Below are 55897 nucleotides of genomic sequence, written 5' to 3' on the forward strand. Positions count from 1 at the left end.
TGGCCCATCTGCTTCACTGCCATCGCGATTCCCTCCGAGCTTCGTCTCAGAGAATCACAATCAGCGAATTACGCAACAGGCCCCTTGTGGGAGAAGGTGGATTGGCGCGAAGCGCCAAGACGGATGAGGGGTGCCGGAAGAAATGAGGCGTCGGCGTTCCCTGGAACACCCCTCATCCGACCGAGCTTCGCTCGGCCACCTTCTCCCGCAAGGGGAGAAGGGAAAAGGAGCCCTACTCCTCCGGCTCCGTCGTGAACATCAGCGGATAACCCTTGGCCTTGCCGGCATCGGTTGCCCGCGCCGCCTTGGTCTCGGCGACATCCCTGGTGAAGACGGCGACGACGCAGACGCCGCGCCGGTGCGCAGTAATCATTATCCTATGCGCCTGGTCTTCGCTGAGCTTGAACTCGGCCTTCAGCACAGTCACGACGAACTCGCGCGGCGTGAAATCGTCATTGACCAGGATAACCTTGTAGAGCTTCGGCCGTTCGACTTTCGGCTTCGTGCTGGTACGGGGTTTTGTCGTGATTTCAGGCATTGGACCGGCAATTGAGTACGACGGCTTTGCGGTCATTTTGACATGGGCAAAAGCGGTCGTCCATTCAACCGCGCGCGAGCGGCTTCCCGGCGGGCGCAGTTCAAAAGTCCGTGCCTATGTGGGAACTGCCGTCTGGCGTTCAACGGGGGTGTGGGCCGGGACTGCCCCCATTGTCTGCACGCAACAAAAAAGACGACCGCTCCAGGCAAATCGCAACTGGAGCGGTCTTCTCATAGGGTAGAAAGATGTCGCTTGATCAGGCCTTCGGAGCTGCCTTGACCGCGTGCTTCTTGTGCTTCTTGACGGTCTTCTTGGCAGCGACCTTCTTCACGGCCTTGGCCGGCGCAGCGGTCGTCGTTGTCGTCGCAGCCGGGGTGGTGGTCGCGGCATTGGCGCTGCTGGCGCCGAGAACCGGCATCGAGACGGCCAGCGCGATGGCGAGACCGAGGGCGGAGAGGAGAGACTTTTTCATGGCTTCACTTCCTTTTTGTGCAGATCGGATTGAGTGTCACTGAACGGGATCGATCGGTGTCACTCCAAGCAGCTTCAAGGCGTTCGCGAGCATCCGGATTCCCTGTGCCTGTTTCTTGTTGGCGCAGAACCGGTTTCCCTTTCTTTGAAGTGCTTTCGCCGCGGTGACCTGCGTTGCCGCGGCATGGGTTTCGAGGGCTTCGTCAAACTGGCGGTTCAGATCGATGCAACGCTCGCTGCGGGTGGTCGCCACCTTTGCATCGGCCGCCTTTGCATTGGCCACCTTTGCATCGGCCAGTTTTGCATCGGCTTGTTCAACCGCGGCCGTGACGAGCGAAATGGAAAGCAACGCACCCATCAGACTGATCGAGAACCTTTGCATTGGTCTATCCGTATCCCGTAACGCGTGTCGCAGCCGATGACCTGACCGCCACGGCACCACTTATGACCTTGATTTTTTTCGGCAGTTTTTCCGGATTGTAGAATTTTGTTTCTGGATTGTTTCTGGGCAGCCCGGATCGGGCCGCCGATCTTCACTGGCCAACTTATGGCCTGAATTCTATCGTCTGGCTGACGGCCGAAGCACCGCTTGGGCGATCCACAAATGACAGGTTTCCTGTGAAATCCGACCCCCACATACTGATCGTCGACGACGACAAGGGCATTCGCGACCTGCTTCAGGAATTCTTCCAGAGGCGAGGGCTGCATACATCTGTCGCCGCCGACGGCACCGAGATGGAGACCGTCCTGCGCCGCGCCCAGGTCGACCTGATCGTCCTGGACGTCATGCTGCCCGGCAAGAGCGGGCTGGAGCTCTGCCGCGAGTTGCGCGCCAATTATTCGACGCCGATCATCATGCTGACCGCGGTTACCGAGACAACCGACCGCGTGGTTGGGCTGGAGATGGGCGCGGACGACTACGTGCCGAAACCCTTCGATCCGCGCGAGCTGCTCGCACGCATTCGTGCCGTCTTGAGACGCAATGGCGCCGCCGAGCCGCGACGCGCCGCCTCGCGGCAGATCTACCATTTCGCCGGTTGGACGATGGACTGTTCGCGCCGCCGGCTAATGGCGCCCGGCGACGTCAGGATCGAGCTGACGATGGCCGAATTCAATCTCCTGCAGACCTTCGTCAAGAGCGCGCAGCGCGTACTGAGCCGCGAGCAGCTGATCGAGCTGTCCGGCGGCGACAGCGGCTACAGCTTCGACCGCAGCGTCGACATTCTGGTCAGCCGGCTGCGGCGCAAGATGGAGGACGACCCGAAAACGCCGAAGCTGATCCTGACCGTGCGCAGCGGCGGCTACCAGTTCCTGCCTGAGACGACCTCCGAATGAGACGCATCCTGCCGCAAACGCTGCCGGTGTGGGTGCTGCTCATCGTCATCGCCGGCCTGCTGATCAGCCAGATCGCGACCCTTTACATCGTTTCGCGCGACCGTGCGGCCGCCAATGACGTCGTCGATCTCTATCGGCTGAACGACCGCGCCTTCTCGCTGGTGCAGCTGATGCATGATGCCACCCCAGAACAGCGCAAGGCGACGGCCTCCGGGCTGTTCAATGCCACCTATGCGCTCACCGTCTCCGACACGCCCGCCGTCACCTCGTCGATAGCGGGCGACGACGAGCTGGCCGAACTGGAAGACATATTGGTCGGCCGGCTGTCGAAGTTCGGGATCACCGATGCACGGGTCCGCCGCGACCCGGCAACGCACGAAGCGGACGCTCCCGGTGGGACGGTCGCCGGTCCCGATATCGGCCAGGTCGAGCGCGACCTGCTGGTGCTGGCGGCCGATTTCGCCCAGAGCGACAAGCTGACGGCTTCGCTTCGCTTTGCCGACGGCCAGTGGCTGAACTTCACCGAACCGAACACGCCGGCCGGGCCGATACTGAGCTTCGATAGCCTGCCGCTCTATGCCTTAATCGCCGGGCTGGTGGTGGCTTCCTCGATCTGGTCGCTGCGCCGGCTGACGGCGCCCTACAGGATGATGGAGACCGCGGTGAAGCGGATCGGCGAGGACCTGAAGAGCCCGCCGATCGCCGAGAGCGGCAGCCGCGAGGTGCGTACCGCGGCAAAGGCGGTCAATGCCATGCAGGCGAGACTGCGCGCCTACGTCGAGGACCGCGAGCATCTTGCGGCCGCACTGGCGCACGACCTGCGCACGCCGCTGACCAGGATGCGGCTGCGCCTCGAACTGCTGAGGAATTCGTCCGTGCGCGCCGCACTGGCGCACGACCTCGCCGACATCGAAGGCATTGCCAGCTCGGTCATCGACTTCGCCACTTTCGAGGTGACCGAGGAGAAGAGCGAGAGGATCGATTTCTGGTCGCTGGTAGAATCGATCGCCGACGGCTTCGACGAGGTCTCCTTCGAGAATGAAGACGGGCGCTCGCGCGGCTTGATCTGCATGGCGCGGCCGGTCGCGCTGCGGCGCTGCGTCACCAACCTCGTCCAGAACGCGGTGACCTATGGCAAGAGGGCGCATCTCAGCCTGCGTCAATCAGGCAAGACAATCACGCTGGCGATCCATGACGAAGGGCCGGGCATACCGCAAGCCGAGCTCGACGCCGTGTTCGGCTCGTTCGTGCGCCTGGAACAGTCGCGCAACCGTCAGACCGGCGGCCTCGGCCTCGGCCTGACCATCGCCCGCAACATCGCCCGCGGCGCCGGCGGCGAGGTCATCCTGTCCAATCACCCCGATGGCGGCCTGTTGACGGAACTGAGATTGCCGCTGGCGGTTTAGCTTGCGGTATCGGGCTAAGCCGGCGTTCCTTCGCGCCGGCGTTTGGTCTCGGTTCTCGCCAAGGAGAAAAATTATCTTCGCAGCACCGCGCTCAGCACATCCCTGACGCCGATGGCGCCGACGAAGCGCGACTGGTCGTCGAACAGCGCCACCGGTGCGGTCTGCGAGCGATGCATGGCCAGCATCACGGTCTTCAGCGAGGTGCCGGGATTGGCCCAGAACACCTGCGCCGTCTCCTCCGGCTGTGCCTCGACATCGGCGCAGGACACCCATACCGCCGGCTTGCCGTCGCGCTCGGCCGCCGCCACCAGCCCATGCTCGTCGATCTTGAAGCGCGTCGTCTTGCGCCGGTCGAGCCACACCCAGCCGTTCTCGCCATGTTCGAGGTCGCGGCGGTCGCGCATGACGTTCCACGCGGTCAACACCGAGAGCGGGTTCACATTGGCGATGAAGTCGCGGACATAGTCGTTGGCGGGCCGCAACACGATGTCTTCCGGCGCACCGGTCTGCACGATGCGCCCGCCCTCCATGATAGTGATGTGGGTGCCGATCTTCAGCGCCTCCTCGAGGTCGTGGCTGACGAAGATGATGGTCTTCTTCAGCTCGGCCTGAAGCTGCAGCAGCTCGTCCTGCAGCTTGGTCCGGATCAGCGGGTCGAGTGCCGAGAACGGCTCGTCCATCAGCAGGATCGGCGCCTCGGTGGCGAAGGCGCGCGCCAGGCCGACGCGCTGCTGCATGCCGCCGGAAAGCTCATGCGCGTATTTCTTCGACCACTGGTCGAGATGAACCAGCTTCAGCTGTTTGGTCACCCGCTCCTTGCGCTCGGCTTCAGGCACGCCGGCGAGCTCGAGGCCGAGGCCGACATTTTCCTCCACTGTGCGCCACGGCAGCAGGCCGAACTGCTGAAACACCATTGCCACCTGTTTCTGCCGCAACCGCCGAAGCGTCGCCTCGTCGCAGGTCACGACGTCGACCGTGCCGTCGCCGTCCTTGACCAGCACCTGGCCGCGCGAGACCACGTTCAGCCGGTTGACGGCCCTGAGCAGCGTCGATTTGCCGGAGCCGGAAAGCCCCATCAGCACCGAGATCTCGCCCTCGTTCACGGTGAGGCTGGCGCCGGCGCAGCCCAGTACGTTGCCGGTCTGTTCGAGGATCTCGGCGCGGGTGGCGCCGCTGTCGATCAGCGCCAGCGAGCCTGCCTGGTCGGCGCCGAAGACGATGTCGACATTTCTGAAATCGACGGCGACGGTCATTTCTTGCCTCCCACGCCGATGCGCGTCATTCGGTCGAGCACGATGGCAAGCACGACGATGGCCAGCCCTGCCTCAAGCCCTAGGTCGATCCGGCGCGAACCGAGCGCGCGGTTGATCTCGGTGCCGAGGCCGCCGGCGCCGATAAGGGCGGCGAACACCACCATCGACAGCGACAGCATAATCGACTGGGTCAAGCCGGCCATGATGGTCGGCAGCGCCGAAGGCAGCTCGACCTTCCACAGCAGCTGGCGTTTGGTGGCGCCGAACGCCTCGCCCGCCTCGATGATCGATTTCGGCACCGAGGTGACGCCGAGATGGGTGAGCCGAACCGAGGTCGGAATGACGAAGATGATGGTGACGATGAGGCCGGGCGCATTGCCGAGGCCGAACAGGGTCAGCACCGGGATCAGGTAGACGAAGGTCGGTAGCGTCTGCATCAGGTCGAGCACCGGCAGCATGACGCGATACACCTTCGGCTTGTGCGCGGCCCAGATGCCGAGCGGCACGCCGATGGCCATCGACACGGCGGCGGCGGCGACCACCAGCACCAGCGTCTCCACCGTCTGCTTCCACAGGTTCTGGTTGAGGATGAACAGCAATCCAATGAATACCGCCAAAGCCAGGCCTTTCGAGCGCTGCAGGAAATAGGCGAGCAGAGCGATCAGCGCGATCAGCAGAACCGGCGGCAGCAACAGCAGCCCGTCGACGATGCCGTCGAGCAGGAAGTTGAGGGTGTTGGAAAAAGCCCTGAAGATGGTGTCGAAATTGTCGGTGAGAAAGCCGAAAAACGCCTTCCCCCATGCCCCGATGGGAATCTTGTAACTGACCAGGAATTTGGAGATCGGATCCATCTAGCCCCTCTTCTGCCGGCGCCGTCCTTCGCCGCACGGTCATCTTGTCACAGGATATGAAAAAGGGCAGCCATTTCTACCGTGGCTGCCCCTTGTCTCGTCATGCCAGATGGTCGGGTCAGCTTCCGAGCGCCGTTTTCACCCCAGCCGCCGCATCGCCGCCGTCGAAGGTGGTGACGCCGGCGATCCAGGGGGTGATCGCGTCAGGGTGTTTCTTCAGCCAGTCGGTCGCGGCGGTATTGGCGTCGGCGCCCTTCAGGATCGCGTCCATCATCTCGCCTTCCATGTCCAGGTTGAACTTCAGATTGGCGATGAACTTGCCGGCGTTCGGGCATTCGCTCATGTAGCCCTTGCGCACATTGGTATGCACGGTGGCGGCGCCGAAGCCGCTGTCGCCCATCCCCTCGAGATAGGTGATCTTCATGGCGCCCATCACCGGATGCGGCGTCCAGCCGAGGAAGGCGATCCATTCATTGTTCTTCATCGACTGCTCGGCCTGGGTGAGCATGCCGGCCTCGGAAGACTCGACCAGTTCGAAGCCTTCGAGATTGGTCTTCGGATCCTTGATCATATCGAGGATAATGCGGTTGCCGTCATTGCCGGCCTCAATACCATAGATCTTGCCGTCGAACTTGTCCTTGAACTTGCCGAGATCGGTTAGCGTCTTGACACCGGCATCGGCGACATAGGTCGGAACGACGATGCCATAGCCGGCACCGCTGAGATTTTCGCTGACGGTCTCGACCGAGCCTTCGGCGGTATAGTCCTTGATGTCGTTGGTCATCGACGGCATCCAGTTTCCGAGGAACACGTCGAGGTCTTTGTTCTTCAGCGACGCATAGGTCACCGGCACCGAAAGCTGGATCACCTGCGGCTCGTAACCGAGCGCCGTGAGCAGCACCGAGGCGACGCCGGTAGTCGCCTGGATGTCGGTCCAGCCGACATCGGACAGCCGCACCGTCTTGCAGCTTTCCGCATCACCGGCGAAGGCCCCAGTCGTGGATAGAAAAGCCGCCAGGCCGAGACCGGCGACGAATGAACTCATGCGCGACATAGAAATTCTCCCATTTCAGTTCTCGGTGAAGCGAAGTGGCGGTTTTATTTCCACCTTTGTTCCGTCAGCCAAACACCATTCTGCTGCGGTTTCAAGCACTAAGGCAATCACGAACAACGGCGCAGGCTGGCCGATCGGCGACACGCCCGCCGCTTTACGGATGGAAGTCGTCTTTTCCCGGTGGAATGTAGGCGCTCCCCCTCCCCGCTTTGTTGCAACTCGGCTTAAAAGGACGGCATGGCCAAGCTGTACTTCCATTATGCGACGATGAATGCCGGCAAGACGACGATGCTGTTGCAGGCCTCGTACAATTACCGCGAGCGTGGCATGACGACGATGCTGTTCATCGCCGGCCACTACCGCAAGGGCGATACCGGGCTGATCTCGTCGCGTATCGGCTTGGAGACGGAGGCCGAGTTGTTCCGCGACGGCGACGATCTGTTTGCCCGGGTCGCCGAGCATCATGACCACGCCACGGTGCATTGCGTCTTTGTCGACGAGGCGCAGTTCCTCGAAGAGGACCAGGTCTGGCAACTCGCCCGCATCGCCGACCGGCTGAACATTCCGGTCATGTGCTATGGCCTGCGCACCGATTTCCAGGGCAAGCTGTTTTCCGGCTCGCGCGCCCTGCTGGCGATATCAGACGAGCTGCGCGAGGTGCGCACCATCTGCCGTTGCGGCCGCAAGGCGACGATGGTGGTACGCCTAGGGGCCGACGGCAAGGTGGCGAAACAGGGTGAACAGGTGGCGATCGGCAAGGACGTCTATGTCTCACTCTGCCGCCGCCATTGGGAAGAGGAAATGGGCCGCGCCATGCCCGACGATTTCATCGGCTTCATCAAAACCTGACCAGCGCGTTGCGTCCATCCGTCCGCCCAGCCGACATTCGTTCCGCGATCGCGTCATCGTGCGGCGCTTGTTAAGGCTTGCTTCCTATTTTCAAAACCTCTCAGCCAGAGCCGTCGGGGAGTTCCCATGCTTCGAGCCATTTCGTCTGCAACTGCTTTCCTCATCGTCGGAGCTCTTGCCGCGCATGCCGACGGCGATGCCGCTCTCGGCAAGAAGGTCTTCAACAGATGCATGGCCTGTCACGAGGCAACGAGCGAACGCGACAAGGTCGGCCCGCATCTGCTGGGTGTCGTCGGACGCACCGCCGGCACCGTGGACAGTTATCTCAGCCGCTACTCGCAGGGGATGAAGGACGCCGGCGCCGCCGGCCTGGTCTGGGACGAAATAAGCCTTGCCGAATACCTGCGCGCGCCGCGGCAGAAGGTCCCCGGCAATAAAATGGCCTTCTCCGGCCTGACCAGCGACGAGGACATCGCCAATGTCATCGCCTACCTCAAGGCTGATCCCAAGCCCTGAGCGTGACCCCAGTTGCCTCGTTTCCTGGTGTCGCCCGTCTTCCGTCTTTCATTCGCCAAACCCGGCACATATAGTCACGGCGGTTCGCGACACGAAAACCGATGCCGAAGCGGGAGGCCCCAATGGCGACATTGCAGAATTTCGATGCCGAGATTGCCAAGACCAAGCAGGTCGTAGAGGACATGCGCACCAAGATCGAGCAGTCCGGTAGCGTGCTCGACACGCTCGCCACCGCCGACAAGAAGATCGGCGACGCCAATTTCGACATCGAGAATGCCCGCATCGAGGACGTGCTGAAGCAGCAGAAGGTGATGGAAGGCAATATCGCCGACCTGATCATCGGCCTGGAGGACGCCACCAACGTCTTCGGCGCCGAATTCGAGAGCATGAAGAACTACACCGGCTGGGAGAATTTCGTCGGCGTCTTCTCCAGCCAGCGCAAACAGCGCATGCGCACCGACCGCGTCCGCAACATGTCGCTGGCCGGCAATTTGCAGGAGCTGTTGGCGAAATCCGACACCATCGTCGGCATCCTCAAGGCGCAGAAGCAGGTTCTCGACACGCGCTACAAGACCTCCGAGGCCAGCCTGTCGCAGGTGATCGAGCGCCGCAAGACAACCATGTCCAATCTCGAGACCGTGCAGAAGCGCATCGAGGAACTCAACCCGATGCTGCTCGACATCGAGAACAAGATCGCCGCCTCGACCAGCCAGAAGGAGCGCACGCAGCTTGAAGGCGAACGCTCGAAACTGGCCACGGAATACAACGAAAAGCAGGCCAAGGAGCAGGAATTGCTGGCCGAGAGCCAGACGCTGGAGCGCTACACCTCGATGTTCCAGACCTTCGTCGATTCGCTCAACAATCAGATCGCGGCGCAATCGACGCTGATCAACAAGCTGACCATCGATACCGAGCAGCGCATCGTGCTGTACAAGGCCCTGGAAGATTCGCTGAAGACCGCCGCCCAGCAGGATGTCGCCCATAAGATCAACACGCTGGGCAGCCAGGTCGACAACACCGCCGAGGAGACCATGGCCGGCATTGGTGCCGCCTCGCAAAAGCACATCGGCGATCTGCTTGAAATGCACGAGAAGAACATGGTCGCCACCGCCGACATCCAGCGCCGCAAGAAGCTCGCCGACGACGCCTTCGCCCGCCGCTTCGACGATGTGATGAAGAAGCACAATTCGGCAAATTACGTGCAGTCGTAATTGCTGCACGTGCACTGCTCCCAAGGGCTGGCAGCATGACCCCCGAAAACGAAGCCGCGGCGCGCTATTTCTCGGCGATCGCGGCTGCACTTGGCGGCCTCGAAGTGTTCATGCGCGACGATCGCTCGCCGCTCTATCGGCACGGCATCGTCGCCAAGGTCGTCGCCGAATATATTGCGCGGCTCGAAAAGTCGTTCTCGTGCTGGCGCAACCGGCTGGGTTTCACCGAGACGTTCCGCATCTCGCGCGCCGAAAGCGGTTTTCCGGTTTTCCAGAACCTGCTCGAACTGGAAAACGACCGCCTCCAGGCCGACAGCCGTCTCGCCGTCATCCCTTCGGCCAGCGAGCTGCGCGAGGAAATGGCCGACTTCATTCTGCGCCACAAGGAATTTCCCGAAGCGTTGCAGAAGTCGATGGCCGAGCGGCTTTACCTCGAAGACGTCAAGAGCGGGACCACCTTCGGCCCGTTCACGCTCGCCCAGACGGCCAAGGTTTCGGTCAACCCGAAGACGCTGCGGCCCTATTATCTGGTCCACTGGGCCTGCTTCGACGGCAGCGCCAACCTGCCGCTGGTCTACATGGCGACGGTCGAGGATTCCTCCGACGACATGATCCGGCAGCTGGTCGATAGCAGCGGCAAGCTTAATGAGAGGGTCGACATTCCGCTGCCGGTCGACGGCTTGCTCAATCCCGAACTCGCCCACCGTTTCGACGATTTCACCGAGAAGAATTCCGCCTACACGCTGTCGCCGGCGACGATCGCGGTCAACCTCGACAAGGATTTCGAGACGCTGCATCCCAAGCAGCTGCGCCGCGTCGTGCTCGGCCCGTTCTATTCTGCCGGCATTACCGACAACAATTCGACGGTGAACGAAGTGCTGGCCAAAGTGCGCAAGCCGGAAAACGCCTGGCTGCTGACCTGGACTATCCAGGAGGTCTTTTCCAAGGCCGAGAAGCCCGGCCGCAAGGGGCTGTTTTCGAGCGAGAAGACGACGCAGGAATTCTTCATCAACACCGACGATCTCGAGGCCGCACGCCAGGGCGTGTCGAGCTACGAGAACCACGCGCTGATTCCGCATGAGGCCTATCAGTCGCTTTACGCCGCCGGCGAGGCGCAGAAGATCTTTTCGGGCTACAAGGTCCATATCCTGTCCAAAGGGCAGGTCATCAGCGACGTCTGACCATCAAATCGCGGAGTATCCTCCATGGACACCGGTCTGACCACCATCCCGGAAGCGGCAATCGAAAAGCACCGCGCCACTGCGCAAAGTTTCATCACCCGCATCGTCGTGCTGGAGGACCCATCGCGCGAATCCGGTACCGCGCTTGCCGGCACCAACCGCCGCTTCGTCTCGACCGTTTCGGTGGGCTCGGTTCGCCGCACGCGCGAGGTCGAGTTCGCCAAAACCGTCGCTGCCGTCCATCCCGACGACCAGCTGCTGACCATCCCGCAGCACACGCTGCTGTTTCGCGCCCGGCGTGGGCTGGCCATTGCGTTGGCAATATCCGATGTCTTCGCCGAAGGCTCTGACCTCGAAAGCCTGCAGGCGAAAAACGCCCGCGCGCCGCTCGAAGGCGACGAGGCCGCCACATTCAAAAAGCTGCTGTCGGCTTCGGCCTATATTTCCGCCTTCAGCTTCGCCTCCTATCTGTTCCAGCTGATCGATAGCGACGGCGAGGCGCCGAACGACACGCCCGAGCCGGACTTTCTGTTCGACACGCCCCAGGATGCGGTGAAATCGATCGTGGCCGGCCTCGACAGGGCGATATCAGGCGCGAAGGACGACGCCGACCTGATGACCCGGGCGCGCGCCTTTGCCCGTATTGCCATCGATGGGCTTTTGGCGCGAAAAGGCCGCTTCGACGGCATCGGCCCGTTCGAGAACGCGCATATCCGCATCGACGTCGACGATTTCACGCTCGATGGTTTCGACGTCGCGCCGGGCAAGCGGGCAAAACCGTTGGTCATGACCTTCAAGAAGCCGGAAGAGGTCGTCGGCAACCACATCGCCAAATACCAGTCGGTCAAGCTCGCCAAGATGCTGATGGCCTACGACTTCGAGCGCGAGCTGAACCCATTCGTCGAACTCGGCGGCTTCCTGTTCACCTTCATCGGTGACGGCGCGCCCGGCACCGGCAAGACGACGCTGATCCAGATGATCGCCGGCCTTCTCAACGGCTACTGCCAGGTCGCCGGCTATCCCTTCGCCTACGAGAATTTCGGCGTCGACCAGATCTCCTCCTACCAGGGCAAGTCCGGCCAGAACTGCCGTCAGTTCATCAACAATGTGCTGAACCCGCGCGTCATCGGCTTCGGCACTATCGACGATATCGACCAGGTCGCCGCACGCCGCTCCGACGATCGCGCCTCGGCCGGCCAGCAGGAAATCACCGGCGTCCTGATGGACGCGTTCGGGGGTGCCGGCACGGTGGTGCGCGGCAATTGCTCGTTCGGCATGTTTTCCAACTATCCCGAGAACGTCGACGACGCATTGCGCCAGCGCGCCGGCGCGCGCTGGCTGGTCGATGGCCCGCAGAGCCGCGACGACTACATCGACATCTTCGTTCTGCTCGCCGGCAAGAACCACAAGATCCCGCTCGGCGAGCACAAGCTCTACGCTGCCCAGGAAATCCAGCGCGCGGTGATGGAGGCCTACGAGGAACATGAAAAGCCGCAGGAAGACGGGCTGATGAAGGTCTACGAGCGCTATATGAAGGAGAACGGCGCACCGAAGACGATGGCCGACATCGGCACTTATCTGCACATGATCAAGGATGCCGAGCCGCGCTTTACCGGCCGCGCCATCAAGAACGTCACCGACGCGATCAAGATGCGTGCCATGGACATCGAATTGCCCGACGAGTGGTTCGAAAAGCCGGAAGCCTTCATGCACAAGGGTTACGACGACAAGAAAGCCATGATCGAGGAACTGCGCGGGCCATTCTCGATGGACATGGTCATGCAGGAGATCAATCGCTATGCGGATTCCGAATTCCGTTATTCCGACAAGTCCGACGATGCCGCGGTGAGCAAGATGATCCGCGATACTCGGCTGCGGGAGCGTGCCGTCCGCGAGATCGAGGAGATGAAGAAGAAGGGGCTGTGGAATGCGTGAGTTACAATATACTTTCGACGCGGACATAAGGGAGGGTTGGAATAGTGCTTTACGGCTGGGTTGACACTTTGCCCATTGGCAAAAACTACGGCTTCGTCAAAGCCGAGGGTACTCTCGTTCGCTATTTCCTTCACTCTTCAGAATATCACGGTGCTTGGACAGACCTCAAGAAGGGTGAAAGGTTGTCCTTTGAAGCAGATGAATCCGATGGAAAAATGAAAGCTCGCAACGCGAGAAGTGCGATGACAGTTAGTCGCCCGAGCCCTGAAAAGCAAAATCGGGTAAAAACACTTGAACCGTATGCAGGCCCAACACTCGAACTCTCGAAAGAAACTCGCAGAAAAGCTTTGTCGGAAATTTCGAAGTGGAAGCTTGAGGCTCGCCTCGACGATCTTAAGAGATATTTCTTTACTGTTCCAGAGCTTCACGAAATTATTGATGGAGAAAAAGCTTATGTAATAGGCAGAAAAGGTACAGGAAAAACGGCGCTTGTTCAATATCTGCACGATCATGATGATTCAAATTTGAACCTAATCTCAAAATTAACGTTCAAAAATTTCCCATTCAATGAGTTATATACTCAAGATAATAGCACATATACGAAACCAAACCAATACATAACTATATGGAAATTAATTATATATTCCGCAGCGTGCAGATCAATTGCCAGAAGCGTCCATACAGATCCTCTTGTAAGGCGTACAATTGAGAAAGCGTTCCCAGCTCCGGACAGTGACAATCTGGGTACGATTGTGGGAAAATGGATCGCTGGCGACTTTGGAATAAACGTCTTAGGATCAGGTATAAATGTAACGAACTGGCTTCGCAACAAGAAAAAGGCGACACTTCAGGAGAAAGTGGAAAATTTAGAAGCTTTTGTGCTGAAGAATATTCCCGATCAAAAGATATTCGTTCTATTCGATGAATTGGATGAGGATTATAAAGATGTTTTTGCTAGCTACAATAAAAGTAATTATTTAGACCTTCTCACAAGTCTATTTAAGGCTGTTCAAGATGTTAGATCATCTATAACCTCAAAAGGGAAAAAACTGTACCCAGTAATTTTCCTTAGAGACGACATCTATGATCTTATAAAGGACGCCGACAAAAATAAGTGGCGAGATCTTGAAATATCACTCAAATGGAAAGATCCTGAAATCAGAAGGCTGATTGCTTACCGCCTTTCTCGTGTCTTCGGAATTCAAGAAGATAATTTTGAGAAACTCTGGTGTTCTATCTTTTCACGATCGCCCATGAGCTATTCAGGGGGAAAAAAGCAGATTGACTCTTATAAGTACATCACGATGAGCACCCAAGGCAGGCCTCGCGACTACATAAATTATCTAAAAGAGTGCGCAGATATTGAGTTGAGTAAAAATGGCGAAGAAATATCGGCTGATACTGTAAAAGATGCGGACAAGGCATACTCTAATTATCTAAGAAAAGAACTTATTGACGAGATGCATGGGCTTATACCCGATATTGATAGCGTCTTTTCGATATTCTCTGAATCAAGAAAATGGATACTGAATATCAGTGAGTTTAAGTCAGCTTACAATCAGCGACTAAAATCGAACACGCTGAAAATATCTGATGTAGATTTTATTTTGAGAACTTTATTCTATTTTTCGGTTGTTGGCAATGTCGTGAGGGTAGGTATCCATATGTTTAGGTACGAACGGCCTGACGCAGAATTGAATTTTAAGGAGAGCATTGTAGTTCATCGAGGGCTTATGAAGTCCCTCCAAATCGTCTAAGTTGCCCATGGACCTCTTGCGCGACAACGAGCTGATCTACGGCCGGCTGCTGACGATCGACGAGCCGCATCTGATCCAGCGCTACAACAAGGCGATGGTCGCGTTCGGCTTGAAGCCGACCAAGCTGAAAAGCTTCGAGATCGACCGTACCGGCTTTTCGCCGCAGGTCGCCGAGGAATGCGGCGACTACAGCTACCTCGATCCGAACGAGGTCAACCGCCGCTTCATCATCCTGACGCCGTCGCAGATCGACCTGCCGGTGGTGCACACGGCGTTCTCCAACACCTCGCTGCTGATGTACGAGTTCATGTCCAAGAACCAGCGCGCCATCGATGCGCTGACGATCAAGGACGTCATCTACGGCGAGATCGAGGATTCGGTCCCCAAGGTCGACGGCATCGAGGACCTGCTGTCGATCAACCAGGTCGAGTTCAAGGTGCTGTCGGCCGAGGATGTGCTCGGCAAGGCCGCCGAGCTCGGCAAGCTGGTCGACCGGCTGAAACAGGAGCCGGATGCCTGGCGCGACAACGCCATGCTGGCCCACATGGTCGAGCTGGCGAAGATCTGCGGCGACATCCGCGAGAATGCGCTGGTGCCGGACCAGGTGATCTTCCGCCACAATGCCTATTGGACCAGCCATTTCGGCGGGCTCTATGTGTTTGTCGATCCGGACGTGACGACGGTGATCAGCGACCCGGCAGCGCCGGGCTTCCGCCGCTCGCGGCCATGGCAGGTGAGTTACCTTTCGATCCACGACGCCGACAAGGTGTTCAAATTCCTCGCTTCGACCGGCCGCCTCGAGTTGCCGCGCGCCTCATGGATCGAAACCTCCGGTTATCTCGAGCATCGCGCCGAAATGGTGGTGCGCGCGCTGATCCGCGACGCCGATCCCGACCGCAATCTGACCGACGTCGACAAGGTCTGGCTGCAGACCTGGATCCACGGCCATACCGATCTGATCACCAGGGACGGCAATTTTCCCTTCCTCAACGCCGCCAAGCGCGAGATCGCCCAGCTCGGCCATCTCAAGATCGAGGACGTGTTCCCGCAGCAGCGCTTCCTGGTCATCCGCGCCAAGCCGGACCATCCCGACGCCTGGCTGACCAACCAGCTGATCTCGGACTTCGTGCCGCAGGACTTCGTTTCGCGTTACGTCTTCAACAAGCCGGGCTTCTACAGGGACTATGAAGGCTTCAGCGACGCCTGGCGATCGCATGTTGTGGACGTTCTGAAAACCACATATCTGAAGGACAAGGTGGCGTTTCGCACACGCCTCTACGGCTTGACTGACTGAGGGGGTGACATCGCCATGCTTGATCCGATCGTGAATTTCTTCACCCGGATTTTCCAGTGGATTGGCCGCGGCATCGGCCTGCTCATCGGCGCGATCCTGTGGCCGTTCCTGTGGGCGGGGCGCTGGTACAGGCAACGCGGCTGGATCCTGAAGGCGGTGCTCGGCCTGGCTGTGCTCGTGCTGATCGGTCTCTATGTCAACTTCTTCTACGCCACCCAGTGGTGGAACAATTTCGACCCGAATTACGTCGACAAATACACGTTCGAAAAACGCAACAGCTCCGCCGGTGAACAGGTTTCCGCCGGCGCCGGCACCGACACGGCCAAGACCTGCGGAAATTCAGCCATTGCCCAGGTCGCTGCCGACCTGACCGACTTCAACGTCAACCAGAATGCCTGGGTGTCGTCGATGATCCTCTACAAGCTCGGCCTGTTCGGCATCGACTGGGACCACACGCCGTTCATGGACAACAAGGCGTCGTTCCAGCGCGGCATCAACCAGGCGGTGCGGCGCACGGCGACCGAGCTTGCCGACAATCTCGGCCGCGTCCGCACCACCTCGCAGATCGACGCCGACCTGCAGGACGCCCGCGGCAATCTGCAGTTCGATGAGGAAACCTGGTATTTCGGCTTGAACCCGTTCGGGCCCAAGACGCCGACGCCGAGCTACTATCGCGACGCGGTGCGCAAGCTGCGTTCCTTCAACGCCCGCCTCGCAGCCTGCCAGGCGACGTTCGATGCCCGCGCCGACAATCTCAAGCAGTATATCGACCGCATTTCGTCCGATATCGGTTCGACCTCGGCGATCCTCAAGGAGCGTGCCGAAAACCACAATAATGGCTGGTTCGACACGCGCGCCGACGACCGCTTCTGGTTCGCCTATGGCCAGCTCTATGCCTATTACGGGCTGATGAAGGGCGCACAGGCCGACTTCGAGGACGTCATCAAGGAAAAGCACCTGCAGAACCTGTGGGATACGATGGACGCGCAATTCGTCTCGGCGCTGCGCATCCAGCCCTTCATCATCGCCAATGGTCGCGAGGACGGCTGGCTGTTGCCGACACATCTGACGACGATGGGGTTTTACATACTCAGGGTGCGCTCGAACATGGTCGAGATCAGCAACGTGCTGACGCAGTAGCGGATCGTCCCGCACAGCCGGCGCTGGTGAATTTGCGCCGTTGCTTCTGTCGCTTTTCGCGTATTACGCGGCTGTTTTGAGACGGCGGAACCGCGCCTGCTCTGGCTTCTATACGGCGCGGCAACCGGCGCGAAAAGAACCTGTAGCAGGGCAGCCGGCCGCAGAGGCATTTTCTTCGTAGGAAACATAGTTGCATGAAAGTTGACGCCGCGGCAGCGACAGGGGTAGAACATGCCCGCGCCTGCAATGCCGGGCTATTCTTGCGACCACACTAGTCAAATCCGTCCAATTCAGAGGGAAGTCGTCCATGGCCGAAGTGAAGTCCGACATCGAGATCGCGCGCGGCGCCAGGAAGAAGCAGATCCAGGAGATCGGCCAGAAGATCGGCATTCCGAGCGAACATCTTCTGCCCTACGGCCACGACAAGGCGAAGATCTCGGCCGAGTTCATCAAGTCGGTGAAGGGCAACAAGGATGGCAAGCTGATCCTCGTCACCGCCATCAACCCGACACCGGCCGGCGAAGGCAAGACGACGACGACGGTGGGCTTGGGCGATGGCCTCAACCGCATCGGCAAGAAGGCCATCGTATGCATCCGCGAGGCTTCGCTCGGACCGAATTTCGGCGTCAAGGGCGGTGCCGCCGGCGGCGGCTACGCGCAGGTCGTGCCGATGGAGGACATGAACCTCCACTTCACCGGCGATTTCCATGCCATCACCACCGCGCATAATCTGCTGTCGGCGCTGATCGACAACCACATCTATTGGGGCAACGAGCTCGGCATCGACACCCGCCGTGTCGTCTGGCGCCGCGTCATGGACATGAACGACCGGTCGCTGCGCGAGATCATCTGTTCGCTCGGCGGCGTCGCCAACGGTTTCCCGCGCGAGGCCGGTTTCGACATCACAGTCGCCTCGGAAGTCATGGCCATCCTGTGCCTGTCGACCGACCTGAAGGACCTGGAAAAGCGCCTCGGCGACATCATCGTCGCCTATCGTCGCGACAAGTCGGCCGTCTATGCGCGCGACCTCAAGGCCGACGGCGCCATGGCCGTACTCTTGAAGGACGCCATGCAGCCCAATCTCGTGCAGACGCTGGAGAACAACCCGGCTTTCGTCCATGGCGGCCCCTTCGCCAACATCGCGCATGGCTGCAACTCCGTCGTTGCCACGACGACGGCGCTGAAGCTAGCCGATTACGTCGTCACCGAAGCCGGTTTTGGCGCCGATCTCGGTGCCGAAAAGTTCTTCGACATCAAATGCCGCAAGGCCGGCCTGAGGCCGGCAGCGGCGGTGATCGTCGCCACGGTTCGCGCCATGAAGATGAATGGCGGCGTCAAGAAGGAGGACCTCGGCAAGGAGAACGTCGAGGCGGTCAGGAAGGGATGTGCGAATCTCGGCCGCCACATCGAGAACATCCGCCAGTTCGGTGTGCCGGCTGTGGTCGCCATCAACCATTTCTACTCCGACACCGAGGCCGAGATCCAGGCGATGAAGGACTACGTCGCCTCGATGGGCGAAGAGGCGATCCTGTGCAAGCACTGGGCTCAGGGATCGGCCGGCATCGAGGAACTGGCCAAAAGAGTCGTGGCGTTGGCCGAATCCGGCGCGTCGCAATTCGCCCCGCTCTATCCCGACGCCATGCCGCTCTTCGAGAAGATCAACACCATCGTCCAGCGCATCTATCGCGGTTCCGAAGCGATCGCCGACAAATCGGTGCGCGACCAACTCCACGCCTGGGAGCACGCCGGCTACGGTCATTTGCCGGTCTGCATGGCCAAGACGCAATATTCCTTCTCCACCGATCCGAATCTGCGCGGCGCGCCGACCGGCCACACCGTACCGGTGCGCGAGGTCAGGCTGTCTGCCGGCGCAGGCTTCGTCGTCATCATCTGCGGCGAGGTCATGACCATGCCCGGTCTGCCCAAAGCGCCATCGTCGGAAAAGATCTTCCTGAACGAAATCGGCCAGATCGAAGGCCTGTTTTAGGGATAATCAGTGCTCGTACGGCAAAGGGCGCCGCAACGCTGCGGCGCCCTTCTGCCTGTCCGCAATGGTCTCCTACGCTGCGCTCCGCGCCAGCGCGCGCTGGTTGGAGGCATAGGGTGTGTCGTGCTGGGGTACCACGCCGGTCTTCAGGCACTCGATCCATTCGGCGGTTTTGAGAACGGCCGCGAAGCGCGATTGCAGGACGATCGTCATGACGCGATGGATTTCCTCCCCCGACGCGTAGCCGGCGCTGTTGGCGTAGGGCAATGACCCCGTTGCGTCCGATAGGAACTCCACCTCGAAGCCCATATGCACGGCGTGGATGACCGTCGACAGGTCGCAATTATGCGTCATGTAGCCGATGACCGTGATCGTATCGATAGAGTTGGCGCGCAGCCACGCCTCGAGGTCGGTGCCGGTGAAGGCGCTTGGCAGGTGTTTTTCGACATAGTGGTCACGGTTTCGCCTGGCGATTTCCGGGTGCAACTCGGCGCCATGGCTGCCCTTGGCGAAGACCGGTGAGGTTTCCGGCGCCAACTGTTTGATGACCACCACCTTGACGCCTGCCTCGGTGGCCGCGTCCATCGCTCGCGCCACATTGACGACGCTGTCGCGGAAGGGCGGATGCTGGATGGCGAGGTTGCCGCCGTCATAGTCGTTTTGAACATCGATGACGATGAGGGCGCGGCGTGGAGCTTTGCCTGTGGCTGGTTGCGACATGGGGTTTTCCTTTCCTGTTTGAAATTAATGGGTGGACGATAAGCTCGGCGCCGGATCGCAAAAAGTGTCCCAATTGACATTATTCGAAAGAATTGGGACAATCGGCCTCGCCCGTTGCTGGAGCTCCCATGACCGATCCTGCCGTTGCCGCCATCGCCTTCGATGGCATCAGCCCGTTTCATCTCTCCGTGCCGTGTCTCGTGTTCGGCGCGGATCGCACGGAGCTCGGCCTGCCGCGCTTCGACTTCCGGGTCTGCGCGATTGAGGACGGGCCGATCCGCACCGATGCCGGGCTGACCATCAGCGTCCCGCACGGGCTTTCCGCGCTCGATGACGCCGACATCGTCATCGTGCCAAGCTGGAAGGATCTCGGGAGCTCGCCTCCAGCGGTATTGATCGACGCGTTGCTTGGCGCGCACGAGCGCGGCGCGCTGATCGTCGGATTGTGCTTGGGAACGTTCGCTGTTGCGGCGACCGGACTGCTTTCGGGGCGGCGAGCGGCGACGCACTGGGCCTACGCGGATCAGCTGCAGGAACTCTATCCCGACATTCTCGTCGAACCGGAAGTGCTCTACATCGACAATGGCGATGTCGTGACATCCGCCGGCGTCGCCGCCGGGCTCGACTGCTGCCTGCACGTCGTGCGGGCTCGTTACGGCGCGGAGGCGGCACTTCGCCTGGCTCGGCAGATCGTGCTTTCTCCGCATAGGCAGGGCGGGCAGGCTCAATTCATCGAACGTCCCATCGCCAGGACCGGCATTGCGGACCGCTTCACCCAGGCTCTCGAAGCGGTGCGCAAAACCCTGGGTGAGCCGCACAGTCTGGACAGCGTTGCCGGTCACGCCGGCCTCACCCGCCGGACGTTCACGCGCCGTTTCCAGAAAACGATCGGCACCAGTTTCGGTGACTGGCTGACCGACCAGCGCGTCCAGCTGGCGCAGCGGCTGCTGGAAGCAACGGAAAAATCGATGGACACGGTTGCCTTCGAGGCCGGTTTCGGCAGCGCCACCTCGCTGCGCCAGCATTTCGCGGCGCGGCTCAGAACCTCGCCGGCGCAGTACCGGCGCGAATTCTCGAAGAGTGCTCAGGCGGAGCGCGTGGCGCACATGCCGAGGTGAAATTCGGCTCGCGCTCGATCCCAGGGCAATCGCTTCAGTGCCGATGTTGGACTGCCATCTGGCCCGAGCAGGCTATCTTTTTTTCTCGAAGCGATTGCCCTGCTCTCGATCCTGTCGTGCTTGAAAGGCTCTGCGTCATCTGTCATATATTAAAGCGACAGATGACGCGAAGAGGGCTCGCCGTAGCGATGGCATTGGAAAAGGCTGCGCCAGCAGCAAAAAACAATGAACTTCAGAAGGTGGCGAAATTGCTAGGCGGCAGCCGCATTCTGGCAAGGCGCCTCAGCAGCGCTCTAGATGCCCACGAGTTGCTTCTGCACGGCCTGCCGGCTTCAGCGCTGGACCATCTTATCGGGCAACTCGTCTTCATCCAGAAGACCGATTCGCTGGAGAAGGCCGTCGGCATGAGCCTGCGCACCTACCAGCGCCGCAAGGATGCTCCTTCCAAGCCTCTCAGTCAGGACCAGAGCGGACGAACCTGGAAGTTCGCGGAGATCCTGTCGAAAGCGACCGACGTGTTCGGTTCGCAGGTGGAGGCAGAGCAATGGCTGGAGCGCCCGGCGATTGGGCTCGACCAGCGTCGTCCAATCGACCTTCTGGCGACACCGGCGGGGATCGAGCTTGTAGAAGACTATCTGGAACGGCTTGAATATGGCGTTTATGCATGACGCCGCTGCCGGCGGCGCTTGGTGGCTCCGACCTCATCGGATGGCGCCTCGATCAAGCCGCGTTTGCGCCTGCATGGGATAGCGGCGAGGGCGCATACAGGGTGGGCGGACGCTGGAACAGCAAGGGCGTACGCGCCGTCTACTGCTCGATCGATCCGTCGACTGCGATCCTCGAAGTCGCGGTCCATAAGGGCTTCAGGGCGCTCGACACGATTGCGCATGTGATGACGGCAGCGATCGTCAGCGATGTCGCGGATGTGCATATCGTCGACCCCGCCGCCGTGCCCGACCCCAATTGGTTGCGCCCGGGCATCCCGAGCTCCGGACAACAGGCGTTTGGCGACGATCTTCTGCAACGGCACCGGTTTGTTGTGATTCCGAGCGCCGTATCGCAGCATAGCTGGAACCTGATCTTCGACGCGAGCCTCGCCAGAGGGGCATACGCCATGAAGACGCAGGAGGCGTTTGCGCTCGACACACGGTTGCATCCACCTCCGGCCAAGTGACACAGCCGCCCCCATGTCCATCAAAACGACGACATGACCGGCGACAGAAGCACGGTGCTCAGCTGTTGCTGATTATCCGTGCCGGATTACCAACCACCGTGGTGTTCGCCGTCACGTCGCGCGTCACCACGGCACCGGCGCCGACGATGGCGCCGTCGCCTATCCTGACCCCGCCGAGGATGATGGCACTGCCGCCGATCCAGGCATTGTCGCCGATCTCGACGGGCTTGGCGATTTCCAGCCCTGCCTGCCGCCCAGCAGTCTCCTTGTGGTGCTCGGCGCAATAGATCTGCACATTGGGGCCGAGCAGCGTTCCCTTGCCGATGCGCACTGGCGCCGTGTCGAGGATGGTGCAGCCGGCATTGAGGAAGACGCGGTCGCCGAGAAAGATGTTGAAGCCATAGGCACAGTGGAACTGCGCTTCGATCCGGGCGCCCTCGCCCGCAGCGCCGAGCAGCGTCCGCAATCCAGGCCCGATATCGCCACGCTGCCGCGGTGGCAGGCTGTTGTGCTCGAACACCGCGTCGCGCGACGTAATGCGCAGCGCCTCCAGTTCCGGATCGAGGCAGCAATACCACTCGCCCGCCGCCATTTTCGTGCGTTCGCTCGCCGTCATGGCCGCAACTCCAGTTTCAACTTTGCCAAAGCACAAGTGGTGAAAATACGGAAGCGCCGGCGGCGACACCACCTCTGGTCAAATACCCGACCTATGGTAGCTTGCCCTCTCGGACCTGTCCCAAGCCGGCCGTCGAGGGAATCGATCATGCTGTACATTCTTGCACTCCTGATTGGCATCGTTGCCGGGCTTCGCGCTATGACTGCGCCCGCCGCGGTCGCCTGGGGCGCCTGGCTTGGCTGGTTACCGGTCGCCGGCACCTGGGCGAGCTTCATGGGCCACTGGATCGCCGTCGGCATCTTCACCATCCTGGCCATCGCCGAGCTGGTCACCGACCAGCTGCCATCGACGCCGAGCCGCAAGGTGCCGCAGCAATTCGGCACGCGCATCGTCCTGGGCGCGTTCACCGGCGCGGTGATCGGCGCCACGGACGGCGCCACCATAGGCGGCCTGATCGCCGGCGCCGTTGGTGCGGTGATCGGCACGCTGGGCGGCGCCGAGGCGCGCAAACGCCTGGCCACCGCCTTCGGTAAGGACCCGCCCGCCGCCTTCATCGAGGACGCGGTGGCGATCGTCGGCGGGCTTCTGATCGTGGCGGCGGTGGCATGATGGCAAAGACATTCGATGCCATCATCGTCGGTGCCGGGCAGGCCGGCCCGCCGCTCGCCGGCCGGCTGAATGCGGCCGGCATGAGCGTGGCGCTGATCGAGCGAAAGCTGGTCGGCGGCACTTGCGTCAACACCGGCTGCACGCCGACCAAGACGATGGTGGCAAGCGCCTATGCCGCGCATCTCGCCCGCTCCGCCGCGGATTACGGGGTGACGCTCTCCGGTCCCGTCGGCGTAAACTACAAGGCAATCAAAGCGCGCAAGGACAAGGTCTCCAACGACGCCCGCGGCAATCTCGAAGACTGGATTGCCGGCATGGACAAATGCACGCTCTATCGCGGCCATGCGCGCTTCGTAAGTGCCAACACGGTGCGCGTCGGCGACGATCTGCTGAGCGCCGAAAAGATATTCCTCAACACCGGCGGGCGCGCCTCCGTGCCCGACCTGCCCGGCATCGACGGCATTTCTTACCTGACCAACTCGTCGATGATGGATCTCGACGAGCTGCCGCGCCATCTCATCGTCGTCGGCGGCAGCTATGTCTCGCTCGAATTCGCGCAGATGTTCCGCCGCTTCGGTTCCGAAGTCACGGTGATCGAAAAAAGCCCGCGGCTGATCGGCCGCGAGGACGAGGACGTCTCCGACGCCATTTTGTCGATCCTCGAAAACGAAGCCATTGCCGTCCATCTCGGCGCCGACGACATCCGCTTCGCCAGGCGAGGCAACGAAATCGCCGTGACCTTCTCGCCAGGCAAGGCGGCTGCGGTCGGCTCGCATGTTCTGCTGGCGCTCGGCCGCACGCCAAACACCGACGATCTCGGCCTCGACAAAGCCGGCGTCGAGGTCGACAAACGCGGCTTCATCGTCGTCGACGACCAGTTGCGCACCAGCGTGCCCGGCATCTGGGCGATGGGCGACTGCAACGGCAAGGGCGCCTTCACCCACACCTCGTACAACGATTACGAGATCGTCGCCGCCAACCTGCTCGACAACGATCCGCGCAAGGTCAGCGACCGCATCGAGGCCTATGCGCTCTATATCGACCCACCACTCGGCCGCTGCGGCATGACCGAGACAGCGGTAAGGAAATCCGGCCGCCGCGCCCTGGTCGGCCAGCGACCAATGACCCGCGTCAGCCGTGCAGTCGAAAAAGGTGAGACGCAAGGCTTCATGAAGATCCTGGTCGATGCCGACACCAGGGAGATCCTCGGCTGTTCGGTGCTCGGCCCGGGCGGCGACGAGGCGGTGCACTGCGTGCTCGACCTGATGTATGCCAAGGCGCCGGTCAGCACGCTGGCGCGCGCCGTCCACATCCACCCGAACGTCTCGGAGCTTCTGCCGACCATCGCCCAGGAACTCAAGCCGCTGGTGTGAACCGGGCGTATCGCGCGACCCCACGCGCATCCCGCAGGGAGGCTCATTGCGCCCATAGCGCCGCTGGCTGGACCAATCGACAAGCACGCCGGCGACGGGCATGTCTTCCGAACTCTTGACGGAGGACAGCATGCAGAAATCCATCGAACGCATCGCCGGCGACAGCGAAGGCGTTTCCTACGAATTCCCCGTCTTCCGCTTCGCCGGGTCGGACAAGACGGCGCCTTCCGCCTATCTGCAGGCGGCGCTTCATGCCGGCGAATTGCCGGGCGTCGTCGCCATCGACACGCTGATACCGATGCTCAGCAAGGCGGAAGCCGAAGGCCGTGTCAGCGGCAATATCACCATCGTGCCCTGGGCCAATCCGATAGGCCGCGCGCAATATCTTTACGGTGACCATCAGGGCCGCTTCCATCTGGGCACGCGCACCAATTTCAATCGCGGCTTTCCGCGGCTCGCCGCGCCCGACGTCGCCCTGCTGCCGACGCACGGCACGGTCGACCAGCGGCTGAAAACGCGGCTGCTGCAGCTCTCCATCGGCCACGACATCGTGCTCGACCTGCATTGCGACGATGAGGGCCTCGCCTATCTATACGTCCACACCAGCCTGTGGCCGGCCATGGCGGATTGTGCAGCGGCCATGGGTGTGGATGCGGTGATGCTGTGGCACGAAGACGCCGACGGCACCTTCGAAGGCGCCTCGATCATGCCGTATCAGAACGCTCCAGCCGACGTGGCGCGCCTGGACCGGCGCGTCGCCACCACGGTCGAATATCGCGGCGTACTCGATGTTGACGGCGCGCTCGCCGGCGCCGATGCCGAAGGGCTCTACCGGCTGCTGGTGGCGCGCGGCGTCATCCAGGATCAGGCGCTGCCCGCGCCTGGCAGCTTCGTCGGGCCAAGTTGTTTTACCGGTATTGTCGCGCCGCTCGAAAACATCGAGATGATGCCGGCGCCCCGCTCGGGCGCGATCCTCTACGACGTGAAGCCGGGCGACCGCGTCACCAAGGGTGCGCGCCTTGCCACCATCGTCCACGCGCCCGGCGAGCCCGACGGCCGCACGGAAGTGTTGGCGCCGCAGGCGGGCCTCATCCTGACGCGGCGTTCCCGGCGCGTCATCCGCGCCGGCGAAGACCTCTTGAAGCTGGTCGGCGACAGGAAGAGCGCCGATGCAAGGTCCGGGACGCTGGAGGATTGAAGCCTTCATTTGAATCCAGTTGCGCGGCCGGCCAATCGCCGCTATGGGAATCGCCATGAACATGCGTTCGATCAAGACCATTTGGTGGTGGGCTCGCTGACAGCGGCCTGTTCGAACGCGTTCGCGTGACAATAGAGGGTGGCCGCAGCGGAATGTCCGGGCGGCCATTTGTTTTTTCAAGCCATTCCCGGGTCCGTTGCCCCAAAGACGCTGATGGAGACGGCAATGACGACGAAAATTCTGGAGAATGGCGCCGAGCGCTTCGTCACCGCGGGCGGCGTGGCGATTACCCGCCAGCGCCATGATCGGCCGTATGGCGGGGCGATCGATGGCTATGTCGACGGGCTGAATTCGCGCCGCGGCGCCGTGTTTTCCTCGAATTACGAATATCCCGGCCGCTATACGCGCTGGGACACCGCCATCATCGATCCGCCGATGGTGATCTCGGCACGCGGCCGCGCCATGCGCATCGAGGCGCTGAACCGTCGCGGCGAGGTGCTTTTGCCGGTAATCGGCACGGTGCTTGCCGGCCTTGACGATGTCACGATCGCCGAGACGTCGAACAAACTCGTCCGCCTCGAAGTCGCCAAGCCCGGCCGTGTCTTCACCGAGGAGGAACGCAGCCGCGTTCCCTCCGTCTTCACCGTGCTGCGTGCCATCACCGCCTTGTTCAAGACCGAGGAAGATGCCAATCTCGGCCTCTATGGCGCCTTCGGCTACGACCTCGCCTTCCAGTTCGATCCGGTCGACTACAAGCTCGAGCGCAAGCCAAGCCAACGCGATCTCGTGCTGTTCCTGCCCGACGAGATCCTCGTCGTCGACCACTATTCGACCAAGGCCTGGACCGACCGCTACGACTATTCCGGCGATGGCTTCTCGACCGAAGGCCTGCCGCGCGACGAAATCGTCGAGCCGTTCAGGACCGCCGACCGCATCCCGCCGCGCGGCGACCACGAGCCCGGCGAATATGCCAAGCTGGTGCGCAAGGCGATGAAGAGCTTTGAGCGCGGCGACCTGTTCGAAGTGGTGCCGGGGCAGATGTTCTACGAACGCTGCGAAACCCAGCCCTCCGAGATTTCCCGCAAGCTGAAGAGCATCAACCCTTCGCCCTATTCCTTCTTCATCAATCTCGGCGAGGGCGAATATCTCATCGGCGCCTCGCCGGAAATGTTCGTGCGCGTCAACGGCCGCCGCGTCGAGACCTGCCCGATCTCCGGTACCATCAAGCGCGGCGACGACGCCATCTCCGACAGCGAGCAGATCCTGAAGCTGCTCAATTCGAAGAAGGACGAATCCGAACTCACCATGTGCTCGGACGTCGACCGCAACGACAAGTCGAGGGTCTGCGAGCCGGGCTCGGTGCGCGTCATCGGCCGCCGCCAGATCGAGATGTATTCGCGCCTGATCCACACCGTCGACCACATTGAGGGGCGGCTGCGCGAAGGCATGGACGCCTTCGACGCCTTTCTGTCGCATGCCTGGGCCGTCACCGTTACCGGCGCACCGAAATTATGGGCAATGCGCTTCATCGAGCAGAACGAGAAGAGCCCGCGCGCCTGGTATGGCGGGGCGATCGGCATGGTCAACTTCAACGGTGACATGAACACCGGCCTGACGCTTCGCACCATTCGCATCAAGGACGGCATCGCCGAGGTGCGCGCCGGCGCCACGCTGCTCTTCGACAGCATTCCCGAGGAAGAAGAAGCCGAAACCGAACTGAAGGCATCCGCCATGCTCTCCGCCATCCGCGACGCCAAATCAGGCAATGCCGCCAGCACCGAACGCAGCACCGCGCGTGTCGGCGACGGCGTCAACATCCTCCTGGTCGATCACGAGGACAGTTTCGTCCATACGCTCGCCAACTATTTCCGCCAGACCGGCGCCAATGTCTCGACCGTGCGCACACCGGTGCCGGACGAGATCTTCGACCGGCTGAAGCCAAACCTGGTCGTGCTGTCGCCCGGTCCCGGCACACCGAAGGACTTCGACTGCGCCGCTACCATCAAGCGGGCCCGTGCACGCGACCTGCCGATCTTCGGCGTCTGCCTCGGGCTGCAGGCGCTGGCCGAGGCCTATGGCGGCGAGCTGCGCCAATTGCACATCCCGATGCACGGCAAGCCGTCGCGCATCCGCGTGTCGAAGCCGGGCATCATCTTCTCCGGCCTGCCCAAGGAGGTGACGGTCGGCCGCTACCATTCGATCTTCGCTGATCCGGTGCGGCTGCCCGATGGTTTTGTCGTCACCGCCGAGACCGAAGACGGCATCATCATGGCCTTCGAGCACCGCAAGGAGCCGATCGCCGCGGTGCAGTTCCACCCGGAGTCGATCATGACGCTCGGCCACAATGCCGGCATGCGCATCATCGAGAACATCGTCGCGCACCTGCCGCGCAAGGCCAAGGAAAAGGCCGCTTAATTTGAGGGCTCAGTGTTGGGATTTCTTCCCCAGTGACCGCGGTGGATAACAAAGCCGCCGCCAGGCAGAAGGTCGCCAGCCTCGCCTTCTGGTCGATCGTCGTCGCCTTCGTCGTGCTCGGCCTGAAGCTGGTGGCCTGGTACGTCACCGGTTCGGTTGCGCTTTATTCGGACGCGCTGGAATCGATCGTCAACGTCATTGCCTCGGCGGCCGCCTATTGGGCGATCCAGGTCAGCTACAAGCCGGCCGACCAGGACCATCCGTTCGGCCACCACAAGGCCGAGTATTTCTCGGCCGTCCTGGAAGGCGTGCTGATCGTCCTTGCCGCGCTGCTCATCCTCAACGAGGTCTGGTGGTCCTGGCAGCATCCCGCCCCGCTCGAACAGCCGTGGACCGGCCTTGCCATTAACGGCGTCGCAACGGTCATCAACGCCGTCTGGGCCTTGACGCTTATCCGCACCGGACGACGTGAAAAATCACCGGCGCTCGTCGCCGACGGCAAGCATATCATGACCGACGTGGCGACCTCGGTCGGTGTGTTCATCGGCCTGGTCGGCGCCGTGCTGACCGGCTGGCAGGTTCTCGATCCGGCTCTTGCGGTGATCGTCGCGCTCAACATCCTGTGGCAGGGCTGGCACGTCATCGGCTCGTCGATGAACGGACTGATGGACCGCGCCGTCGATACCCAGGAACATATCCGTATCCGCGACATCATCTCGGCCAATTGCAAGGGCGCGCTCGAGGTCCACGACCTGAAGACGCGCATCGCCGGCCGCGCCACCTTCATCGAGTTCCACTTGGTCGTCGACGCCGACATGTCGGTCGGCGCCAGCCACGTCATTTGCGATCGCATCGAAGACGCGCTGAAGGCCGAAATCCCTTCCGTGCGGGTCATCATCCATGTCGAACCCGACGACGAGGCGAAACTGCCCAAGGGCACGACGGCCGTGCCCTTCGCGTGAGGTGGCGTCGCAAAGAGAACATCGCTCAGTCGTGATCCTTCGCGCCCCCCTCTGTCCTGCCGGACATCTCCCCCTCTAGTGGGGAGATTGGATGTCGCTTCGGGCTTCGCCAATCTCCAACGACAAGCGCTGTCGGCGAAGCTGCCGATCTCCCCCCTTGAGGAGGAGATGTCCGGCAGGACAGAGGGGGGCGCTGTCCCGCCGGCGTCGCGGTTCTCAACTGCTCAAAGCCCGCAGGCAGCCTGCGGCATCGGCTGCAGCCGGTAGACCTTGTCGTCGGACATTGTGTCGCCTGCCGCCGCCTTCGAGCACAGGTCGACGATCGGCAGGCCGCTGTTCGGGTTGGCCAGCATCATCGTGCCGTTGGCGCCGCGGCGAAGGAAGACCTCCTTTTGCGCGATATCGCAGGAGGCAGCACCCGTCTTCGCGCTCGCCGCGCAGCGCCATTGGTCGCCCTCGCCCTGGCAGTTGTAGGCCTGCGTGACCTTGGCCGATTTCTGCCGCGTGGTAACCGAAACGGCGATGTCGGCGCCGCTTGGCCAATTGGCCGGATCGCCCTCCTTGGCGAAAGACGCCAGCTCGACCGGTCCGCGGAAAACCCTGATCGACTGGGTCAGCTGATCGGGATGCGAGCCGAGATGCGCGGCGTCGTAGTCGCGTCCGTAGCAGAAGGCCTGGTCCGGCTTCAGTCGCTCGCGCAATGGCGGGCCAAGGGCCGGGTCGATCGGGTCGATGCGCGCGAACTCCGCCTTGCAGGTGGCGGCTGGCATCGGGTCGAGCCTGAAGCCGTTGTCGTCCTTGCCCAGCGCCTGCCTTTCGTACTCCGCCTTGCCGAGCTCGTCTTCCGAGCCGGCGTCGAGATAGAGGTCGGGCTGCACGTCCGAGACAATCAGCCGGCCTTTGTCGTCGACCTTCAGCGAAGCCATGGTGCGATCGCAGTCCATGCCGCAGCGGATCGGGCCGGTCTTGCCATCCTCCGACTCATGGCTGCACCAGCCACCGAACCATTCCGGAGCCTCGGCGCCGCGCACCGTCGTCGCCATGAAGCCATTGTAGGAGGAATCGATGCCGGCGCTTGGCTCCTCGTTCGGCCGGCTGACCGGGTCGCGGCCGTAATAGAAGAAGATGCGCGTCACCTTCTGCTGCGGATGCGACTTGAGATGCGCGGCGTCGTAGACGCGGCCGAAGCAGGCGTCTTTGCCGTCGGGGCTGAGCTCGGTGAGTTTGAGCGTCTCATCGGCGAAAGCAGCGCCGGCGACGGCGGCAAGCAAGGCAACCCCAACTCCGGCGCCCACAATGGTCCCCATTATGGTCCTTGACGTCATGCTACCCCTCCATTGCCCCGACAAGACGTCGCGTCAATTTATGCTAGGATCGCGGCCGAGGCCACGCAATTTGCGCCGGCCGGCCAAATGGGAGATGAAGCCATGCGACGCCGCGATATTTTCCGTGTCGGTCTTGCCGGAGTTGCCGGGCTTTTCGGGCTGCGCCCGACCAAGGCGGCAGCCATTGAAGTCAAGGCCGTCGAAGAGGAAAGGCAAAAGGTCGCCTATCACCTCAGCGACCTCGACAAGGTCAATTTCGTGCTCGCCAACATCAAGAACCACTTCGAAGGCACCGACGGCAAGGTCGACATCGCGCTCGTCGTGCACGGCCCGGCACTTGCCGCCTTCAAGTCGAAGGGCATATCCGCCGCCATTTCCGGGCGGTTCGCCGGCCTTGTCCAGGACGGGCTCAGCCCGCACGCTTGCGCCAACACCATGCACGGCATGGATATCGGCCTGGCCGACCTGCTCGACGGCTTCCATGCAGCCGACAGGGGTGGCGTCGTCAAGCTCGCCGAATTGCAACGCCAGGGCTACGCCTATCTCAGGCCATAGGGCAATTCCAGGAAAAGTGTGAAAACGGTTTTCCGTCCGGAATTGCGTCAAGACAAAGAGGGAGCGGTCGTGAAACAGTGAACCGCTCTAAACTTTTACGGACTTGAATGCGAGGACTGCGAGGGCCTACGAAGAGCAGGCAGAGTCCCCCGGAGGAATAGACGTGCCAGCCACCACCACCCTTGTCAGCCCCTCTCTGGTCATCCCCGACCTTGCCGGAAAGGCGGTGCTGGTCACCGGCGCCTCGACCGGCATCGGCGCGGCGCTTGCACTTGCCTACGCCGCGCAGAAATGCCGCGTCGCGCTGCACTACAATTCGAGCCGTACGGCTGCCGAAAACCTGGCCGCGACCATTCGCAACGGCGGCGGCGACGTGTTCCTCGCCCAGGGCGATTTCTCGATCCCTGCCGATGTCGAGCGCGTTGTCGAGGACAGTGCGCAACATTTCGGCCGGCTCGACGGCCTCGTCAACAATGCCGGCGGCATGCTCGGCCGCGTGCCCTATGCCGAGCAGACCGAAGCGCATTACGACGCGGTGATGGACCTCAACGCGCGCTCCGTGCTGACGGCTTCGCGCAAGGCGATCCCATGGCTGAAGCGGCAGGGCGGCTTCATCGTCAACACCTCCTCGATCGCCGCACGCAACGGCGCCGGTGGCGGCGCCGGCCTTTACGGCTCGGCCAAGGCCTTCGTCTCCAATGTGACCCGCGGCATGGCCAAGGAGCTGATCGGCTTCAACATCCGCGTCAACGCAGTGGCGCCCGGCACCATCGCCACCCCTTTCCACGAACGCTACTCGACCGACGACCAGATGAAAGGCATGATCGCCACCATCCCGCAGGGCCGCGCCGGCACGGCCGAGGACTGCGTCGGCGCCTATCTGTTCCTCTCCTCCGATCTGTTGAGCGGCTACATCACCGGCCAGGTGATCGAGGTCAATGGCGGGCAGTTGATGCCGTAGACGGCGACCTGCATACTCCTGGTTGCGTCATCTCAACGGAGCAAAGCGAATGTACGGACTGATCGGCAAGATGCGGGCGATGCGCGGCCAGCGTGACGCAATGATGGATATCCTGCTCGCCAGCACCGGCGCCATGCCCGGCTGCCTGAACTACATCATTGCCACCGACCCGGCCGATGCCGACGCGATCTGGGTGACCGAAGTGTGGACTGACGCCGAAAGCCACAAAGCTTCGCTGCAGCTGCCCGAAGTCCAGGCGGCAATCGCCAAGGCACGGCCGATCATCGCCGGGTTCGAGTTCCAGGTGGAGACGCATCCTGTTGGCGGGTTCGGCTTGCCAGTGAAGGCGGAATAGTGGGAGAGGCCGGCGGGACAGCGCCCCCCTCTGGCCTGCCGGCCATCTCCCCCTCAAGTGGGGAGATTGTCCGTCATCTCGGCTTTCGCCAATCGCCAAACGCCACAGGAATGAGCGGGGCCCTGGAACAGCCGATCTCCCCCCTCGTGGGGGAGATGTCCGGCAGGACAGAGGGGGGCGCGAAGGATCGCCACAGAAGCCGTAGTGCAGTCGTCACCTAAGGCCAACCCCGCAAAAAGGGTTCGCATTTTTTCGCGGCCGGTCTAAGAGCCCATCTATGGATTCTTCCTCAAACCCGCCGGCCATCGAGCACCTGGCGCGGATCCACAAGGCCTGGCAGTGGCCCGTCCTGGTGGTGGTCTCGGTGCTGTTTGCCGGCGCGCTGGAACTCGCCGCCCTGCCGGCCGCGCTCTTGATCGGACCGATGCTGGCGGCCATCGTCGCCGGCACCAACGGCGCCACGGTGCGCGTGCCGCGGGTTCTGTTCGGCTCAGCCCAGGCGGTCGTCGGCTGCCTGGTCGCCAGTTCCATCTCGGCCGATATCTTTCCCGTCTTCTACAAGGAATGGCCGCTGTTCCTTGGGGTCGTGATGGCGACGGTCGCGGCACCCAGCCTGCTCGGCTGGCTGATCAGCCGCTGGCGCATCCTGCCCGGCACCACCGCGGTCTGGGGCTCGTCGCCGGGCGCCGCCACCGCCATGGTGCTGATGGCCGATGCGTTCGGCGCCGACCAGCGCCTCGTCGCCTTCATGCTTTATCTGCGCGCAATCTGCGTCTCGATGACGGCAGCCCTGGTGGCCAAGCTCTGGGTCGACACCTCGGGCATCGAGGTGCCGGCCATCGTCTGGTTCCCACCGGTCGACCCGCAAGGCTTAGCCGCGACTTTCGGCGTGGCGCTGGTTGGCGGCCTCGCCGGCAAGATTTTCCGGCTGCCGTCGCCGTTCTTCCTCGGCACCTTCATTTTCGGCACCGTGATCCATCTTGGGCTCGGCGTGACCATGCAGTTGCCGCCCTGGCTGCTTGCCTTGAGCTATACGACGATCGGCTGGAGCATCGGCCTGAATTTCACCAGGGCCATTTTGCGCCACGCGGCCCGCGCGCTGCCGCAGATCGTCGGCTCGATCATTGCCCTGATCGGCTTTTGCGGCGGCCTCGCCTTCCTGATCAGCCGCCTGCTCGGCATCGATCCGCTGACCGCCTATCTGGCAACCAGCCCGGGCGGCATGGACAGCGTCGCCATCATCGCCGCCGCCGCGCAGCATGTCGACATATCCTTCGTCATGGCGCTGCAATCGGCACGCTTCCTGATCGTGCTTCTGGTCGGCCCAAGCGTGGCGCGGCTGGTGGCGAGAAGCCTGCGGGAGTAAAGACCAGCTGGGCTGCGTCAGCTGATCACCAGGCTCGATATACGCTCGCCGTCCAGCGTGAAGACCATATCGCCCTCGCCGTTGAAACCGTTGCCTTCGACGGCGATGCGAACGCGGCAGGTGCCGTCCGCTGCTGCGATGCCGAGGATGCTGAACCTGGACTGCACGCCGATATTGTCCGACTGGTTCCAGCGCGCAATCTGCTCGCGGCCCCGGAACGACCGGCCCCAGTCGCTCAGAAAGGCATCCGGCGTGAAACTGTCCAGGAAGGCTTCGGTGTCGCCGGCATTGGTGGCTTCGACAAAGCGGCGGATGGGATCGGGCGTGTCCATGTCTTTCCTCCTGGACCGGATTCCGGTGCTCTGGAAGGAGCGGCCGGATGGGACGATAGGGTAGTCCTCGAAGCATGACGCCGAAAATAAAAACCCGCCTCGGGAGGCGGGTCGTTGGAGCCAATTAGCACCATACCCAGATTAGTAGCATAGCTGCCGGCACAAAGCAAGAACAAAATGTGGCTACCCCGGACAATCGCGACAGGTTTGCGCCGCCCTGCGTGAAGGGCAGCGCCGGCATCGGTCATCCTTTTGATTGATTTCCCTGGCATCGAACAGCCCCAAGCTGACGGGCGTGCTCCCACTTGCCTCGCTTTGCCCGCTCCTGTATGAAAACCGCCATGAGCCCGCGCGCCACCTCTTTTGCGTCCCGTCCGACTGGCATTGCCGGCCAGACCGTTCGCGCGCTTGCCTCCACCCTGCTGCTTCTCGGCCTTATCGGCGATCGCCGGGTTCGCTGAAGGAGCGCCCGGCGGTCGAATTCGCCGCTCACGCGCACGCTCCTTGGCCAGTCTGCAAATTGGCACGTCACATCAAGCGAACGAAATTCTGGTAAAGGCGCCGCTCGCCACCAATCCGCCTGAAGCTGGATCCGCGAGCCGCCGGGAGAAAAGACGATGAACGCACGAGAAGATATCCGTCTGAACGTAGAGGAAACCGCCAAGCCCGCGAGGGGCATGCCGGACGCTGCCCGCAAATACCAACCCTATCCGACCGTCGGCCTTGCCGATCGCACCTGGCCTTCGAAAGTGATCGACAAGGCGCCGATCTGGTGCTCGGTCGACCTGCGCGACGGCAACCAGGCGCTGATCGATCCGATGGGCCAGGAACGCAAGGCGCGCATGTTCGCCCTGCTGCTCGACATGGGCTTCAAGGAGATCGAGATCGGCTTCCCGTCGGCCTCGCAGACCGATTTCGATTTCGCCCGCTGGTGCATCGAACAAGGCAACGTGCCCGCCGACGTCTCGCTGCAGGTGCTGGTACAGTGCCGGCCGGAACTGATCACCCGCACTTTCGAGGCGCTCAAGGGCGCCACCAACCCGATCGTCCATTTCTATAACTCGACCAGCGAGCTGCAGCGCCGCGTCGTCTTCGAGAAGGACGTCGCCGGCATCAAGCGGATCGCCACCGATGCGGCCAAGATGATCACCGACATGGCGGCGAAGGCCGGCGGCGGCTACCGTTTCGAATACTCGCCGGAGAGCTTTACCGGCACCGAGCTCGAAGTGGCGCTGGAGATCTGCAACGCAGTCACCGAGATCGTCAGGCCGACGGCGGAAAACAGGCTGATCATCAACCTGCCCTCCACGGTCGAGATGTCGACGCCCAACATCTATGCCGACCGCATCGAATGGATGTGCCGCAATCTCGACAATCGCGAGAACCTGTTGATCTCGCTGCACCCGCACAATGACCGCGGCACCGGCATCGCCACCACCGAACTCGGCCTGATGGCGGGCGCCGACCGCGTCGAAGGCACGCTGTTCGGCAATGGCGAGCGCACCGGCAATGTCGACATCGTCACGCTGGCGCTCAACATGTACACGCAAGGCGTCGATCCCAAGCTCGACTGCTCCGACATCAACCGCATGAAGGACGTCTACGAATACTCCAACCAGCTGAAGATCCCAGAGCGCCATCCCTATGTCGGCGAGCTCGTCTACACCGCCTTTTCCGGCTCGCACCAGGACGCCATCAACAAGGGGATGAAGGCGCTGCGCAAGGCCAACACGCCGCATTGGGAGGTGCCCTACCTGCCGATCGACCCGGCCGATGTCGGCCGCAGCTATGAAGCTATCATCCGCATCAACTCGCAGTCCGGCAAGGGCGGTATCGCCTATGTGCTGCATGCGGATTACGGCCTCAACCTGCCGCGCAACCTGCAGATCGAGTTCAGCCAGGCCATCCAGGCGATCACCGACGCCGAAGGCAAGGAAGTGCCGGCCAGGCGCATCTACGAGCGCTTTCTCGATACCTATGTCGACCAGCCCGGCGCGCGGCTGAAGTTCCTCGACCACCACACCTACCCCGACACCGAGGTCAAGGGCCGGCGCGTGGTCGAAGCGGTGATCCTCGACAAAGGCAAGGAGGTGACCATATCAGGCACCGGCACCGGCCCGATCGACGGCTTCGTCGATGCGCTGTCGCGCCATGTCGGGGTGCCGATGTCGGTGCTGGATTATTCCGAGCATTCCATGCAGCGCGGCTCGAATGCCTCGGCCATTTCCTATGTCGAGATGGAACATCCGGGCGGCAAGCTGTTCGGAGCCGGCATCAACACCAACATCGTCGCCGCCTCGCTCGAAGCCGTGGTTTCGGCCGCCAACCGCATCGTCGGCCGAAAGCTCGGCTAGCCGAGACTGCCAGACTCGCGCCATCGGCCCACCGGACTTTTATCCGGTGGGTACGCTATCGCACCATAAGCACACGCTTGTAAGCCGCCGCCAGCGCTATATGATTGCACCTCAACCTGTGCCGAATTCGAAGGGATCGACACTTGCAGCATACCACGCCTGCCGCCCCCGCAGTGCGCGAAACGCTGGAGCGATTGCTTGCCAGCGAAACGTTCGGACGATCCGAGCGCGCGCGCAAGCTGCTCCGCTATCTCGTCGAGCGCGAGCAGGCAGGCGAAGCCGACCGGCTCAAGGGCTTCTCCATAGCGATGGACGTCTTCGGCAAGGACGGCGATTTCGATCCGTCGACCGATGCGGTGGTGCGGGTGCAGGCCGGCAGGCTGCGCGAGCTTCTGCAGCAGTATTTCGCCAATGAGGGCGTTGCCGAACCGGTCCGCATCGCCATTCCGCGCGGCGGCTATGTTCCATCCTACGAACTCAATGCCATTCGCTTGCCGGCGGAGGTGGAGGCAAAGAGCAAGCCGCAGCCAGCGACAGAGGAGGCGGCGACGACCGCCCCGCCCGGATCGCTGGAGGACGCCCGCAACCGGACACATCCGGCTGCATTGCTGAGCGTTCCAGCCGTCGCCCCTGCTGCACCTTCGCTGCAGCGCCATTTGCAATTCTTCTGGCTGGCGATCGCGCTAGTCATCCTCATGCTGGGTGTGCTGATCCTTCGCCAGGGCAGCGTGGTGTTGCTGACCGGCGGCGACACGGCGGTCGAGACCGCGGTGGCGACCGCCAGCATTGCAGCGCCTCCGGTTGAAAACCTTCCCCAGGTCTACATCGCCATCAAGGCCGACAGCGACGTGGCTCGCCGTGTCGCCGCATCGCTGCGCGCCGGCCTTAGCGGCTTCGACACCATCAATTTCATCGGCCGTGATGCCGACAGCCCGCCCGATCCAGTTACCGACGCCGCCAGCTTCGTATTCGATGTCCTGCCCGGGCCGCGCAGCGGCGACATCATGCTCGAGCTGCAAAGCGTGGCAACAGGCCGCGTGCTGCTGTCACGCAACCTGACCGCCGGCGACAGCGCGAACACCGCCATCGAGGACCAGATCTCCGGCATTTTGAGCTCGGCTCTTCCCGCCTCGGGCACGATCTACAACTACATCGAGCAGAGCGGCATCCAGACCGGGCTGACGGCGTGCCTGGTGCTCAACGGCAAATATTATCTCGACCAGAACGCCCAGACGCACGAAGCCGCCTACCGCTGCCTCGAAGATCTTGCCAACGGGAAGGCGAAGTCGTCGCTCGTCTATTCGGAACTCGCGTCCTTGCATCTTGAAGCGGTCACCGACCACTATCCCTACCCCGCCGACGCGACGATCGACAAAGCGATGACGTTTGCCCATCGCGCCATCCAGATGGGCCCGACCAGCCCCTACGCGCACCGCGCCCTTGGTTATCTCAACTCGCGCATGGGCGATTCCGCGGAATCGATCCGCTGGATGCGCAAGGCCTATGAGCTCAATCCCTACGATCTCGCAATGGCCGCCGCCTATGGCTACGGGCTGGTTTTCGCCGGCAGGTACAGCGAGGGCACCCCGATCATCGCTCACGCGGTGGACATCGCCAGCGCCCATCCGACATGGTGGGATTACGGGCTGTTCGCCGGAGAGTTCATGATGGGCGACATGAACAAGGCGACGCTTGCCGGCGACGGCTTGCGAACGACGGAAATGAAATCGCATTATCTGGCCGCGCGGCTGATCGGTGCCAAGGCTGCCGGCCGCGAGAAGCTGGCGAGCAGGCTGCTGCAGGAACTGACCACCAAATTCCCGAAATTCGCAGCCGATCCGCGCGCAACCTTCGTCGAACGAAGATATCCCGCCGATCTGACCAACCGGCTGGTGGAAGCCCTGCGCGCCGCCGGGCTTGGCGGCGCCAGCTGACGTCTCCGGGCGCGTGCACGACGTCAGGTGATCGCGAAGATTTTACTGGCCATCCGGACGGCCAAAGCGCAATTCAGACACAATTTGAACCGGCCAATCCGATCCCACATAGGTCTTATCGCGCATAAGACTGATCTCCGCATAAGTCTGACCTCCCACAAAGACTGATCCGCATAAGACCGCCCCCGGCATCCTGACTGATCCCGGCACCAAGCCATAAAGTTTGCATGACCCCATCCCTGTACGCCGCCGAACGGGGCACCGGCCCGACAATCATCGCCTTGCTGCATGGTTTCGGTGGCTGCCACGACGATTGGCGCGAGGTGGCCGCGTCCCTGGCACTCGGCGCGCGGACGTTGGCCTATGATCTGCCGGGGCATGGGCTGTCACTCGATTTTCCGGGCGGCGGTCCGGCCAGGATTGCAGCCAGTGCCGTCCTTGCGGATTTTTCCGCTCGCGGGATTAAGCGGGCCCATCTCGTCGGCCATTCGATGGGCGGCGCCGTGGCCGCCCTGATGGCATTGAACGAGCCGGAAAAAATAGCCTCGCTGACGCTGCTGGCGCCGGGCGGTTTTGGTCCTGAGATCAATGGTCCGCTGCTTCGTCGTTACGCCGCCGCTGCCGGCACGGATGAAATCCGCGCCTGTCTTGCCGCCATGTCGGGACCACAAAGCCGGCCTTCGCAGCATAGGGTCGATCTCGTCAACGAGATGCGGCAGCGTCCCGGTCAGCTACGGACACTTGTCGAGCTCGCGGCCGCCATGACCAGGGATGATCGGCAAGGCGTCATCCCAAGCGAGCGGCTTGAAACGCTGAATATGCCAGTCATGGTGGTTTGGGGAACCGACGACGCGATGCTGCCCGTCAGCCAGGCGGACGGCCTGCCGAAGCATTTTCATCTGCACCACGTGCTGGAAGCCGGCCATATGCTGGTCGAGGAAGCGCCCGGCCTGGTCGTCGAGGCTGTCCGTTGCAACATGCGGCGCCGAAGCAGGCGACTTCGTCCAGAATTGGCTGCGGCGGCGAGCTGATCCGTCCTCGCGCGGGACGGCCGCGGCGCAGGTGCTCCTTCCACCGAACCCTTGCCGGCCCGTCGATCTGGTAAGTGCATTTTGCCGGCGGCTGTGTTAATTCGGTGTTAACCAAACCCGCGAGGCAACGCCGATGAAGGACGCAGGCGAGAACATCACCCAGATCGATCAGTCGCGAAAACTGTCCGATGCCATTCGCGACGTCAAGAACGCCTTCGCCGACCGCGACGATGTCGTCGTCGACATGCGCGAAGCGCATCGCATGCGGCTTGATCTGCTTGCCGCCGAACTCGCGCCGGTCTTCGGCGACGTGCCCACCGACATGGACAGTTTCGACTTCGCCGTCTCGTCCGGCCTGCAGCCACGGCTGTGGATCGACGCCGTCAGCCATGTCGCCATGGGACGCGACCGCCGCACCTACCGCTTTCTCAAGGACACGCGCATCGGCCGCGTCGTCCTCGCCGAATCGACCGACATGAAGGTCGTTGCCGACCAGGTGACGCGCTATGTCGCCGAGCGCGTTGTCGAGCGCCAGAGAATGATGGAAGGCGGCATCGAGCAAGCCGTCGCCGGCCTTAAACGCGCCCTGGTGGCGGAGGCCGAGCCGCCGCTGCAGATCGCCGCGCGCAGCAACGGCTGGTCGGCGTTCTTTTCCGGCCTCGGCCTGATCGCCGCCGGCGCCCTGGTCGGCCTGGCGATTTCGCTCGTGCTGTTCTGGGATCGCATCGTCGCGATGAAAATAAGCTTCTGAAGCGGTTCAGCGTTTCACCGAAGTGCTGAACGGCTCTATCTCTTTGTTTTGACGCAATTCCGAAAAACCGCTTCACACTTTTCCTGGAATTGCTCTAGCCATCGACGCCTCGGCCTCGACGCCAAGCTCCAGCGTCTGCAGGTCGCTGGGCGGCAATGCCGGCCCGGTCAGGCCGCGGCGCGTCAGCCTGATCCGCCAATTGTCCTTTTCACCGTCAATGTCGAGCAGATTGTATTGCGCCGGCGCATGCGAACTGCCGGGGGCCTGCCCGGCGGCGGCGACGCCGACCACCGGGATTTTTGTCTTGCGGGCGCCGATGAAGAACAGCGACGGCACATGCGAATGGCCATGCAGCACAAGTTCGGCGCCGTGCCGGTGAAGCACCCTGTGGAAGCGCGAGATGCCGAACAGCCGCTTGTTCTGCGAAACGGCGCCGCGCATCGGCGGGTGGTGGATCATGATCACCCGGAACAGGCCGCGCTTGCCTGTGGCGTCGAGCATGCCGCGCAGCCGTTCCGCCTGGCCTTCCAGAAAGAAGCCGTTGGCCATGAACGGAGCCGTGGCGCGCGCCGTGGAGACGCCGATCAGCGCAACATCGCCGCGTACGCGCAGATACGGAAAGGTGTTGCGGTCGACCGGCGTATTGACGCCGTCGCCGGTCATCCACGCCGCCCACGACCGGCAGGTCTTGTCGAAGGCGCCCGGCACATAGGCGTCATGGTTTCCCGGCACGACGGACACGTCGTTGGGCGAGCCCAGCGTCTCCAGCCAGTGCTTGGCCATCTCGAGTTCGCCGTCGAGCGCCAGATTGACCAGGTCGCCCGTGATGGCGAGATGGTCCGGCCCGCTGGCCTTCATGTCGGCGACGATCGTGTCGATGACGGCGTCGTGCATGTGGCGGCGGCGGTTGCGCTGCCAATTGACGTAGCCGACCACGCGCTTGGAGGCGAGATCGCGATAGGTTACATCGGGGAGCGGCCCCAGATGGACATCGGAAATATGCGCGAGCCTGAACATCTTTTCTTCATAGGCGAGGCGCGCGCCGCTTTCCACTCACGGTTTCGCGGACGATGACGACGCCGGATCCGGAGCAAGCGCTGCGCCAGACCGGATGGCCGGGCCTCAGGGCAAGGCTGTTTCACCTGTATTTCGTACTGCGGCGGCCGATGACGCTCGGCGTGCGCGGCTTGATTCACGACCGCCCCTCCAATTCCGTCTTCCTCATCCGCCATACCTATGTTCCTGGCTGGCACCTGCCCGGCGGTGGCGTCGAGTTGGGCGAGACGATGATCGAAGCGCTGACACGCGAAGTCTTCGAGGAAGGCAACATCGCGCTGACCGGACCGCCGGTGCTGAAGTCGCTGCATTTCAACCGCCGCGCCAGCCGCCGCGATCATGTCGGCCTTTATCTGGTCGAGGAGTTCGACCAGCCAGCACCCAAGCTGCCTGACCGCGAGATCGCCGAAGCCGGCTTCTTCCCGCTCGACCGCTTGCCTCAGGGAACGACGCCGGCAACTTTGCGACGGATTGCCGAGGTTTTTGATGGCGCAGCGGTATCGCCTTACTGGTAAAATCAGGCAGCCTTCCTGAACCTGTCGCGGTCATGCGGCGCGCCATAGTCGAGCTCTGGCCCGACCGGCACGATGCGCGTCGGGTTGATCGTCTCGTGGCTGCCGTAATAATGCGCTTTGATGTGGTGCAAATTCACCGTGCCGGCAACGCCCGGCACCTGGTAGAGGTCGCGCAGATAATTCGACAGGTTCGGATAGTCGGCGATGCGGCGCAGATTGCATTTGAAATGGCCAACATAGACCGGGTCGAAGCGGACCAGTGTCGTGAACAGCCGCCAGTCCGCCTCTGTGATGCGGCCGCCAACGAGATAGCGCTGCTTTGACAGGCGGTCCTCCAGCGTCTCGAGCGCCGAGAACAATTCGCCGAACGCCTCCTCGTAGGCTGTCTGCGTGGTGGCGAAGCCGGCACGGTAGACGCCATTGTTGACCGCGGGATAGACCAGCGCATTGACCGCATCGATCTCGCCGCGCAACGGTTCCGGATAGAAATCGAGCTTGGCATCGCCCCATTCGTCGAACGCCGAATTGAGCATGCGGATAATCTCGGAGGATTCGTTCGAAACGATGGTCTGCTCGCGTTTGTCCCACAGCACGGGAACGGTGACGCGGCCCGAATAGCCGGGATCGGCCCTGGTGTAGATCTGGTGCAGGAAATCGAGGCCGTAGAGCGTGTCGCCGGTGGCGCCGTCCTCGGCCAGGAACGTCCAGCCGTCGGCGCCCATGAAATGATGGACGACCGAGATGGAAATCACGTCCTCGAGTTTCTTGAGCACGCGAAAGATCAGCGTCCGATGCGCCCACGGGCAGGCGAGCGAGACATAGAGGTGATAGCGGCCGGGCTCGGCCTTGAAGCCGCGTTTTCGTCCTTCGGCCGGCGCGCCGTCGCGGGTCACCCAGTCGCGCCACTGTGACTGCGCGCGCACGAATTTCCCGCCGCTCTCCCCGGTATCGTACCAGCGGTCCTGCCATTGGCCTTCGACTAGCAATCCCATGAAATATCCTTTCGCGTTCCTACCCGATGTAGGGCAGCAAGCGGCCCCGCGGAAATCCTCGACGCTGAACAGATCGTCAACGGCTGCGTCGAGTGCGTGTCGGCTGCGCCGGCCGATTGCGGCGGCTGAAAATTGGTGGTAGCGGACATCCACATGTTTGACTTTGCCGTGATCCGGTTCGACCGACGACGAAAGAGCGCCCGCGCTTGATGAAGCGCTGACTGGCGAACGCTGCCGCTTGCAGCAAACCTTTCCTCGTATACCGGAACGCAAAGACCATGAGCCTTGCCGACGTGAAATACCTGCCGGAAACTCCGGCGCATGATCCTGAAATCGAAGCCATCAACAACGAGGCTTTCGGGCCGGGCCGTTTCGTGCTTGCCGCCTACAAGATCCGCCAAGCTGGCTCGCACGAACGCGCTTTGTCATTCGTGGCCGTCGACGGCGCAATCGTCGTCGCCTCGGTACGGATGACGCGTATCGCCGCCGGTGCCGGCCGCGCGCTGATGCTCGGGCCGCTCGCCGTGCGGCCGGCCTTCAAAAATCTCGGCATTGGCCGCAAGCTGGTGGCAATCGCGCTGGAAGCCGCCGCCAAGGCCGGCGCGCCGGCCGTGATGCTGGTCGGCGACGAACCCTATTACGGCCCGCTCGGCTTCAAGAGGCTGCCGCGCGGGCAGATCTCGATGCCGCGTCCGGTCGATCCCGATCGGCTTTTGGCGCACGAGATCATGCCGGGCGCGGTGGCAAGGCTGGTGGGCGAGGTTTGCCACGCCGACCAGGCAAGGATTGCCGAGCACATCGCCGCGATGGCGTGACCGTGCCGGCGCTGTTGCACGGTGGCTTCGCAGCATTAGTCTGGGCAGGGAGGCGAACGTCAAGATGAACCCGAACGGCCAGATTGCGATCGTCACCGGCGGCGGCTCTGGCCTTGGCGAGGCGACGGCGCGCGCTCTTGCCGTCCGTGGCGCCAGGGTTGCCGTCCTCGATCTCGGCATTGACCGGGCGGCCAAGGTGGCGGCCGACATCGGCGGCATCGCCGTCCAATGTGATGTGAGCAACGCGGAGAGCGGTGCCGCTGCTGTCGCGGGAGTGGGTGAGACGCTCGGCGAGCCGCGCATTCTGGTCAATTGCGCCGGCATCGCCATCGGCTTGAAGACGATCGGCAAGGATGGAGCGCACCCACTCGATCAATACCGCAAGGTGATCGAGGTCAATCTGATCGGCACCTTCAACATGATCCGCCTGGTCGCCGACCGGACCGCGAGGCTCGAACCGCTACAGGGCGGCGAGCGCGGCGTGATCGTCAACACCGCATCGGTCGCGGCCTATGACGGCCAGATCGGCCAGGCGGCCTATTCCGCGTCCAAGGCTGGCGTCGTCGGCATGACGCTGCCGGTGGCGCGCGATCTCGCCCGCTTTGGCATTCGCGTCTGCACCATCGCGCCCGGCATCTTCAGGACGCCGATGATGGCCGGCATGCCGCAGGAGGTGCAGGATTCGCTCGGCGCCGCAGTACCCTTCCCTTCCCGTTTGGGCGAGCCTTCGGAATACGCGGCACTTGTCTTGCACATCGTCGAGAACCAGATGCTCAATGGCGAGACCATTCGCCTCGATGGCGCCATCCGCATGGCGCCGAAATAAAAGCGACGGTGGTGCTTTGGACGAACCCAGGAAAGACGTGATCCGCGCGACCGACGCCGAGGCGATCAGGCTGGCAAAGACGCTGATCCGCAGCGCCCGTTTCGGCGCGCTGGCGGTGCTCGAACCAGGGACCGGTTCGCCGCTGGCCAGCCGGGTCGGCGTCGCCACCGACATCGACGGTACGCCATTGATCCTGGTCTCGATGCTGTCCGCCCACACCGGCGCTATCCTTGCCGACCCGCGCTGCTCGTTGCTCGTCGGCGAACCCGGCAAGGGCGATCCGCTGGCGCATCCGCGACTGACGCTCGTCTGCCGCGCCGTCCGGCTCGAACGCGGATCGAACGAACACGCCCGCGCCGAGCGGCGCTACCTCAACCACAATCCCAAGGCGAAGCTCTATGCCGGACTCGGCGACTTCTCGATCTTTCGGGTCGAACCGGAGCGCGCCAGCCTGAACGGCGGCTTCGGCAAGGCCTATCTGCTCGACCGCACCGATCTGGTCGCGACGGGAGCGATCGTCGAAGAGCTTGCCGTCGGCGAGCAATCGGCACTCGACCATATGAACGCCGACCATCTCGATGCGATTGCCCTCTACGCAAGTTATTTCGGCGGGGCCGGGGGCGACGGCTGGATCGTCACCGGGTTCGACGCCGACGGGATGGATCTCGTATCCGGCGACAATGTCTGTCGGGTTTTCTTCCCCGAGCCGCTGGCAGCGGCACGCGACCTCAGGCCTGTCCTGGTCGATATGGCAAAGGCCGCCCGATCGGCAAATTAATCACAGCCGGGCAGTTAATCGGCTTGCATGGAAAGCAAGCCTTGAGATTTGAGCGAAATGTTCTACCTTTGCGAGTGACGCTGAATCGCTGGCGTGCATCTATAGGGAAAGTCTATGGAATCCGACGCTATTGCCCCCATAGCGGCGGATGAGCAAGAAGGCATGGGGGATCTATGGTCTCGAACAAACTAGTCGCCAACGCCGGAACCGCGGCTGCGTTTCTGACGCTGATGGGCAACGAAAAACGTTTGTTGATCATGAGCTATCTGGCCGAGGGCGAGATGTCGGTCGGCGCCATAGCCGAGAAGGTGTCGCTCAGCCAATCCGCCCTGTCACAGCATCTGGCCAAGCTCAGGGCTTCCGACCTTGTCGAGACCCGCCGCGATCGGCAAATGATCTATTATTCCTGCAAATCCGGGGCGGTGCGCGAATTGCTGCATATGCTGGACGGCATTTTTGGCGAAGGTGAACTGTCGCAGATGGCTCACCGGCTGCGTCGCGCCGGGACTTGAGCGGCCGAGGCGGAGAACACCCCGCCAAATCCGCTTGCCGCCAAATCCGCCTTGCTGCCAAATCCGCCTTGTTGCCAAGTCAGCCTTGCTACTGAACACGCTCGTCGGCGGCCTGCGCAATCTCCTCCTTGAACTCGACCTTCGTGCCCGGCTGCACCATCGAGGCAAGGTCTTCGGCATCCCAATTGGTCAACCGGATGCAGCCATGCGAAAAGGTCGTGCCGATCTTGCCGGGTTCGGGCGTGCCGTGGATGCCGTAGCTTTCGATGGAAAGGTCGATCCAGACCGATCCCACGGGATTGTTCGGCCCGGCAGCGACGGTGAAGGGCCGCTTGGTCTTGACCCCCTTGAAAGCGAAGTCCGGATCGTAGTGATAGGTAGGGTTGTGCACCACGCGCCTGACCTCTGCCATGCCGCTTGGCGCCGGCTTCTCCTCGCTCCCAATCGAGGCGGGGTAGACCGCCAGCCATTTGCCGGCACGGTCGAGCACCCGCACCAGGCGAGCGCCCTTGTCGACCTCGATGGTAGCGACGCCGGCGGGAGGGTCGCCCCTGTCGACATCCGGCACCACCAAGGTCCTGCCGGGCTTCCTGAGGCTGGTGCCCGGATTGAGCATTCTCAGCAATTGTTCGCTGATATGGAAGCGCTCGGCCAACCTCTCCACCGCATTGCGGTAGCCGAGCCGCCGCAAGCGGGCCATCCTCTCCAAGCGGGCGGGAATACGCCGGGTGAACGGTCCACGCACATCCTTGCGCATCACCTCATAGGTCGCCAGCACCGGCTTGGCGGAGGTTGCGATGAGTTTGCTCCAGGTCTGTGGACTGAGCTTGCCATCGGGCGGAAGTCCGTTTGCCGCCTGAAACGCGGCGACGGCCTTGGCGAAGTTCTGGGAAAGGCGACCGTCGATCAGGCCCGGCGAGAAGCGGGCGCGATCCAGAAGGATCTGCGCCTTCAGCAGCATCGGATCGACACCCTTCGGTTCGCCGACAGTGAATTGGGCCTGATTGACGGTGGCCGGATCGAGCTTGGCGGCGCGGGCCACGCCGCATGCAAGGGCAAGCGTGGCGGCAAAGACGACGAGGAGCCTGATCATCGATGTCCTTCCAGGACCGCAGCAGGAGCCCGCTTCTATGACGCGGCATGGCCCTGTGCGGTTCCCTCGCCCCATCGAAATTCTGCAGAAGCGGCTTTGCCGAAGAGCCGTGCCGCGGGAATCAATATTCCCCGTCGCCAAAGCCCGGGCAGATTCCATCCTGGCCCGGCGCCCGGTGACTGGATAACCGTTAGAACGGCGTGCATCCATTTGGACGCTGAGATACGGTCTGAGCTTCGGATCCGGCATCATGCCTTCCGAAACCGAATCCCGATTCGTGGCCGACGCCATGGTCCGCCGAGGAAGCCATGGATCCGATCCGCATAGACGACCCGCACGATCCCCGCGTCGCAGCCTACCTCGACATCCGGGAGCGAGATCTTGCCGGCCGGCAAGGCCGTTTCGTCGCCGAAGGCAAGGTGGTGCTCGACACGCTGCTCGCCGCCCGGCGCTTCGAGGCAGAATCGGTGCTGGTACTCGAAAACCGGCTGGCTGGCCTCGATGACGTCTTGCGCAAGGCGCCTGCCGGGCTTCCGATCTATGTCGCATCCGGCGAAATCATCGACAGGATTGCCGGATTCCACATGCATCGCGGCATATTGGCGATCGGCTGCAAGGGCGCGGCCATCTCCGCCGAGGCCTTGCTTGGCGCACTGCCCGCCCGCGCGCTGATCGTGGTGCTGGTCGGCATCGCCAATCATGACAATATGGGCTCGATCTTCCGCAATGCCGCGGCCTTTGGCGCGGATGCCGTGCTTCTCGACCCGACCTGCTGCGATCCGCTGTACCGCAAGGCAATCCGCGTTTCGGTGGGTGCGGCCTTGAAGGTCCCCTTCGCCTGCTTTGCCGATACCGCCGGCTGCACCGCAATGCTCGACCAGCAAGGTTTCAGCCAATTCGCCTTGTCGCCGCGCGGGCAGATCGACATTCGCGATGCCGAGAGAAACGAGCGGCTGGCGCTCTATCTCGGCACCGAGGGCGAAGGCCTGCCGGAAAGCCTGCTTGCCCGCCTGCAGACGCTGCGGATCGGTATGGCGCAAGGCTTCGACAGCCTGAACGTCGCCGCCGCGTCAGCCATCGCGCTGCATCATTTTTCCGGAGCCTGATGCAGGCTGCGCAAAAGTGTGCGGCGGTTTTGCGATAACTTAAAGCACGTCTGATGAGGCCGGTCGAACGCGACGCGCTTCAGAGCCGCCGCGCTCGCGCTTGCGGTATCTCAGTCGGTCGAAGCGGCCTTCTGCAGCGCCCGCACCCGATCGGCAAGGCTGCGTCCGCCGCTCCCCGGCCGCGTATCCTCAGCCGCTGCGAGCGCCCGGGCGATCGGCGAATCCGGCCCGTCGAGCTTTGCCGTCAAGGCCACGACTTGCGCCGCCAGATCGTTCATCTCTTCGCGCAATACCGCGCTGGCGCTGCCGGCATCATCTCCGGCCCGTGATTTCGACGTTTCGACGGCAGCAAGATCTGTCTTCAGCCGCCTGTTCTCGCGTGCCAGCGATGTCAGCCTGGCCTCCAGCCGCTCGCGGTCGGCGTCGAGCTTGGCGGTTGTCTTTTCGATGTCGCCGTTGGCGGCCACATTGACCTGACTGCCTGGCACGCCGGCAAGACCCCCCGCAGGCGCCCTTTCAGCGCTTTTCGGCTTTTCGCGAAGGCGCACCAGTTCCTTCTCGCGGCGCTCCAGCCTGTCCTCGCGATCGGCCAGCGTGGCGAGCAGCCGCTCGATTTTCTTTTCCAGGTCGCCGGTTCTTTTCTTCTCGGCCTTCAGCGCGTCCCGCAAAGCCTTGCTTTCGGCTGCCAATTCCTGGCTGCGCCTGTCCGCCTCCTTGCGCTGGCCGCGCAGCAGCGAAATGTCGCTCGCCAGCTTCTGCAGCTCGGATTCGCGCGCCACCAGCTCGATCTGCCGGCTGCTGGATGAGAAACTGGCGTCGTCATACATGTGCTCCAGTTTCCGCAGTTCGAGCCCACGCTTTTCGAGGGCGCGTTCGGTCTCCGCAAGCCGCTCCGACAGCTGCTGCAGCTGCTCATCGCGCTTGCGAAGCTCCTCGCCCCTGGTTGTAAGATCGGCGACGACCCGGTTCTTGTCCTGCCGCTCGGCCGCCAATTCCTTGAGGGCTTCGCGGTCGCGGCCGATCTCGACCAGCTGTTCGGCGGCCTTCTCGCGCAATGACTTGACGGTCATTTCAAGCCGGCGCACCGAAACCGCGAACTCGGCGCGAATGCGATCCTTGTCCGCCTGGATCTCGGCCAGCGTCAACGGCATCGAACCCTCGACGCGCTTGCTCGTCAGCGCCACCGCCCGCCGCCACACGGCCGGAGCAATCATCAGCGCCAGAAAGCCCGCGCAGAAAAAGCCAAGAACAAAGAACAGGATCGACTGGACCAAGATGACTATCCGTTGTGCATGGCAACCGCCAAAGGTCGACTTTGCCATCTTCGCATGACGGAAATCCGGCGCCACGGCAAGAGTATGCCGCGGCAAAGCTCGGGCCGCGGGATCACAGGCCCAATCGCCGTCGCTCCGTCATGCCGGTCAGAACGGATTCCAGGTCGCGCGCTGGGTGAGCTTGAGGTAGCCGAGATTGACGCCGAGACGGGCGCCGACGCCGGTACGGATCGGCACGAGCAGCACATTGTTGTTCTTCAGCACGTTGAAACCGACGCCGGCGACGACATAGGCGGAGCCGGCGACGCCGCCAAAACGGTTATAGAGGCTGCTCACATCGTCCAGATTGTAGACCAGCATCATGACGCGCGAGCCCTCGCCGCCGAAATCCCAGCCGAGCGACGGGCCTTGCCAGAACACTTTGTGATCGCCGGCATTCTTGGTGTAGAGCGTGCCTTCGCCATAGGTCAGGCCACCGATCAGCGCCCCGGACCCCTCCTCGCCGAGCAGATAGCCGTTCGGCAAGCCATAGGTGGCGAAAATCTTCTCGACGACGGTGGCGAGCCCGCCCGATGTCGCACCGAAGAATTTATGACCGGAATCGACGATCTCCTGGGCCGTGTATTCCTGCGCCCGCGCCGCCGATGCCGAAAAGGCGACAAGGCCGATGAGCGCGATCGTCATTGAGATGACACGGAAAAAAGTCCGGTCGTAGAATCGGGAAACCATGCTTCCAATCTCCGTCAGGGAGCACTTTCGCCGACGCCTCGCATCCGTACGGCTCTTTGGCGGCCGTTAAGGATGACTGTTAGGGGCAAACTATGCCGTAATCCTTTTTCAACCATTAAACTCTCACATGAAGATGGCGGTTCGAAGGCTGTTTTGCATCGCCCGCGCAGCACCCTGCTGCGTGAACACACCATTTTCGACAATCAAAATTTTGGATTTGTTGCTGCACGCATAAGCGCTGTGTATTCAGAATGCTTGGGAGAGAGCGTGATTCGTGTTGACAGGCGTGATCATGACCGCCCGGTCATTGTGTTGTGAAATTTGCAGGGATTTTTGCCGATGGCCGAGCTTTTCACCCTTTCCGCACCCGACCTGGCGGCGCTTTTGTGCAGCCGGGTCTGCCACGACATCATTTCGCCGGTCGGCGCCATAAACAACGGGCTTGAGCTGCTCGACGAGGGCGGCGCCGACGAAGACGCCATGAAACTGATCCGCCAAAGCGCCAAAAACGCTTCCGCCCGCCTGCAATTCGCCCGCATCGCCTTCGGCGCCGCCGGTTCCGCCGGCATGCTGATCGACACCGGGGATGCCGAGGCCGTGGCCATCGCCTTCCTGAAGAACGAGAAGCCGGAACTGGTCTGGAACGGGACCCGTGCGCTGTTGCCCAAGAACAAGGTCAAGCTGCTGCTCAATCTCATCCTCGTCGCCAACGCCGCCATTCCGCGCGGCGGCAGGCTGGCGGTCACGCTGGAGAACCTGGAGACCGAGCCGCGCTTTGCGCTCGCGGCGAGCGGCCCGATGCTGCGCGTGCCGCCCAAATTCCTGGAATTGCATTCCGGCAACAGGCCGGACGAGCCGATCGACGCGCATTCGGTGCAGCCCTATTACACGCTGCTCCTGGCCCGCGAAGCCAACATGACGATTTCGATCCACGCGACCGCCGACGAGATCGTCCTTTCCGCAGCCTGAAGTTCTCCGAAAGAGCGGGGAAAGTATTTTCTCCAAGTCATATTTACGGCGTGGTCTTAATATCTGTGAGACGCGCTTGCGGATTGATTGCGTGAAGCATTGCGAAAGAAGATTTCACTAAAAACACCTTCAGGAAAATTTTACCTAACGGCTTTTCGGCTTCTTTACCAGATCGGCCTATGTTCCCCGGCAGATGCCACGACGCTGCCGGTTCGCCAAACGGCAAGAGGGTCCGGGAATGAAACGCTGCATGTTCGTCGATAATTCGAGCGTCATCAGGAAGGTCGCAAGGCGTATCCTGGGCGGTTCCGGCATGATGGTGATCGAAGCCGCCAGCGGCCACGAGGCGATCGAGATGTGCGCGGCCGACATGCCTGATATCATCGTCGTCGACGGCGCCTTGCCGGACATGCAGGCGCAGGACCTCATCCGCCGCGTGCGCGCCATCGAAAGCCCGGTATTGCCGCAGGTTTTGATTTCGCTGGTCGAGGTCGATGTCGGGGCCATCATGCGGGCAAAACGAGCCGGCGCCCAGGGCTACCTGCTGAAGCCGTTCAACCGGCCGCAACTGCTCGAGTGCTTCCGCGCCTTGAAGGTTGCCGCCTGATCAGAGCTGTTCCATTCCGACCAAAATCGGATCGGCTCTATCTTGTTGTTTTGCCAGGTTCTTTTCCGAAAAACCCGGCACCCACCTTGGGATCACGCCCCTAGTTCAGGCGCTGACGCGGATATCTTCGGGCTCACGCAGCACATAACCGCGGCCCCAGACGGTCTCGATGTAATTCTGCCCGCCAGACGCGGCGTCAAGCTTCTTGCGCAGCTTGCAGATGAAGACGTCGATGATCTTCAGCTCCGGCTCATCCATGCCGCCATAGAGATGATTGAGGAACATTTCCTTGGTCAGCGTGGTGCCCTTGCGCAGCGAGAGCAGTTCCAGCATCTGATATTCCTTGCCGGTCAGATGCACGCGCTGGCCACCGACCTCAACGGTCTTGGCATCGAGATTGACCACCAGGTCGCCCGTCGTGATGACCGACTGGGCGTGGCCCTTGGAACGCCGCACGATGGCATGGATGCGGGCGACCAGTTCGTCCTTGTGGAAGGGCTTGGTCATGTAATCGTCGGCGCCGAAGCCGAGGCCGCGCACCTTGTCCTCGATGCCGGCCATGCCGGAGAGGATGAGGATCGGCGTCTTCACCTTGGAAAGGCGAAGCGTTCTCAAAACTTCATAGCCCGACATGTCGGGGAGATTGAGATCGAGGAGAATGATGTCGTAATCATAAAGCTTGCCTAGATCGACGCCCTCTTCGCCAAGGTCCGTCGTATAGACATTGAAACTTTCTGATTTCAGCATCAGCTCGATGCTTTGTGCGGTTGCACTGTCGTCTTCTATCAGCAGAACGCGCATTTCATTCCCCTTTTCTGCTGCCGGACCATTTCACGACCCGTCCAGGACCGGAGCAGTGATTGCCCTGAGCAGAGGCTGCCATCGAATGGTTAATAAAACCTAATTCCCCGTCCGTGACGGTATCAGATTTTTTAACCCCTTTCTACACCTTGTTGAATCCAATAACGAATCACAGACCCAAACCGTTAATGCGGCACATTAATAAGCCAGACTAAGTGACTCTTCGGACTCGCTGGCCGGGTTTCGCGACGAGAAGCAGAATTTTTACCCGCCCTTAAGTCCTGAGCCGTATGATTAACAATGCCCGTAAACGAATGGTTACCGCCGGCAAAAAACTTTAGGAGTTTGTTTCCCATAGTTCCGGGAAAGCCGGTGGAAACGGGTCAGGCCTGGGCCGTGCCGGGTGAATTGGACGATATGTGCAGGTGTGCGTTTCCGGGAGTACCGAATCATGAAGTCACGTGAAAACCTCGTTCGGCTGAAGCAATTTCAGGTGAGCGAGAAGCGGCGGCAGCTGCTGCAGCTCGACATGATGATCGCCGAATTCGAGCGCATGGCCGTCGAGCTGGAACTTCAGATCGCTGCCGAAGAGAAGAAGGCCGGCATCACCGACATCAATCACTTTGCTTATCCGACCTTCGCCAAGGCGGCACGTCTACGCCGCGACAACCTTAGAAATTCGCAAAGCGACCTCGCCCAGCAGCGAAATGTCGCCGAATCATTGCTGAGCGAAGCCGAAGCGGAGCTTTCCAAGGCCGAGATGCTGGAATCGCGCGACACCAAGGCGCGCGACACGGAAGCCGGCGGTCGCAGCGCCATGATCGGCTGAAAACAAGACTTTAACGCGCGTCGCGCTTGCGCGCTATTGCTGCGCACCGAACTGTGCCCGCCTCAGGCACCCAGATCTTCTTGCTGTTCCGCCGCCCGTGCGCGCGCATTTTTGATGTCGGGCACATGCTGCTCCGACCAGGCTCTGATCTGATTGAGCAGTCCTGCCAGGTTCTTGCCAAGTTCGGTCAGCTCATATTCGACCCGCGGCGGAACGACCGGGAAAACCTCGCGCCGCACAAGCCCGTCGCGTTCCAGGATACGCAGCGTCTGCGTCAGCATTTTCGGCGTGATGCCTTCGAGCTTGCGCGCCAATTCGCCGTTGCGGAGCCGGCCCGGGCGCAGCGCACAGATCACCAGGTAGACCCATTTGCTGGCGAGCGTCTCGAGCACGGCGTGTGACGGGCACGACCGCCGAAAGGCGTCATAGCCGAAAGGGGAAACATCTTCACTATCCATGAGGTGCGTATATATCAAAAAGGTACATACTAGACAAGAGAATGTAACTATCCAAATGATAGCGGCACATCAAAACCAGCAGGAGAGCCTTCCATGCGTGCCATTGTCCAGAATTCCTTCGGCGGACCCGACGTCCTCGTCATTGCCGATCGCCCCGCGCCATCACCCGAGGCCGGCGAAGTGCTCGTCCGCATCGAGGCGGCCGGCATCAATCCGGTGGATGGTGCGGTGCGCGGCGGCCACTATCCGCTGCTTGGCGAGCCGCCTTTTGTCCTTGGCTGGGACGTCTCGGGAGTTGTCGAGGCGCTGGGCTCCGGCGTCTCCGGCCTCAAGGTCGGCGACGCCGTGTTCGGCATGACGCGTTTTCCCAAACAGGCGGCAGCCTACGCCGAACTCGCCGCTGTCCCGGCTGATGAGCTTGCGCCGAAACCTGAAGGCATGGATCACGCGCAAGCCGCCGCACTGCCGCTGGCCGGCCTGACGGCCTGGCAAGGCCTTGTTCGCCATGGCCGGCTCGAACCTGGTAAGCGCGTGCTGATCCACGCCGGAGCCGGTGGCGTCGGCCATCTGGCGGTACAAATCGCCAAGGCGCACGGCGCTTACGTCGTCGCGACCGCCAGCCCGGAAAAGCTCGATTTCGTCGGCTCGCTCGGCGCCGACGAGGTGATCGACTACACAAGGGATGATTTCACCGGGAAGGCCCGCGACATCGATCTGGTTCTGGACCCGTTCGGCGGCGTGCATGCGGAGCAATCACTGAAAGTGCTCACCGCTGGCGGCGTTCTGGTGTCGCTGCTCGATGTCAGCGATGCCACCAAGGCAAAGGCCAGGACGCGAGGCGTCCGCGTCGAGCGCATGTCCGTAGTGCCCGACCGTGCCGCCCTGGTGGAGCTCGGCAAATTGATCGACGCGAAAAAGCTGGCCGTCCACGTGGCAAAGGCGTTTCCGCTCGAACAGGCCGGTGCCGCCCATGCCTTTCTCGCCACCAGGCCGATCGGCAAGGTGGTGCTGACGGTCTGAAATTGCAGATCGTCGCCCCTCGCAAACGTAAGGGCGCTGATCAGCGCCCTTACCGGCCTAATGCCGGTATTGCTGGATGCGCGTGGTGCGCAGGCCGGCAAGGCCGTATTCGTCGATCGACGCCTGCCAGGACAGGAATTCCTCGGTGGTGAGCTTGTAGCGCTGGCATGCCTCTTCGAGGCTCAAAAGCCCGCCACGCACCGCCGCCACCACTTCCGCCTTGCGCCGGATAACCCAGCGACGTGTGTTTGTCGGCGGCAGATCGGCGATGGTAAGTGGGCTGCCGTCTGGCCCGATAACATATTTGACTCGCGGTCTAATTAGATCGGTCATCGTACTCTCTACAAAAAACTCAAAGACCCAATCCCCACCACATTACCGCCACAGCTTTAAAATTTGCCTAAGCAGACCCTAATGGTTAGGTAAGGATCATGAACGCGGCGTTAGCCTTTTCATCGGCATTTGAAACATCTGCCGGCATGCGCGTTGAACCCGGCAGGAAAAATGAACCGGCCCGGCAAAGCTGGCGCAGTCGAGACGCTTGACCTATATTCCGGCCATTGGCACTGAAGCGCCGCGCAGAACGAAAGAACCATGAACAGCCTCGATCTTCCCGGACGCCCCGAAAACACCCGCGTCGTCGTCGCCATGTCGGGCGGTGTCGATTCGTCGGTCGTTGCCGGCCTCCTGAAGCGCGAGGGCTACGACGTCGTCGGCGTCACGCTGCAGCTTTATGACCACGGCGCGGCAACGCACCGGGCCGGCTCATGCTGCGCCGGCCAGGACATCGACGATGCCCGCCGCGTCTCCGAGACGCTCGCCATCCCGCATTACGTGCTCGATTACGAGGAGCGCTTCCGCAAGGCGGTGATCGACCCGTTCGCCGAAAGCTATGTCGCCGGCGAAACGCCGATCCCTTGCGTCTCGTGCAATCAGACGGTGAAATTCGCCGACCTTCTCGCGACCGCCAAGGAACTCGGCGCCGATGCGCTGGCCACCGGCCACTACATCCGCTCCGGCGCCAATGGCGCCCATCGCGCGCTTTACCGGCCGGTCGACGCCGACCGCGACCAGAGCTACTTCCTGTTCGCCACCACCCAGGCGCAGATCGACTATCTGCGTTTTCCGCTCGGCGGCCTGTCGAAGCCTGAGGTTCGCGCCATCGCCGAGGAGATGGGCCTGACGGTTGCGGCCAAGCAGGACAGCCAGGACATCTGCTTCGTGCCGCAGGGCAAGTATTCCGACATCATCGCCAAGCTGAAGCCGGCTGCCGCCAATCCGGGCGATATCGTCCATATAGACGGGCGCGTGCTTGGCCGCCACGAGGGCATTTTGCGCTACACCGTCGGTCAGCGCCGCGGCATCGGCATCGCCTCCGGCGAGCCGCTCTACGTCGTCCATCTCGACGCCGACCGGGCCCGTGTCGTCGTCGGCCCGCGCGAGGCGCTGGAGACCCACAAGATCTTCTTGCGCAACATGAACTGGCTGGGCGATGGCCCGCTGACCGATATCCCGGCGGCCGGGCTTGAGCTTTTCGCCAAGGTACGCTCGACGCGGCCGCCGCGCCCGGCGGTGCTGCATCACCGCGCC

At 62.2% G+C, this 55897-nt stretch carries 56 protein-coding genes (1 of these 56 cut by a window edge); 38 read left to right on the forward strand and 18 right to left on the reverse strand.

Going from position 1 to position 55897, the window contains the following annotated elements; genetic code table 11:
- Positions 1 to 232: 232 nt before the first annotated feature.
- From clpS to NKJ17_RS26770, 3 genes are all read right to left on the reverse strand, one after another.
- Complete coding sequence (gene clpS / locus NKJ17_RS26760) at positions 233 to 538, reverse strand: ATP-dependent Clp protease adapter ClpS (RefSeq protein WP_023679498.1); 306 nt, start codon at positions 536 to 538, stop codon at positions 233 to 235.
- Between the two features lie 256 nt (positions 539 to 794).
- Positions 795 to 1010, reverse strand: coding sequence for a hypothetical protein (locus NKJ17_RS26765; protein WP_352450529.1), 216 nt, complete (start codon positions 1008 to 1010; stop codon positions 795 to 797).
- Between the two features lie 36 nt (positions 1011 to 1046).
- A complete protein-coding gene (locus tag NKJ17_RS26770; RefSeq protein WP_292665026.1) occupies positions 1047 to 1391 on the reverse strand; it encodes a hypothetical protein in 345 nt (114 codons plus the stop codon).
- Between the two features lie 236 nt (positions 1392 to 1627).
- Here NKJ17_RS26770 and NKJ17_RS26775 point away from each other — a divergent pair, with 236 nt between their 5' ends.
- On the forward strand, positions 1628 to 2344 hold the full coding sequence (locus NKJ17_RS26775) for a response regulator (RefSeq protein ID WP_352509808.1): 717 nt from the start codon (positions 1628 to 1630) through the stop codon (positions 2342 to 2344).
- The gene (locus tag NKJ17_RS26780) at positions 2341 to 3750 is read left to right on the forward strand and encodes an ATP-binding protein (RefSeq protein WP_352509806.1); all 1410 of its coding nucleotides are present in this window, start codon (positions 2341 to 2343) and stop codon (positions 3748 to 3750) included. Before NKJ17_RS26775 ends, NKJ17_RS26780 begins: the two co-directional genes overlap by 4 nt.
- 71 nt (positions 3751 to 3821) lie before the next feature.
- On the opposite strand, the gene choV is transcribed toward NKJ17_RS26780, so the two are convergent.
- The 3 genes from choV to NKJ17_RS26795 all read right to left on the reverse strand — a co-directional run bounded on the left by choV (position 3822) and on the right by NKJ17_RS26795 (position 6908).
- The gene (gene choV, locus NKJ17_RS26785) at positions 3822 to 5003 is read right to left on the reverse strand and encodes a choline ABC transporter ATP-binding protein (protein WP_352646623.1); all 1182 of its coding nucleotides are present in this window, start codon (positions 5001 to 5003) and stop codon (positions 3822 to 3824) included.
- On the reverse strand, positions 5000 to 5854 hold the full coding sequence (choW, locus tag NKJ17_RS26790; protein WP_352690872.1) for a choline ABC transporter permease subunit: 855 nt from the start codon (positions 5852 to 5854) through the stop codon (positions 5000 to 5002). The genes choV and choW overlap by 4 nt, the downstream gene beginning before the upstream one ends.
- Positions 5855 to 5972: 118 nt before the next feature.
- Positions 5973 to 6908, reverse strand: a complete 936-nt coding sequence (locus tag NKJ17_RS26795) for a choline ABC transporter substrate-binding protein (protein WP_352646626.1) — start codon at positions 6906 to 6908, stop codon at positions 5973 to 5975.
- A 237-nt stretch (positions 6909 to 7145) separates the two neighbouring features.
- Between NKJ17_RS26795 and NKJ17_RS26800 the strand changes: the two genes are divergently transcribed.
- From NKJ17_RS26800 to NKJ17_RS26840, 9 genes are all read left to right on the forward strand, one after another.
- Positions 7146 to 7757, forward strand: coding sequence for a thymidine kinase (locus NKJ17_RS26800; RefSeq protein ID WP_352646628.1), 612 nt, complete (start codon positions 7146 to 7148; stop codon positions 7755 to 7757).
- 126 nt (positions 7758 to 7883) lie between these two features.
- Entirely contained in the window at positions 7884 to 8273 is a 390-nt protein-coding gene (locus NKJ17_RS26805) for a c-type cytochrome (protein ID WP_352690874.1), read from the forward strand.
- Positions 8274 to 8395: 122 nt separating this feature from the next.
- On the forward strand, positions 8396 to 9484 hold the full coding sequence (locus tag NKJ17_RS26810; protein ID WP_352478015.1) for a hypothetical protein: 1089 nt from the start codon (positions 8396 to 8398) through the stop codon (positions 9482 to 9484).
- Between the two features lie 35 nt (positions 9485 to 9519).
- Positions 9520 to 10665, forward strand: a complete 1146-nt coding sequence (locus NKJ17_RS26815) for a hypothetical protein (protein ID WP_352509802.1) — start codon at positions 9520 to 9522, stop codon at positions 10663 to 10665.
- Positions 10666 to 10689: 24 nt separating this feature from the next.
- Positions 10690 to 12600: an AAA family ATPase gene (locus tag NKJ17_RS26820; RefSeq protein ID WP_352690876.1), complete on the forward strand. Its 1911-nt coding sequence runs from the start codon at positions 10690 to 10692 to the stop codon at positions 12598 to 12600.
- Between the two features lie 44 nt (positions 12601 to 12644).
- Entirely contained in the window at positions 12645 to 14357 is a 1713-nt protein-coding gene (locus tag NKJ17_RS26825; protein ID WP_352690878.1) for a cold-shock protein, read from the forward strand.
- A gap of 7 nt (positions 14358 to 14364) precedes the next feature.
- Complete coding sequence (locus tag NKJ17_RS26830) at positions 14365 to 15651, forward strand: DUF6638 family protein (RefSeq protein ID WP_352508974.1); 1287 nt, start codon at positions 14365 to 14367, stop codon at positions 15649 to 15651.
- A gap of 15 nt (positions 15652 to 15666) precedes the next feature.
- On the forward strand, positions 15667 to 16791 hold the full coding sequence (locus NKJ17_RS26835; protein WP_352508975.1) for a DUF2333 family protein: 1125 nt from the start codon (positions 15667 to 15669) through the stop codon (positions 16789 to 16791).
- A gap of 307 nt (positions 16792 to 17098) precedes the next feature.
- Positions 17099 to 18778, forward strand: a complete 1680-nt coding sequence (locus tag NKJ17_RS26840) for a formate--tetrahydrofolate ligase (protein ID WP_352508976.1) — start codon at positions 17099 to 17101, stop codon at positions 18776 to 18778.
- A gap of 72 nt (positions 18779 to 18850) precedes the next feature.
- On the opposite strand, the gene NKJ17_RS26845 is transcribed toward NKJ17_RS26840, so the two are convergent.
- Complete coding sequence (locus tag NKJ17_RS26845; protein ID WP_352508977.1) at positions 18851 to 19498, reverse strand: cysteine hydrolase family protein; 648 nt, start codon at positions 19496 to 19498, stop codon at positions 18851 to 18853.
- Between the two features lie 128 nt (positions 19499 to 19626).
- Between NKJ17_RS26845 and NKJ17_RS26850 the strand changes: the two genes are divergently transcribed.
- From NKJ17_RS26850 to NKJ17_RS26860, 3 genes are all read left to right on the forward strand, one after another.
- The gene (locus NKJ17_RS26850) at positions 19627 to 20616 is read left to right on the forward strand and encodes a helix-turn-helix domain-containing protein (protein ID WP_352690881.1); all 990 of its coding nucleotides are present in this window, start codon (positions 19627 to 19629) and stop codon (positions 20614 to 20616) included.
- Positions 20617 to 20804: 188 nt separating this feature from the next.
- Positions 20805 to 21284 carry a type II RES/Xre toxin-antitoxin system antitoxin gene (gene parS, locus NKJ17_RS26855; protein WP_302896769.1) on the forward strand — a complete coding sequence of 160 codons (480 nt, stop codon included), beginning with the start codon at positions 20805 to 20807 and terminating at the stop codon, positions 21282 to 21284.
- Positions 21281 to 21790, forward strand: a complete 510-nt coding sequence (locus NKJ17_RS26860) for an RES family NAD+ phosphorylase (RefSeq protein WP_352690883.1) — start codon at positions 21281 to 21283, stop codon at positions 21788 to 21790. The genes parS and NKJ17_RS26860 overlap by 4 nt, the downstream gene beginning before the upstream one ends.
- Before the next feature lie 58 nt (positions 21791 to 21848).
- On the opposite strand, the gene NKJ17_RS26865 is transcribed toward NKJ17_RS26860, so the two are convergent.
- A complete protein-coding gene (locus NKJ17_RS26865; protein WP_352690885.1) occupies positions 21849 to 22406 on the reverse strand; it encodes a sugar O-acetyltransferase in 558 nt (185 codons plus the stop codon).
- 147 nt (positions 22407 to 22553) lie between these two features.
- On the opposite strand from NKJ17_RS26865, the gene NKJ17_RS26870 reads away from it, so the two are divergent.
- From NKJ17_RS26870 to NKJ17_RS26890, 5 genes are all read left to right on the forward strand, one after another.
- On the forward strand, positions 22554 to 23015 hold the full coding sequence (locus tag NKJ17_RS26870) for a DUF4126 domain-containing protein (RefSeq protein ID WP_352690887.1): 462 nt from the start codon (positions 22554 to 22556) through the stop codon (positions 23013 to 23015).
- The gene (locus NKJ17_RS26875; RefSeq protein ID WP_352690889.1) at positions 23012 to 24388 is read left to right on the forward strand and encodes an FAD-containing oxidoreductase; all 1377 of its coding nucleotides are present in this window, start codon (positions 23012 to 23014) and stop codon (positions 24386 to 24388) included. Before NKJ17_RS26870 ends, NKJ17_RS26875 begins: the two co-directional genes overlap by 4 nt.
- Positions 24389 to 24518: 130 nt before the next feature.
- Entirely contained in the window at positions 24519 to 25586 is a 1068-nt protein-coding gene (locus tag NKJ17_RS26880) for a M14 family metallopeptidase (RefSeq protein WP_352690890.1), read from the forward strand.
- Between the two features lie 225 nt (positions 25587 to 25811).
- Positions 25812 to 28001 carry an anthranilate synthase gene (locus NKJ17_RS26885; protein ID WP_352690892.1) on the forward strand — a complete coding sequence of 730 codons (2190 nt, stop codon included), beginning with the start codon at positions 25812 to 25814 and terminating at the stop codon, positions 27999 to 28001.
- 32 nt (positions 28002 to 28033) lie between these two features.
- Positions 28034 to 28963: a cation diffusion facilitator family transporter gene (locus tag NKJ17_RS26890; RefSeq protein WP_502906572.1), complete on the forward strand. Its 930-nt coding sequence runs from the start codon at positions 28034 to 28036 to the stop codon at positions 28961 to 28963.
- A gap of 224 nt (positions 28964 to 29187) precedes the next feature.
- On the opposite strand, the gene NKJ17_RS26895 is transcribed toward NKJ17_RS26890, so the two are convergent.
- A complete protein-coding gene (locus NKJ17_RS26895) occupies positions 29188 to 30288 on the reverse strand; it encodes a hypothetical protein (RefSeq protein WP_352690893.1) in 1101 nt (366 codons plus the stop codon).
- 102 nt (positions 30289 to 30390) lie between these two features.
- On the opposite strand from NKJ17_RS26895, the gene NKJ17_RS26900 reads away from it, so the two are divergent.
- The 4 genes from NKJ17_RS26900 to NKJ17_RS26915 all read left to right on the forward strand — a co-directional run bounded on the left by NKJ17_RS26900 (position 30391) and on the right by NKJ17_RS26915 (position 33525).
- On the forward strand, positions 30391 to 30843 hold the full coding sequence (locus NKJ17_RS26900; RefSeq protein WP_352690895.1) for a DsrE family protein: 453 nt from the start codon (positions 30391 to 30393) through the stop codon (positions 30841 to 30843).
- A 163-nt stretch (positions 30844 to 31006) separates the two neighbouring features.
- Positions 31007 to 31804: an SDR family NAD(P)-dependent oxidoreductase gene (locus NKJ17_RS26905; protein WP_352690897.1), complete on the forward strand. Its 798-nt coding sequence runs from the start codon at positions 31007 to 31009 to the stop codon at positions 31802 to 31804.
- 49 nt (positions 31805 to 31853) lie between these two features.
- Positions 31854 to 32159 carry a putative quinol monooxygenase gene (locus NKJ17_RS26910; protein WP_352508987.1) on the forward strand — a complete coding sequence of 102 codons (306 nt, stop codon included), beginning with the start codon at positions 31854 to 31856 and terminating at the stop codon, positions 32157 to 32159.
- 277 nt (positions 32160 to 32436) lie between these two features.
- Complete coding sequence (locus NKJ17_RS26915) at positions 32437 to 33525, forward strand: AbrB family transcriptional regulator (RefSeq protein ID WP_352690899.1); 1089 nt, start codon at positions 32437 to 32439, stop codon at positions 33523 to 33525.
- Between the two features lie 17 nt (positions 33526 to 33542).
- Here NKJ17_RS26915 and NKJ17_RS26920 read toward each other — a convergent pair whose 3' ends face one another.
- Positions 33543 to 33857, reverse strand: coding sequence for a nuclear transport factor 2 family protein (locus tag NKJ17_RS26920; RefSeq protein ID WP_254819134.1), 315 nt, complete (start codon positions 33855 to 33857; stop codon positions 33543 to 33545).
- Positions 33858 to 34474: 617 nt separating this feature from the next.
- Between NKJ17_RS26920 and leuA the strand changes: the two genes are divergently transcribed.
- From leuA to NKJ17_RS26940, 4 genes are all read left to right on the forward strand, one after another.
- Positions 34475 to 36211, forward strand: coding sequence for a 2-isopropylmalate synthase (gene leuA, locus NKJ17_RS26925; protein ID WP_352508989.1), 1737 nt, complete (start codon positions 34475 to 34477; stop codon positions 36209 to 36211).
- A gap of 143 nt (positions 36212 to 36354) precedes the next feature.
- On the forward strand, positions 36355 to 38145 hold the full coding sequence (locus tag NKJ17_RS26930) for a tetratricopeptide repeat protein (protein ID WP_352508990.1): 1791 nt from the start codon (positions 36355 to 36357) through the stop codon (positions 38143 to 38145).
- 227 nt (positions 38146 to 38372) lie between these two features.
- Positions 38373 to 39176, forward strand: coding sequence for an alpha/beta fold hydrolase (locus NKJ17_RS26935; protein WP_352508991.1), 804 nt, complete (start codon positions 38373 to 38375; stop codon positions 39174 to 39176).
- A 133-nt stretch (positions 39177 to 39309) separates the two neighbouring features.
- Positions 39310 to 39927, forward strand: a complete 618-nt coding sequence (locus tag NKJ17_RS26940; RefSeq protein ID WP_254819130.1) for a hypothetical protein — start codon at positions 39310 to 39312, stop codon at positions 39925 to 39927.
- 72 nt (positions 39928 to 39999) lie between these two features.
- Here NKJ17_RS26940 and NKJ17_RS26945 read toward each other — a convergent pair whose 3' ends face one another.
- On the reverse strand, positions 40000 to 40944 hold the full coding sequence (locus NKJ17_RS26945; protein WP_254819270.1) for a metallophosphoesterase family protein: 945 nt from the start codon (positions 40942 to 40944) through the stop codon (positions 40000 to 40002).
- 53 nt (positions 40945 to 40997) lie between these two features.
- Here NKJ17_RS26945 and NKJ17_RS26950 point away from each other — a divergent pair, with 53 nt between their 5' ends.
- Positions 40998 to 41498, forward strand: coding sequence for an NUDIX domain-containing protein (locus NKJ17_RS26950; RefSeq protein ID WP_352508992.1), 501 nt, complete (start codon positions 40998 to 41000; stop codon positions 41496 to 41498).
- A gap of 2 nt (positions 41499 to 41500) precedes the next feature.
- Here the strand turns inward: NKJ17_RS26950 and NKJ17_RS26955 are convergent, their stop codons facing one another.
- Entirely contained in the window at positions 41501 to 42490 is a 990-nt protein-coding gene (locus NKJ17_RS26955; protein ID WP_352508993.1) for a glutathione S-transferase family protein, read from the reverse strand.
- A 278-nt stretch (positions 42491 to 42768) separates the two neighbouring features.
- Between NKJ17_RS26955 and NKJ17_RS26960 the strand changes: the two genes are divergently transcribed.
- From NKJ17_RS26960 to NKJ17_RS26975, 4 genes are all read left to right on the forward strand, one after another.
- Positions 42769 to 43305, forward strand: coding sequence for a GNAT family N-acetyltransferase (locus tag NKJ17_RS26960; protein ID WP_254819127.1), 537 nt, complete (start codon positions 42769 to 42771; stop codon positions 43303 to 43305).
- Between the two features lie 64 nt (positions 43306 to 43369).
- Positions 43370 to 44131 carry a 3-hydroxyacyl-CoA dehydrogenase gene (locus NKJ17_RS26965; protein WP_352508994.1) on the forward strand — a complete coding sequence of 254 codons (762 nt, stop codon included), beginning with the start codon at positions 43370 to 43372 and terminating at the stop codon, positions 44129 to 44131.
- A complete protein-coding gene (locus tag NKJ17_RS26970; RefSeq protein ID WP_352509001.1) occupies positions 44103 to 44909 on the forward strand; it encodes a HugZ family pyridoxamine 5'-phosphate oxidase in 807 nt (268 codons plus the stop codon). The genes NKJ17_RS26965 and NKJ17_RS26970 overlap by 29 nt, the downstream gene beginning before the upstream one ends.
- A 173-nt stretch (positions 44910 to 45082) precedes the next feature.
- The gene (locus NKJ17_RS26975; RefSeq protein WP_254819124.1) at positions 45083 to 45421 is read left to right on the forward strand and encodes an ArsR/SmtB family transcription factor; all 339 of its coding nucleotides are present in this window, start codon (positions 45083 to 45085) and stop codon (positions 45419 to 45421) included.
- An 88-nt stretch (positions 45422 to 45509) separates the two neighbouring features.
- Here the strand turns inward: NKJ17_RS26975 and NKJ17_RS26980 are convergent, their stop codons facing one another.
- Positions 45510 to 46514 carry a L,D-transpeptidase gene (locus tag NKJ17_RS26980; protein ID WP_352508995.1) on the reverse strand — a complete coding sequence of 335 codons (1005 nt, stop codon included), beginning with the start codon at positions 46512 to 46514 and terminating at the stop codon, positions 45510 to 45512.
- 308 nt (positions 46515 to 46822) lie between these two features.
- Between NKJ17_RS26980 and NKJ17_RS26985 the strand changes: the two genes are divergently transcribed.
- Positions 46823 to 47620, forward strand: a complete 798-nt coding sequence (locus NKJ17_RS26985) for a TrmH family RNA methyltransferase (RefSeq protein ID WP_352508996.1) — start codon at positions 46823 to 46825, stop codon at positions 47618 to 47620.
- 110 nt (positions 47621 to 47730) lie between these two features.
- On the opposite strand, the gene NKJ17_RS26990 is transcribed toward NKJ17_RS26985, so the two are convergent.
- Both NKJ17_RS26990 and NKJ17_RS26995 read right to left on the reverse strand, forming a co-directional pair.
- Positions 47731 to 48894, reverse strand: coding sequence for a coiled-coil domain-containing protein (locus NKJ17_RS26990; protein WP_352508997.1), 1164 nt, complete (start codon positions 48892 to 48894; stop codon positions 47731 to 47733).
- Between the two features lie 147 nt (positions 48895 to 49041).
- Entirely contained in the window at positions 49042 to 49623 is a 582-nt protein-coding gene (locus tag NKJ17_RS26995) for a DUF1134 domain-containing protein (protein ID WP_023679557.1), read from the reverse strand.
- Positions 49624 to 49962: 339 nt separating this feature from the next.
- Here NKJ17_RS26995 and chpT point away from each other — a divergent pair, with 339 nt between their 5' ends.
- Both chpT and NKJ17_RS27005 read left to right on the forward strand, forming a co-directional pair.
- On the forward strand, positions 49963 to 50592 hold the full coding sequence (gene chpT / locus NKJ17_RS27000; protein ID WP_254819119.1) for a histidine phosphotransferase ChpT: 630 nt from the start codon (positions 49963 to 49965) through the stop codon (positions 50590 to 50592).
- A 238-nt stretch (positions 50593 to 50830) separates the two neighbouring features.
- Positions 50831 to 51199 (forward strand): response regulator, encoded by a 369-nt coding sequence (locus NKJ17_RS27005; protein ID WP_254819118.1) that lies wholly within the window; start codon positions 50831 to 50833, stop codon positions 51197 to 51199.
- Between the two features lie 105 nt (positions 51200 to 51304).
- Here the strand turns inward: NKJ17_RS27005 and ctrA are convergent, their stop codons facing one another.
- A complete protein-coding gene (gene ctrA / locus NKJ17_RS27010; RefSeq protein WP_006203583.1) occupies positions 51305 to 52000 on the reverse strand; it encodes a response regulator transcription factor CtrA in 696 nt (231 codons plus the stop codon).
- Positions 52001 to 52451: 451 nt separating this feature from the next.
- On the opposite strand from ctrA, the gene NKJ17_RS27015 reads away from it, so the two are divergent.
- Complete coding sequence (locus NKJ17_RS27015) at positions 52452 to 52829, forward strand: flagellar export protein FliJ (RefSeq protein WP_023719275.1); 378 nt, start codon at positions 52452 to 52454, stop codon at positions 52827 to 52829.
- A 62-nt stretch (positions 52830 to 52891) separates the two neighbouring features.
- On the opposite strand, the gene NKJ17_RS27020 is transcribed toward NKJ17_RS27015, so the two are convergent.
- Entirely contained in the window at positions 52892 to 53287 is a 396-nt protein-coding gene (locus NKJ17_RS27020) for a winged helix-turn-helix transcriptional regulator (RefSeq protein WP_352508998.1), read from the reverse strand.
- Positions 53288 to 53380: 93 nt separating this feature from the next.
- Between NKJ17_RS27020 and NKJ17_RS27025 the strand changes: the two genes are divergently transcribed.
- The gene (locus tag NKJ17_RS27025; RefSeq protein WP_352690903.1) at positions 53381 to 54307 is read left to right on the forward strand and encodes an NADP-dependent oxidoreductase; all 927 of its coding nucleotides are present in this window, start codon (positions 53381 to 53383) and stop codon (positions 54305 to 54307) included.
- A gap of 57 nt (positions 54308 to 54364) precedes the next feature.
- Here NKJ17_RS27025 and sciP read toward each other — a convergent pair whose 3' ends face one another.
- Positions 54365 to 54640 (reverse strand): CtrA inhibitor SciP, encoded by a 276-nt coding sequence (gene sciP / locus NKJ17_RS27030; protein WP_023679563.1) that lies wholly within the window; start codon positions 54638 to 54640, stop codon positions 54365 to 54367.
- Positions 54641 to 54901: 261 nt separating this feature from the next.
- Here sciP and mnmA point away from each other — a divergent pair, with 261 nt between their 5' ends.
- Positions 54902 to 55897: the 5' portion of a tRNA 2-thiouridine(34) synthase MnmA gene (gene mnmA, locus NKJ17_RS27035; protein ID WP_352690905.1), read on the forward strand. 195 nt of this gene lie beyond the right edge of the window; only the first 996 of its 1191 coding nucleotides appear in the window; its start codon is at positions 54902 to 54904; its stop codon lies off the right edge, out of view.

This window comes from Mesorhizobium sp. M0208, from assembly GCF_040322015.1.
Lineage (GTDB): Bacteria > Pseudomonadota > Alphaproteobacteria > Rhizobiales > Rhizobiaceae > Mesorhizobium.

Bases quoted from the DNA above. Each gene is read 5' to 3' on its own strand.
- NKJ17_RS27015 (WP_023719275.1), top strand. From the start codon at position 52,452: ATGAAGTCACGTGAAAACCTCGTTCGGCTGAAGCAATTTCAGGTGAGC.
- NKJ17_RS26895 (WP_352690893.1), bottom strand. From the start codon at position 30,288: ATGACGTCAAGGACCATAATGGGGACCATTGTGGGCGCCGGAGTTGGG.
- NKJ17_RS26985 (WP_352508996.1), top strand. From the start codon at position 46,823: ATGGATCCGATCCGCATAGACGACCCGCACGATCCCCGCGTCGCAGCC.
- NKJ17_RS26920 (WP_254819134.1), bottom strand. From the start codon at position 33,857: ATGGACACGCCCGATCCCATCCGCCGCTTTGTCGAAGCCACCAATGCC.
- NKJ17_RS26910 (WP_352508987.1), top strand. From the start codon at position 31,854: ATGTACGGACTGATCGGCAAGATGCGGGCGATGCGCGGCCAGCGTGAC.
- NKJ17_RS26805 (WP_352690874.1), top strand. From the start codon at position 7,884: ATGCTTCGAGCCATTTCGTCTGCAACTGCTTTCCTCATCGTCGGAGCT.
- NKJ17_RS26850 (WP_352690881.1), top strand. From the start codon at position 19,627: ATGACCGATCCTGCCGTTGCCGCCATCGCCTTCGATGGCATCAGCCCG.
- NKJ17_RS26830 (WP_352508974.1), top strand. From the start codon at position 14,365: ATGGACCTCTTGCGCGACAACGAGCTGATCTACGGCCGGCTGCTGACG.
- NKJ17_RS26840 (WP_352508976.1), top strand. From the start codon at position 17,099: ATGGCCGAAGTGAAGTCCGACATCGAGATCGCGCGCGGCGCCAGGAAG.
- choV (WP_352646623.1), bottom strand. From the start codon at position 5,003: ATGACCGTCGCCGTCGATTTCAGAAATGTCGACATCGTCTTCGGCGCC.
- NKJ17_RS26770 (WP_292665026.1), bottom strand. From the start codon at position 1,391: ATGCAAAGGTTCTCGATCAGTCTGATGGGTGCGTTGCTTTCCATTTCG.
- NKJ17_RS26800 (WP_352646628.1), top strand. From the start codon at position 7,146: ATGGCCAAGCTGTACTTCCATTATGCGACGATGAATGCCGGCAAGACG.
- NKJ17_RS26815 (WP_352509802.1), top strand. From the start codon at position 9,520: ATGACCCCCGAAAACGAAGCCGCGGCGCGCTATTTCTCGGCGATCGCG.
- NKJ17_RS26870 (WP_352690887.1), top strand. From the start codon at position 22,554: ATGCTGTACATTCTTGCACTCCTGATTGGCATCGTTGCCGGGCTTCGC.
- NKJ17_RS26780 (WP_352509806.1), top strand. From the start codon at position 2,341: ATGAGACGCATCCTGCCGCAAACGCTGCCGGTGTGGGTGCTGCTCATC.
- sciP (WP_023679563.1), bottom strand. From the start codon at position 54,640: ATGACCGATCTAATTAGACCGCGAGTCAAATATGTTATCGGGCCAGAC.
- NKJ17_RS26965 (WP_352508994.1), top strand. From the start codon at position 43,370: ATGAACCCGAACGGCCAGATTGCGATCGTCACCGGCGGCGGCTCTGGC.
- choW (WP_352690872.1), bottom strand. From the start codon at position 5,854: ATGGATCCGATCTCCAAATTCCTGGTCAGTTACAAGATTCCCATCGGG.
- NKJ17_RS26845 (WP_352508977.1), bottom strand. From the start codon at position 19,498: ATGTCGCAACCAGCCACAGGCAAAGCTCCACGCCGCGCCCTCATCGTC.
- NKJ17_RS26875 (WP_352690889.1), top strand. From the start codon at position 23,012: ATGATGGCAAAGACATTCGATGCCATCATCGTCGGTGCCGGGCAGGCC.
- NKJ17_RS27005 (WP_254819118.1), top strand. From the start codon at position 50,831: ATGAAACGCTGCATGTTCGTCGATAATTCGAGCGTCATCAGGAAGGTC.
- NKJ17_RS26975 (WP_254819124.1), top strand. From the start codon at position 45,083: ATGGTCTCGAACAAACTAGTCGCCAACGCCGGAACCGCGGCTGCGTTT.
- NKJ17_RS26765 (WP_352450529.1), bottom strand. From the start codon at position 1,010: ATGAAAAAGTCTCTCCTCTCCGCCCTCGGTCTCGCCATCGCGCTGGCC.
- leuA (WP_352508989.1), top strand. From the start codon at position 34,475: ATGAACGCACGAGAAGATATCCGTCTGAACGTAGAGGAAACCGCCAAG.
- NKJ17_RS26810 (WP_352478015.1), top strand. From the start codon at position 8,396: ATGGCGACATTGCAGAATTTCGATGCCGAGATTGCCAAGACCAAGCAG.
- NKJ17_RS26980 (WP_352508995.1), bottom strand. From the start codon at position 46,514: ATGATCAGGCTCCTCGTCGTCTTTGCCGCCACGCTTGCCCTTGCATGC.
- chpT (WP_254819119.1), top strand. From the start codon at position 49,963: ATGGCCGAGCTTTTCACCCTTTCCGCACCCGACCTGGCGGCGCTTTTG.
- NKJ17_RS26860 (WP_352690883.1), top strand. From the start codon at position 21,281: ATGACGCCGCTGCCGGCGGCGCTTGGTGGCTCCGACCTCATCGGATGG.
- NKJ17_RS26795 (WP_352646626.1), bottom strand. From the start codon at position 6,908: ATGTCGCGCATGAGTTCATTCGTCGCCGGTCTCGGCCTGGCGGCTTTT.
- NKJ17_RS26880 (WP_352690890.1), top strand. From the start codon at position 24,519: ATGCAGAAATCCATCGAACGCATCGCCGGCGACAGCGAAGGCGTTTCC.
- ctrA (WP_006203583.1), bottom strand. From the start codon at position 52,000: ATGCGCGTTCTGCTGATAGAAGACGACAGTGCAACCGCACAAAGCATC.
- NKJ17_RS26885 (WP_352690892.1), top strand. From the start codon at position 25,812: ATGACGACGAAAATTCTGGAGAATGGCGCCGAGCGCTTCGTCACCGCG.
- NKJ17_RS26865 (WP_352690885.1), bottom strand. From the start codon at position 22,406: ATGACGGCGAGCGAACGCACGAAAATGGCGGCGGGCGAGTGGTATTGC.
- NKJ17_RS26935 (WP_352508991.1), top strand. From the start codon at position 38,373: ATGACCCCATCCCTGTACGCCGCCGAACGGGGCACCGGCCCGACAATC.
- NKJ17_RS26820 (WP_352690876.1), top strand. From the start codon at position 10,690: ATGGACACCGGTCTGACCACCATCCCGGAAGCGGCAATCGAAAAGCAC.
- NKJ17_RS26835 (WP_352508975.1), top strand. From the start codon at position 15,667: ATGCTTGATCCGATCGTGAATTTCTTCACCCGGATTTTCCAGTGGATT.
- NKJ17_RS27025 (WP_352690903.1), top strand. From the start codon at position 53,381: ATGCGTGCCATTGTCCAGAATTCCTTCGGCGGACCCGACGTCCTCGTC.
- NKJ17_RS26950 (WP_352508992.1), top strand. From the start codon at position 40,998: ATGACGACGCCGGATCCGGAGCAAGCGCTGCGCCAGACCGGATGGCCG.
- NKJ17_RS26955 (WP_352508993.1), bottom strand. From the start codon at position 42,490: ATGGGATTGCTAGTCGAAGGCCAATGGCAGGACCGCTGGTACGATACC.
- NKJ17_RS26915 (WP_352690899.1), top strand. From the start codon at position 32,437: ATGGATTCTTCCTCAAACCCGCCGGCCATCGAGCACCTGGCGCGGATC.
- clpS (WP_023679498.1), bottom strand. From the start codon at position 538: ATGCCTGAAATCACGACAAAACCCCGTACCAGCACGAAGCCGAAAGTC.
- parS (WP_302896769.1), top strand. From the start codon at position 20,805: ATGGCATTGGAAAAGGCTGCGCCAGCAGCAAAAAACAATGAACTTCAG.
- NKJ17_RS26900 (WP_352690895.1), top strand. From the start codon at position 30,391: ATGCGACGCCGCGATATTTTCCGTGTCGGTCTTGCCGGAGTTGCCGGG.
- NKJ17_RS26995 (WP_023679557.1), bottom strand. From the start codon at position 49,623: ATGGTTTCCCGATTCTACGACCGGACTTTTTTCCGTGTCATCTCAATG.
- NKJ17_RS26940 (WP_254819130.1), top strand. From the start codon at position 39,310: ATGAAGGACGCAGGCGAGAACATCACCCAGATCGATCAGTCGCGAAAA.
- NKJ17_RS26945 (WP_254819270.1), bottom strand. From the start codon at position 40,944: ATGTTCAGGCTCGCGCATATTTCCGATGTCCATCTGGGGCCGCTCCCC.
- NKJ17_RS27020 (WP_352508998.1), bottom strand. From the start codon at position 53,287: ATGGATAGTGAAGATGTTTCCCCTTTCGGCTATGACGCCTTTCGGCGG.
- NKJ17_RS26960 (WP_254819127.1), top strand. From the start codon at position 42,769: ATGAGCCTTGCCGACGTGAAATACCTGCCGGAAACTCCGGCGCATGAT.
- NKJ17_RS26970 (WP_352509001.1), top strand. From the start codon at position 44,103: ATGGCGCCATCCGCATGGCGCCGAAATAAAAGCGACGGTGGTGCTTTG.